Source organism: Mesorhizobium sp. M0854, assembly GCF_040319815.1.
Taxonomy (GTDB): Bacteria; Pseudomonadota; Alphaproteobacteria; order Rhizobiales; family Rhizobiaceae; genus Mesorhizobium.
Map to the genome: position 1 here is coordinate 286250 of NZ_JAMYOL010000001.1, position 57671 is coordinate 343920.

The following is a 57671-nucleotide window of genomic DNA, read 5'->3' on the forward strand; positions in this document are numbered from 1 at the left end:
GCCGCCTCCCAGGGAAACCATGCCCGCACGACCGGATAGCCGGGATAGCTGTCGATGACCGCTCGCTGGCGAAGCAGCTTCATCTTGGCGCGCGCCTTGAAGCCGAACATGCCGTCACCGAACAGCGCCGCCAAAACCGAGGCGTCATGACCGTGCTCGCGCAGCTGCTCGACCAGATGATGCGTGCTCGACTGAACGCCACCGCTGAACTGCGGCGTGTAGCCGTTACCGCCCGCAAACAGAACTTTCATGGACCTGGCTCCTTGCTGGACCGCCCTAGCGTCACGCCGCCATTCTGCCGATGCTGTGGTATTCGATGCCGTGGCGGGCGATGACCTTGGGGTCGTAGAGATTGCGTCCGTCGAAGATAACGGGCGTGGTCAGCGCGTTCTTCAGCGCATCGAAAGACGGCGCGCTGAAGCTTTTCCACTCGGTCACGATCAAGAGCGCATCGGCGCCTCGCAGCGCGGCCTCCTTGGTGCCGCACAGTTGCAGGTCATCGCGGAGCCCGTAGATCGCCTGGCATTCCTGCATCGCCTCGGGATCGTAGGCCTGGACATTGGCACCGGCGGCCCAGAGCGCTTCCATCAGCGTGCGGGCCGGGGCCTCGCGCATGTCGTCGGTATTGGGTTTGAAGGCCAAGCCCCACAGCGCAAATGTCTTGCCTTTGAGATTGCCCTTGAAATAGCGGTCCACCTTCTCGAACAGGACCGACTTCTGCTGGTTGTTGCGCTCCTCGACGGCACGCAGCAGCTTGGCGTCGAACTTGACGGCCTCGGCGGTCTTGATCAGGGCACGCACATCCTTCGGGAAACACGAGCCGCCATAGCCGAGGCCCGGATAGATGAAGTGGTAGCCGATCCGCGGGTCGCTGCCGATGCCCTTGCGGACTTCCTCGATGTCGGCGCCCAGTTGCTCGGCCAGGTTGGCCATTTCATTCATGAAGCTGATCTTGGTCGCCAGCATGCAATTGGCCGCGTATTTGGTGAACTCGGCACTGCGCACATCCATGACGATCATCTTTTCGTGGTTGCGGTTGAACGGCGCGTAGAGCTCGCGCATCACCGCCTCGGTGTCCTCGTTGCTGGTGCCGACGATGATCCGGTCGGGCTTCATACAGTCGCTCACAGCGGACCCTTCCTTGAGGAATTCCGGATTGGAGGCGACGTCGAAAGCCAGATCCTCGCGCCCGCGCGCCTTCAGCGTTGCGGCGATCCTGGCCTTTATCCTTTCGCAGGTGCCGACGGGCACGGTCGACTTGCCGACGACGATCTTGGGCTCGTCCATCTCACGACCGATGGCCTCGGCGACGGCCAGCACATATTTGAGGTCGGCCGAACCATCCTCGCCCGGCGGCGTGCCGACGGCGATCATCTGGATCTGGCCATGCTTGATCGCCGCGGCGGCGTCGGTGGTGAACTTGATGCGGCCGGCGGCATGGTTCTCCTTGACGATGTTTTCGAGCCCAGGCTCGAAGATCGGGACATGACCCTGGTTGAGTCGCTCGACCTTTTTTGCATCGATGTCGACGCAGACCACCTGATGGCCGACTTCGGCAAGCACCGCCGCCTGTACAAGACCGACATAGCCGATTCCAAAGACAGTCAAATTCATTCGGTTCATCCCTGTTCAAGGCTTCGGGCCTGTTCGAGCTTCGGTTTTCCGACCACCTTCGGCCCGGCCGGTTCAGATGCGCTTCTAGTTTGTGTTGCATGCCAGCGATTCGGGGAATTGGCAGGGCTGGCCAAGTGCGGTGAATGCAACACGATCCACCTGCATGGTGAGCTTGCGGCCCGGATCCGAGAACGGCCCCATCCACCCCTTCATCGTATCGCTGCCCCACAGGCTGAAATAGATCCTTTGCGAATGGGTGGGCAGCTTCGCCGGATCGGTGATCTCGTGGACAAGCTTGCCGTTGACGTACCAGCGCAGCCGGTCCTTTTCCCAGACGAAGGCGTAGTCGTTGAAGGCCTTGTCGGTGCCGCCGGCGACGTCGACCAGTTTCTCGTTCTTGCCTTTGCCGGCTATGTAGGCATTGACCTGGACCTTGGACGTGTCCTTGGTCAGCACCTCGAAGTCGATTTCATCATGCGGCTGCTTGTCGGCATCGCCGACGAAGCTGAAGAATGCCGCGTTGACGCCAGAGCCCGTGTCGGTCTTCATCCGCGCCTCGTAGGTGCCGTAGCCGAAGCGCTGCTTGGTCTGGATCTCGGCGCAGGCGAATTCGCGATCCTTCAGCTTGCGCTTCTCGAAACCGAGCGTCAGCATGCCGTCGGAAAGCTCGATCAGGCTTTTGGACCAGGTGCAGTTCTGATGCTTGCCGTTCGTCCAGCCGTCGGAAATGTACCAGCGCGCGCGACTGAGGCTGGTGAAATCATCGACAAAGGACGGCGCGGTTGGGAGATCCTGCGCGCCGGCGGGCACCAGGCCCGCAACCAGACTGCCGAGAACGACCAGCAGAAACGCGCCGTCTGAACGGAGCCGCCGCAGCTTGCCTGGGATCGGGCGCGTGAACGGGGTGCCTCGGGTTGCCGGGGCGGGCGTGCTTTTAAGATCTGCGTTCATATCAAACTCACCTTGTGCTGTGCGCCCCCAAAGCGATCGTTCGAACCGTGACGAAACAACCTGATCTTGACCTCTGTCGCTCCCAAGCTCCGTGTTGTGCCTAAAACCATTGCGCCGACCCGGGTGTTCGCTCAGCCTGTGCCGGAATCGGCGGGCTTCACAAAATCGGTCCTTATGTCGGGACCGTTCTGCCGCTTCTCTTCGAAGATTTCATCCAGCGAATGACGGAGATCCTTCATCTTCTGCATCTGGCGCGACAGCGCTGCGATGCGCCGCTCGCAATTCAGGATCGACCTGGTCAGTTCGCCGACTTCGGAAGACCTGCGAGAGGAGACCGTTCCGTTCTCCATCGCCTCAACCAGAAAGGCGGCATTGGTAGCCGTTGTCCTGTAGCGGTTCTCAAGGCCGCTCTTCTCCGCCTCGACTTCGGCCGAGATCTGGTCCAGCAGCTTTGCCAACCGATCAAGGCGCGAGGTGTCGGTCTGCGTGTCGCGCGCCGGATCTCTCGACCGGAAGCGAAAGATCGAGGCCATGCAGTCAGCGCCCCATCATCGTCGAGCTGGTGAACGGCCTTAGTGCCCGTCCACATTCAAAAGACATTTCTTGCATCGTCCAGCTCCTCCGACAGGGTATGTCTCGGGCCAGTTCGGTTGGCCGTCCAAAATTGCTGCACCGCAACATAGATTGCCATTCCCTGCGCGCATAGGCAACCACCTAGATCGTAAACTCATGAATCTCGTTGAAATGGTGCGAGCCGACCGAAGGGTAAGGGAGTGGCTACCGCCATCGCACGTTGACGTGCCTAGCTTTCGTTGGCCGTGCTGGTTCCGGCCATGAGGAAGCGCAGCGGCGGCACATGCTGACGCTTCGCAGCGAGACCAGCGCGGCGAAACAGCGCATCCAGCTTGTCGGAGGCAACGCCGCGGACGACGGCTGTGAGGTTGGACGAGCCGGCCAAGGCGTAGGCCGCGGCCGGGGCCAACCCGCGCTCAGCCTTCACGTCTAAAAACTTCCGCAACCGGTATTTGTCGCGGATGTGCCGCTCGTGCCTTCTCAGCGCAGCCTTCGATGCCTCCGGCAAACTGTCGATCGCAAGCAGTGCCAGGTCGGCATCGGCCAGATGCTTCAGGTCCTGGGTCTTGTGCCGTCCGCTCAGCGAATCGGCGCGCACGATCGCGCCGTAGCCACAGGATTTGATGACCTTGAAGCGCGCGCCAAGGGCAACCGCACGCGCATAGAGTTCATAGTCTTCACCCAGGCGCAGCTTCTCGTCGTAGCGCAGCCCATGCCGATCGAGGAAGGCGCGGCTGATCACGGGTTTGAGGAACCCCAGTTCCCCTCGTTGCACACGGCGCCTGGAGATGTTGGCGTCGATGAAACCCTCGAAATCGAGGAATTCCGGCTCGGGCGAGAACGGTGGAGCCACGATTTTCGAAACGTCGGTTGCCGCGTCATCCCTGACAAGCATGATGTTGTCTGCGGCGAAATCCCAATCGGTGCTGGCGAACAGTCTGTGAAACCTGCCTTCGAAAAAGAAATCATCAGCGTCCAGAATGCTGATGAACGGCGACCTGGAACCGGCAATCGCGGCGTTGCGTGCAAAGGATGGGCCGCGATTGGCGTCGAAGCGGATGACGGAAAGACGGCCCGTGCCGTCGCCGGCCGCGTGGGCGACTTTCGCGGTATCGTCGGTGGACGCGTCGTCGACGACGACAACCTCCGCAACCTCAGGCTCGCGTAATGCCGATGCAATGGCAGCCGGGATTGTCCGCGCCGCATTGCGGGCGGCGATGATCACGCAGACCTGGAATGATGTCATAGACATGCCTCTCGGTTGCAGAAGCCGTTGCGGATTTCCTCGCCCCGTCCGCTCAATGCCCCACCGCCCATCCTGAAATGCATCGGCCCAAACGCCTATGCTGCAAGTGCGAAGCAAGCATCGCCAAAATCATCGGCGCCGTCCAGTTTTTCATTTTGCTGGGTGTCATGGCCCGGTTGGGTAGGCGGCGAGCCTCAATCGGGATGGCTCCAGAAATGCGCCGCTTGGCAGAGCCGTTCCTACACGCTCCATCAGAGCGCTCGACTGGCAGAAACCAGTTGCTGATCCTCGCCGACCGGACGGCGGCGGGGCGGAGCGAGCGCGTCGAGGCCCGCAGTGTCGTCGAGGCCCGCAGTGTCAAGGAATTGAAAGAACAGGAATGCCGACTGCCGGTGTTGTTGAGGCGAGCAATTCGTCAGAGGACCGGCGAGCTTAACCACAGGTCACATGGACATCGCAGACCGCGACCAGGCCCGAAATCAGTGAAGGCCTCTCCTGGCGCTGAGTTTCTCGCCTTCGGCCGCTTCGTTCGAACTCAGCTTTCGTTCAGCGTCGCGGATTTTGTCGGCCGGGGTCGGGGCATTTCTGGCAACCATGGCAAAGACCAGCAGAAAATAACCCAGTTGGATGACTATAGCGCAGCCGATGACACGAAACAGCGTCGTACCGAGCGAGGCGCCGCCCAAATAGGACCAGACGATCACGATCGCCAGCGCAAAACACATTCCGATAATGAACTTTGGCAGTGACATACCCGATAGCCCGTCAACCGGCTCGGGAAAAAATGTCGACAAGCCCACCCCGAGCACCTCCCTTAAACTCTGCGAGCTTATTTAGGTTGCCCGCTTCTGGCCGGTTGCTTCCGGCCTAGCCCAATCTGTCCATAGTCCGACAGAAACAATTTGCAACTCTATTGAGCCGCGCAATAGGCGGCAAGGGCAGCTGCGGAATAAATTTTAAACGAATCCTCGGGATCGACTCTACCATGGTGCAACGCACACGTCGGCATCACCACTGATTGCCGGATATCGACTCACTCCAGTAAGATTTATAATATTGAATAGATTTTAGCATAACATCAGTCATTATCTTGAAATTCTAAATGACGGCAAAGCTCCACAGGAGGGTATAAAGAGCGATTCGCCTAAAATCAGCCCCAAAATAGGACTAGTTTTTCCAAAATTGCCCATAATCTGTCTCTTTTGCGACATAAAGGCGAAATTTTGTGCAGGACGAGTTTATTATTTAGTCAGTTCATGACGCGACTATTACAGCCGTCTGGGAAATTGTGTGTTGCGCTGCAACATTTTTTTGGTATCGTGCGGTAAACCATCCGTTCAACGTATGGAGTTTACGCATGAGGGACGTAGCCAAGCCGGCCGATGCGGATTTTTCGCAGGCCGGCGTCGATTTTCCGCCACCGATTGGCGGCCTGCTCAAACGCAGCTTCGATATTGTCGGTTCGCTGATCGGCCTGGTCGCTCTCAGCCCGCTGTTCGTGATGATAGCGCTGCTTGTCAGGTTTTCCGATGGCGGGCCGATTTTCTATGGTCACAGCCGGATCGGCCGCGGAGGACGGATTTTTCCGTGCCTCAAGTTCCGCACCATGGTTCCAGACGGCGAGCGGGTGCTTGCTGCCTATCTCGCCGCGAATCCGGAGGCCAACGCCGAATGGATAGCGACCCGCAAGTTGAAGAACGACCCGCGGATCACGCGCGTCGGAGCGGTGCTGAGGAAGCTCAGCCTCGATGAGTTGCCGCAGATCATCAACATCCTGCAGGGGGATATGAGCCTGGTCGGGCCTCGTCCCGTGGTGCGCGATGAGCTGGAGATTTATGGCAATTCGGCCGTCTATTATCTTAAATCGCGCCCCGGCCTGACAGGGCTGTGGCAGGTCAGCGGACGCAACGATGTTTCGTATGACAGCCGCGTCGCATTCGACAGGCACTATGTCGAGAACTGGTCGATGTTCGAAGACATCCGCATCATCATCAAGACCGTACCCGCGGTCTGGATGTCGCGAGGCTGCTACTGACGGCCGCTTGCTGGCCGTGCATCGAGGAGCGACTGTCCAGAATTCGGGCCTGGAACTCAGGCCCCTAACTCAGGCATCGGCAGCTCATCGGGCGGGGCAAACCAGATCGGAAACGCTCAGTTGAAAGCAGATATAATCGATATTTTTTGCACCGGTATTCTCTCCAGACGCATGCGGCGAGTACGGCTTTTGACGACTTGCCTTACAATGGCGACCGGCCTGACGCTGTCGCTCGCCTTGCCACAGTTTGCCTTCGCCGACGACTATCGCCTAGGAGCACAGGACAAGCTGACCATTCGCGTGGCGGAATGGCAGACCGTCGAAGGCACGTTCCGTGACTGGTCGGCCATCAATGGAGAATACACGGTCGGGCCCGCTGGAACCTTGTCGGTTCCCTTCGTCGGCGAGATGCCCGCATCCGGCAAGACGACTTCGGAGATCGCCGCATCGCTCGGCGAGGCGCTGCAGCGCAAGCTCGCTCTGGCCGACAAGCCGGAGGCTTCCGTCGAAATGGCACAGTACCGGCCATTCTACATCTCCGGCGAGGTGCAATCGCCCGGCCAGTATCCTTGTGTGCCTGGGTTGTCCGTGCTGAAAGCGATGAGCATTGCCGGCGGAGCCCGGCGGAACCCGGAGAGCGGGCAGCGCTACGACCGCGACCTGATCAATGCGAAGGGCAATTTCGACGTATTACAAGACCAATTGGTCAGGCTGACCGTCAAGCGCGCCCGCATCGAAGCGGAACTGGCGGACAAGCCGGCATTCGTGGTTCCGAAAGAGGTGGCCGACGATCCGAAGCTGCCCAGCATCGTTGCCGATGAGACGGCGATCCTGGCGGCCGACCAGAAGAAACTCAAGCTGCGCTTGCAGGCGCTCGACGATTTGAAGGCGCTGCTGCAGAGCGAGATCGATTCGCTGCAGAAAAAGATCGTCAACCAGCAGAAGCAGGTTGATCTGGCGAAGGAGCAGCTCAACGGCATCGGCTCGCTGGCGCAAAAGGGCCTGGTCGTCAACACGCGGGTTTTGAACTCGCAGCAAACCATCGCCGACCTCGAGGGCCAGATCCTGGATTACGAAACGGCGATTCTCACGGCCAAGCAGTCGATCAGCAAGGCCACCCAGGACGCCATCGATCTCGAGAACACCCAAAACTCCAGCCTCGCGACCGACCGGCAACAGACGGAAGCCGATCTCAACGAGGCGACGCTGAAGCTGAATATGGAAAAGGCCTTGATGTCCGAAGCCTTGTCGGGCAGCCCCATGCCGCAATTCTACGGCAACAACGAACCAGCGGCCTTATCATTTTCCCTGGTGCGGGTGGTCGACGGCAAGACCAGCGAAATCACCGCCGATGAAGACACGCCGGTGCTGCCAGGGGACGTGATCAAGGTCAAACCGGCGCCCCTGGCCATCCAGTAGCTTCTTTCCACCGGAGCAAAGCACCGACCCCGCAGGCAGCGGTCTGCGGGGTTTTTGCGTTTGGGATCTTATGGATCAGAAAACAAGCCGGCCTTCGGGCAACGAACCGCCTGGATCCGCCCGCTCTAGCCTCGCACGGCGTCCGGTTCCTCTAGATGGTTCACGGCGCTCCACCGGGAAGGAGCGACGGCCGGCACCCTCACCAGCTTGAAGTAGCTGTAGTACAGCAGGAACGATCCCATGATGTAGGGATTGAGGGTCTCGACCTCGACGAAGGATCGGATGAACAGAAGCACCATGACGCCGGCAAGAATCACGGACTCGGCTTGCCATGTCCTGAATATCAGCGCCGAGACGTGACCCCAGAGCGTGCGCAGGATGATCAGCGAAAGCAGTGTCGCGCCGACGAAGCCGAGTTCCACCAAGGTCTCGATGTAGGTGTTGTGGAAGTGGAAGCCGCTTCGCGCGGCGATATAGAATTCGTTCCACAGCCGCTCGGCCTCGGAGAAGCCCTGCACCCAATAAGCCGCGTAGCCGACGCCGAGGATGGGCGATTGCTGCGCGGCATTCCAGCCCTGTTGCCAGAGGTAGGTTCGTCCGGTGAGCGTCGAATCCTTGCCGAAAAGGCCAAGGACAAAGTCCATCAGCCCGAGATTCAGCGCAATCACGGTGCAGGCGACCAGCCCGCCCGCACCGATCATGAAAATCACCCGGCGATGGCGGAGCGAAAGCAGCTTGCCGATGGAAAGCAGGGCGACAAGAGCGAGAACCGCGGGGGTAGATGCCATCGAAGTGGCGGAATGCGACACCACCAGCAGATAGCCCGATAGAAGGACAATCGGTATGATCAACAAACAGCTTATCCGTCCGCGCCTGAGAAAGGCGAGGTAGACAACGCAGAAATAGATGCCAAGCGATGCGACAAAGCCGATCTGGTTCTTGGAACTGAACGCGCCGACGAAATTATACGTCCCATCGAGAACGTCGTAGGAATAGCTCGCGACCTTGAGCGAGTAGAGCAGGACGACGAAAATCCCGATCAGGGCGCCTATCGTCAAGGTCCGGACGCTGACGGTGCGCGCGGCAATGTAGGCGCAGGCGATATGGGAGCAATATTGGACGGCCGTCCTTGCCGTGGTGCCGGGAGCTGCCGACCAGAACACCGAGAAGCAGACATAGGTTGCGAAGGCCAGCGGAAGCCAGGCGCTGGAAGCGTGCCTTAATATCTTGCGGTAGTCGACCAGGATGAGCGGTAGCCAGACCGCATAGTAGGCCAGGATCATGGCCTGGCCGAAAATGGTCGAGTAGGAAAACGCCCAGATCGAGACGGCAACGGCAAAGCTGCCATAGACCGTGTTCTTGTCCGGATCGATCAACAGAGATTTTGGAATCTTCATCTCGATAGCGGTTTTCCGTCCTTGCAGCTCAATGCCGATTTCATGGGCCGCTCGTGGGCCGATCCGTCGGATCGATGGGAGCCTCGCCTGCAGGCGCTCGCATTGTGCAGTGCAATATAACCCATCCGGCGCCGCCTGTCACCCGGATGCCAACCGGGCGCGTCGTTCCAGCCGTTCTCTCCGTATCGGGCTCTCCATACGGGCGAGACGATTTGGCCAGAAGGCAGTGCCGTACAATTGACCGGTTCTGGCCCATCATAAGCTGTTCTGAGGTTGCAAGTCCGCGCTTGAACTTGTCCGCCGTTGACTTCACATTCGCCGCCCATTGGGAGGAAGACACATGCCGATGAGTTTCGCGGGACGATTTGCCGGACGATCTGCTGTTATCACCGGCGGCGCCTCAGGCATCGGCCTGGCCGTCGCGCAAAGGATCACCGACGAAGGCGGGCGTGTTTCGGTATGGGATCGCGATGCCGCCCAGATCGAGCAGGCCAAGGCCATTGTTCCAGGCCTGCACAGCGTGACCCTCGATGTTGCCGACCCCCTAGCCGTCGAAGCCGCCGCCGGAGAGACGATCGAAGCGCTTGGCGCAGTCGATGTCCTTGTCACCAGTGCTGCCATCACCGGACCGAACATGACGACCTGGGAGTATTCCGTAGAGGATTGGCGCCGGGTCATCGACATCAACATCAACGGCGTCTTCTTCTGCAACAAGGCGCTGGTCTCACATATGCTCGAACGCAATTACGGCAGGATCGTCAACATCGCCTCGATTGCCGGCAAGGAAGGTAACCCGAACGCCTCGGCCTACAGCACCTCCAAGGCGGCGGTGATCGGCATGACCAAGTCGCTCGGCAAGGAACTGGCCAAGACCGGGGTGACGGTGAACTGCGTCACGCCGGCGGCCGTGCGCACCGCGATCTTCCAGCAGATGAGCCAGCAGCACATCGACTTCATGCTGTCCAAAATACCGATGGCGCGGTTCGGCGAGGTCGATGAGGTGGCGGCGCTGATTTGCTGGATCGCGTCCGAGGAATGCTCGTTCACGACGGCTGCCGTCTTCGACGTCTCCGGCGGCCGGGCGACCTACTGAGGCAGGCCGGACGCAAACCGCGCGACCGGATCGCGGCGCCTTAGTCGTGAAGCTCTCGCGAGATCGGCGGGCCGATCGAAAAATCGCTGAATGTCACCTCGAAGCCCTCGCGCTGCGGCGAACAGCACATCATGCCGACATCGACCGTTTTCGACGGCGGGAAATAGGCAAGCCGCACCGGTTTCCATTGCTTGTCGGACACGTCCAGATACTGGACGCGGATCGTCTCGGCATGGCGGGTCAGGCGGATCCTGACCCCGTCCGGATCGGCCGGAATGCTGGCCAGCGACCAGTCGGAGGCATCGTTGGTGACGACGACAGAAAAATACATCAGCCCGTCGGTGTATTCGATGCCGGCCTTGATCCAGTGCGTCTCGCTCAGGCGGACCATAAGCCCGGCCTGATCGTAAAGCACCTCATAGTGCCCCTTGACCGTGACTTCGGCGCTGAAATCGCCCTCGACCTCACGATAGAGGAAATGGCCATTGTCGCGCCAGAAGCCGTAGAACGTCTCGCGCCAGAAGTCGGTCTCCTCACCGGTCCGTACATGCACCGTATTGTTGCCGAAGGCGTGGTGCGGCGGCGGATTGAGCCAGGTCAGGTCCGTATTCTCAGATGCCATCGACTTGCTCGCTGCCTGGCTGGTCTGCCGCCTTTTCTTAGCCGGCAAACGTGTAAGCGGTCTTCACCGTGGTGTAGAACTCTGCGGCATAGCGGCCCTGCTCGCGCGGGCCGTAGCTCGATCCCTTGCGCCCGCCGAAAGGCACGTGGAAGTCGACGCCCGCCGTCGGCAGATTGACCATGACCATGCCGGCTTCCGAATTGCGCTTGAAGTGCGTGGCATGCTTGAGGCTCGAGGTGCAGATGCCGGAGGTCAGGCCGAACGGCGTGTCGTTGGCCACCGCCAGCGCCTCGTCATAATCCTTGACGCGGATGACGTTGGCGACCGGTCCGAAAATCTCCTCGCGCGAGATGCGCATGGCGTTGGTGGTTTCGGTGAACAGCGCCGGCTGCAAATAGAAGCCGCGGGTTTCACGATCGAGCCGCTCGCCGCCGAAGGCGAGATCGGCACCTTCCTGACGTCCGATGGCGATATAGTCCTCGTCCTGTTTGAACTGGCTCTGGTCGACAACCGGCCCGATCTGGGTCTTGGCATCGAGAGCGTCGCCGACGACCAACTTGGCCATGCGGTCCTTGAGCGCCTCGACGAAGCGGTCGTGAATGCCGTCCGTCACCACCAGCCGGGACGACGCCGTGCAGCGCTGGCCGGTCGAGAAGTAGGCACCGTTGATGGCGCAGTCGACAGCGACGGCAAGGTCGGCATCGTCGAGCACGACAAGCGGGTTCTTGCCGCCCATTTCGAGCTGAAACTTGCGCATGTGCTCGACGCTGGCGGCGGCGACGCGCTTGCCGGTGCCGACCGATCCGGTGAAGGTGATCGCGTTGAGGTCAGGACTGTCGAGCATGGCCTGGCCGACCACCGAACCTTTGCCCATCACCAGGTTGAGCACACCCTTGGGCAGCCCGGCGCGGTGCAGGATGTCGACAATAGTCCAGGCGCTCTCCGGAACGAGTTCCGCCGGCTTGAAGACGATGGTGTTGCCGTAGGCCAGCGCCGGAGCGATTTTCCAAGCCGGAATGGCGATCGGAAAATTCCACGGCGTGATGATGCCGACGACGCCGACCGCTTCACGGGTGATCTCGACGCCGACGCCGGGCCGCACGCTCGGCACCAGCTCGCCCGACAGGCGCAGCGTCTCGCCGGCGAAGAAGTCGAATATCTGGGCGGCGCGGACAGTCTCGCCGATGCCCTCGACCAGCGTCTTGCCTTCCTCGCGCGCCAACGCCCGGCCGATTTCATCTTTCCGCGCGGTGATCTCGTCCGACGCCTTCCTCAGCACCGCATGGCGGGCCAGCAGGCCCGATCGGGACCACGCCGGAAATGCCGCCTTCGCCGCCGCGATGGCCTGCCGGGCGTGCTCGGCGCCTCCCGATGCATATTCGCCGACCACGTCGTCGAGATTGGACGGGTTGATGTTACGGGAGCCGGCATCGCCTACCCACTCTCCATCGATGAGGTTCTTTCGAAACGGGATCATGTCGCTGTCTTCCTTGTCGTCCTTCGATCGCCGTCTATCTGGACCACCGACCGCCGCACCGCAAGGCCGAAGCCAGGCAAACTTCTCCTCCTCGACAGGCATGTGATAGGTGTCGGGGCGGGAAAGACGATTCCAGTGTGGTGCGACGCGGATCGCACGGGAGGAAAGCATCATGTCCAACAGCGCCTTGCCGCTGGTGATCAGCGCACCCGAACCGCGCACGCTCGACCTGATCTTCACGCCGGCTGCGCTGGCGAAATTTCGATCGAAATACCGCATCGTCGAAATATCGCCCGAAGCGGTGGCGGCGCTGCCGGCCGATATCCTTGCCGAGGCGCGCTATATCGTCGGCCAGCCACCTATCACGCCGGAGACGCTGGAAAGAATGAAGGCGCTGCGCTGCATCTTCAATGTCGAGAGCAACCTCATCAACAACATGCCCTACGAGACGCTGTTTTCGCGCGGCATCCATGTCGTCACCACCGGGCTGGTGTTTGCCGAACCGGTGGCCGAGCTCGGCCTTGCCATGGCGCTCAACCTCGCCCGCGGCATCGTCGACGCCGATCTCGCCTTTCGTCAGGGCAAGGAGCTGTGGGGCGGCGACGGCAACCGGACGGCACGGCTTCTTTCCGGCGCGGATGTCGGCATTATCGGCTTCGGCGATCTTGGCCGTGCGCTCAACCGGCTGCTGTCAGGCTTTCGCACGCGGACAAAAGTCTTCGACCCGTGGCTGCCGCCGTCGATCCTGATCGAAAACGGCGTCGAGCCCGCCTCTCTCGACGACGTTCTGTCGAACAGCGATTTCGTCTTCGTCGTCGCTTCCGTGACTAGCGAAAACCAGGGCTTCCTCGGCGCCGAGGCGTTTGCCAGGATGCGCAAGGGAGCCGCTTTCATCCTGCTCAGCCGAGCCGGCGTGGTCGATTTCCCGGCGCTGATGGACATCGTCCGCAGCGGCCATATCGTCGCCGCCAGCGATGTTTTTCCTGAGGAGCCGCTTGGCCAGGATCACCCGGTCCGCACATTGCCGGGGTTCCTGCGCTCCGCCCACCGGGCCGGTGCGCTCGACATCGCTTTCAAGCGGATGGGCGACATGGTGCTGGAAGACATGGACCTGGTCGACCGCGGCCTGCCGCCGATGCGTTCGAAGCGGGCCGAGCGTGAGACCGTTTCGCGAATGCGTTCGAAGCCGGTCGACAAGAATTAGGCCGTCTGCCCGACGGGTCGCACATGCTCAGATGGTGAAGGACCAAAACAGGCAGGCCAGTGTCGCTGCGGCGAAGACGACGAAGAACAGGCTTCGCAACAGGATGTTCCGGCGCAGCTCGTTGATGAAGAGATGGCATCCGACGACGGCTGCGACAAACAGGAACCGCCAGTTCAGCAGTGCCGGGAGCACATCGCGCTGACCGAAAGCAAATCTCGCGGCGAGACATCCAACGATGACCGCAAACAACAAGATGACCGTCCAGAAGATCGCATCGGCGGCATGTGTCAGGACGATGCCAGCGAGCCTGATCGGCAGAACCATCATCAGCAGTGCGCTGAAAAAATAGATCGCCGCGAGCGGAATGAACGTCCCCGCATCGGCGATGTCGCTCAAGCGCTTGGCACCGATCGCGCCATAGGGATAGCCATGCCTGGCCACCATCAGGCAGAGCGCCATCAGCAAGGCCGCCAGCGCGGCGGCAAGCGCGAATGAGGTCAGGGCTTTGCTCATGAGGCTCCCGTTCCGAGCGAATCGAAGTCAGAACGTTGGTAGCCCATGGTTTGTAAATTGCTAGTAAGCATCATGCGGCGGCACGGCAGAGTTCTCGGCGCATTCACTCCGCAGCTTGCAGACGCCGCCCGTCGATAATGGTCTTGATCTCGGCGCGGCAAGAGCCGCAATTGGTGCCGGCGTGAAGGACGGCGCCGATTGCCGCGACGCTGGTACAGCCGCCGCGTACCGCTTCCGCGATCTGGTTGGCACCAACCCCGAAACAGGCGCAGACGATGGCACCGCGGTCGACGCTGTTGCCGCCCGGCCGCCCGGCGACAATCGCCAGCCGCGCCTGCCGATTGGCATGGTCAGCGCCAAGTTGTTCGACTGCCCAGCCGCGCGACACCGCCACCGGGGTTGGCGCAAGATAGAGCGCGCCGACCAGCCTATTGCCTGCGAAACGGGCGAAGCGATGGTGCCCGCCGGCGATGTCGTGATAGGCGAGCGTCTCGCCTTCCATGCCTAATAGCGCGGCGGCAAACCCGGTCCAGTCGCGGCTGTCCTGCAGCGCAATTTCAAGCCGCCAGCCGGCGGGGCCGCGGGCGAGGCTCCAGTAATCGGCGTCGATCGATGCGGGCCGTTCGGCAAGCACGGCGAAGCCGAAGGCTGTGGCGGCGAACCGCTCGATGCGGGCGGCAACATTCTTCGAGGCCGGTTGGCCTGAAATCGCATCGGTCGTCGGCGCGACCAGTGCATCGACGCGCGCGCGGCCGGAGAACTGATCGGTCCAGTGCATCGGAACGAATACAGAGCCTTGGCGTTGGCGCACCGTCACCAGGGCGCGGACCAGCACCTCGCCATGGGCAGTCGAGACGCGGACGATCTCGGCATCGCCGATGCCGAAGTGCTGCGCATCCGACGGGTGGATTTCGACGAACGGTTCGGCCATGTGCTGCGACAAGCGCGGGCTCTTGCCGGTCCGCGTCATGGTGTGCCAATGGTCGCGCACGCGCCCGGTGTTGAGCACCAGCGGGAAGTCCGGGCTGGTGCGGGTTTGTGCGGCTGGGCGGATGGCAATGAAGCGTGCCTTGCCGTCGGGTGTGTAGAAATTGCCGTTGGCGAAGAAGCGGGTGCTTTTGTCCTCCAGCTGGCGCCGCGCGCGCCCCTCTGGCCTGCCGGCCACCTCCCCCTCAAGGGGGGAGATTGGCGGTTTTGCCGGCTGCGCCCACTCATCAACCTGGGAGACTGGCGACAGCCGAGCAGCAGGCTGATCTCCCCCCTTGAGGGGGAGATGGCCGGCAGGCCAGAGGGGGTCATCTGCGACGGCCTCCACCTCGGTGGGGCGACCCGGAGAGGTCGAGACTTCACCACTGACCCCACCCCGTCCCGCTTGTTTCGCTTTGCTCAACGCGCGTGCCGACCCTCCCCTCAAGGGGGAGGGTGAGGCCGGCGCTGGCCATTGGAACGGCAGAAGATCCTCATAGGCCTCTGCACCGATATCGCCATACGTGCCTATATCAAAATCGCGCGCGCCGTCATTCTCGAAGCCCGACAACGCGGCATGCTCGGCGAAGATGTCGGCCGGCGACACATGCGAAAAAGCCTCGCCGAAGCCCATCCGCTTGGCGACTTCAGCGATGATCCACCAATCTGGCCTTGCCTCGCCGGGCCTGGCCAAAAAAGCGCGCTGGCGCGAGATGCGGCGCTCCGAATTGGTGACGGTGCCATCTTTTTCGCCCCATGCGGTGGCCGGCAGCCGGACATGGGCGTGGCGGACCGTGTCGGTCTCGCCCAGCACGTCCGAGACCACAACAAACGGGCAGGCCTTGATCGCCGCTTCGACGGCATCGGCATCCGGCATCGAATCGACCGGATTGGTGGCCATGATCCACAGCGCCTTGATGCGTCCGTCGGCCACCGCTTGGAACATCTCGACCGCTTTCAGGCCGGGTTTTTCGGCGACGGTTGGGGCATTCCAGAAGCGCTGCACGCGTTTGCGGTGCTCGGGGTTTTCGATCTCCATGTGGGCGGCCAGCATGTTGGCCATGCCGCCGACCTCACGGCCGCCCATGGCGTTGGGCTGGCCGGTCACCGAGAACGGCCCGGCGCCGGGCTTGCCTATGCGGCCGGTGGCTAGATGGCAGTTGATGATGGCGTTGACCTTGTCGGTGCCCGCAGACGACTGGTTCACGCCCTGGCTGTAGACGGTCACCGTCTTCGCCGTCGCGGCAAACAGGCTGTAGAAGCGGGCCAGTTCGTCCTCACTGAGACCCGTGGCAGCCGCGATGCCGGCAAGATCGAGCGCCGAGGCGGCGAAAAGCGCTTGCCCGAAGCCGGTCGTGTGCGCCGTGATATAGGTGCGGTCCAGCGCGTTGTGCTGGCCGAGATAGGCGAGCAGCCCGGTGAACAAAGCGACGTCGCCATCGGGCGCGATCGCCAGATGCATGTCCGCGATGTCTGAGGTCATGGTGCGGCGAGGGTCGACCAGCACCACCTTCATCTCGGGCCGCTTTTCCCGGGCAGCGGCAATGCGCTGGTAGAGTACCGGATGGCACCAGGCGAGATTGGAGCCGACCAGCACGATCAGGTCGGCAAGTTCCAGATCCTCGTAATTTCCCGGAACGGTGTCCGAGCCAAAGGCGCGGCGGTGGCCGGCGACCGACGAGGCCATGCACAGGCGCGAATTGGTGTCGATATTGGCCGAGCCGATAAAGCCTTTCATCAGCTTGTTGGCGACGTAATAGTCCTCGGTCAGCAACTGGCCGGAAACATAAAAGGCGACCGAACCAGGGCCGTGTTCGGCAATGGTTTGCGAGAAGGTCGAAGCGACAAGGTCGAGCGCTTCGTCCCAGTCGGTGCGGCGACCGTGGATCTCCGGGTATAGCAACCTGCCGTCGAGATCGATGGTCTCAGCCAGCGCCGAGCCTTTGGAGCAGAGCCGGCCGAAATTCGCCGGGTGGTCCGGGTCGCCGCGAACGGTTATTTCACCGTCCGCGGCGACCTTCGCCAGCACGCCGCAACCCACCCCGCAATAGGGGCAGGTGGTCCTCACCTCGCGCGCTTCATCAATCTGCATGGTTCACGCCGCGCGGCTGGCCAGCGCTTCCAGCGCAATGAACAGCCGCTCGCCGTCGATCCGCACCGCAATGGTGCGCACCGCGCCCTCGTCCGCGCCGAGCGCCTTGCCTGTCTCCAGCGAGATCACCCAATTGTGCAAGGGACAGGTCACCGCCGTGCCATGGACGATGCCCTGGCTGAGCGGCCCACCTTTGTGCGGGCAATGGTCGTCGATGGCAAAGACCTGATCGTCGGCCGTGCGAAAGACGGCGATCTTTCCTTCCGGCGTGGCGACGCAGCGCGCGCCGCGACGCGGAATGTCCGAGAGCGTGCCGATCGATACCCAATTCATGTGGCCATTCCTCTTTTGCGCGTGTTCTTGTCCGAAAACCGCATTCCACTTTTCGGGAACACGCGCCTACTCCGCCGCCTGGGCAAAGCCGACCGAAGCCATCGGCCGGAATTCATGCTTGTCCTTGCCGGAAGCACGTTCCGACCATGGGTCGACCTGGGCGAATTTCTGCGAAAAGACGAAGCGGTCGAAATAGGCTTTGCGCTTCTCGCCATCGTCCATGATCTGACGCTTGATCTCAGCTATGCCGACGCGCTTGGCCCATTTGTAGATACGCTCAAGATAGCGACCCTGCTCGCGATACATCTGCGTCAACGCCACGATATGCTCCAGCGCCTCGTCCTCGGTCTTGACCAGGCCGAGCACTTCGGTGCCCTTGATGTCGAGACCGGCGGCGCCGGCGAAATGGATCTCGTAGCCGCTATCGACGCAGATCACGCCGACATCCTTGCAGGTCGCCTCGGCACAGTTTCGCGGACAGCCCGACACCGCCATCTTGACCTTGGCCGGGGTCCACGAGCCCCACATGAATTTTTCGATACGGATGCCCAAGCCGGTCGAATCCTGCGTGCCGAAGCGGCACCAGTCCGAGCCGACACAGGTCTTCACCGTGCGCAGTCCTTTGGCATAGGCGTGGCCGGAGACGAAGCCGGCCTGGCCGAGATCGGCCCATACCGCCGGCAGGTCTTCCTTGCGGATGCCGAGCATGTCAATGCGCTGGCCGCCGGTGACCTTGACCATCGGGATCTCGAACTTGTCGACGACGTCGGCGATGGCGCGCAATTCGGCCGCGTTGGTGACGCCGCCCCACATGCGCGGCACTACCGAATAGGTGCCGTCCTTTTGGATGTTGGCGTGGACGCGCTCGTTGATGAAGCGCGACTGGTAATCGTCGGCGTATTCGTCGGGCCAGTCGCAGACGAGATAATAGTTGAGCGCCGGCCGGCATTTGGCGCAGCCGCAGGAGGTCTTCCACTCCAGTTCCTGCATGACGGCGGGAATGGTCTTCAGGCCCTTGGCCTTGATCAGCCGGCGGACCTCGTCATGGCCAAGCGCGGTACAGCTGCACATCGGCTGGACCGCCGCGGGGTTGTATTTGTCGCCGATGGTCAGCACCATCAGCTTTTCGACCAGCCCGGTGCAGGAGCCGCAGGAGGCCGACGCCTTGGTGTGGGCGCGCACATCGTCGAGCGAGGTCAAGCCCCTGGCCGTGATCGCGCCGGTGATCTTTCCCTTGCATACGCCGTTGCAACCGCAGATTTCCGCATCATCCGGCAAGGCTGCAACGGCCGCCATAGGGTCCAGGGGGGCGCCTCCCTGGTAGGACTGGCCGAAGATGAGCGTATCGCGCATCTCGGATATGTCGGTCTGCTTCTTCTTGAGGTCGTTGAACCAGGCGCCGTCCGCCGTCTCGCCATAGAGCACGGTGCCGACGATGCGGTCGTCCTTGAGTACCAGGCGCTTGTAGACGCCGGCCGCGGCATCGCGCAGCACGATCTCCTGGCGGTCATCGCCCTCGGCGAAGTCGCCGAGAGAGAACAGCTCGATGCCGGTGACCTTGAGCTTAGTCGGCGTGTCCATGTGGACGAAAGCCGCCGCCTCATTGCCGGCCAGATGGCTGGCGGCGACGCGCGCCATCTCGTAGAGCGGCGCGACCAGCCCGTAGACCTGGCCGTTGACCTCGGCGCATTCGCCGATTGCGTAGATATCGGGATCGTTGCTGCGCATGCCGGCGTCGACGACGATGCCGCGATTGACCGCAATGCCGGCTTCCTTCGCCAGCGCCGCATTCGGCCTGATGCCCACCGCCATGACGACGAGCGTTGCGGGAATGACTGTGCCGTCGGCAAGCTCCACCCGCTCGACCTTGCCGTTGCCGGTGATCGCCTGGGTGTTGGCCTTGGTGATGACCTTGATGCCGCGCTGCTCGACGGCGCGCTGCAGGAGATATCCGGCGGCCGGATCGAGCTGACGCTCCATCAGCGTCGGCATGACGTGCAGCACGGTGACGTCCATGCCCTGCGCGTTCAGACCCGCAGCCGCTTCCAGGCCGAGCAGGCCGCCGCCGATGACGACAGCCTTGGCCCGCGACTGGGCGGCAAGCATCATCGCCCGGACGTCGTCGAGATCGCGATAGGTGAGCACGCCCGGCAGGTCATGGCCTGGCACCGGAATGATAAACGGCACCGAGCCGGTGGCGATGACGAGCTTGTCGTAGGGCTCGGTCACGCCATGATCGGAGGTGACGGTCTTTGCCTGCCGGTCGATGGCGACGATCTTGTGGCCCTTGTAGAGGGTGATGCCGTGCTTGATGTACCAGCCGTCGCCATGGATGATGATCTCCTCATAGGCCTTTTCGCCCGACAGAACCGGCGACAGCATGATGCGGTCGTAGTTCACGCGCGGCTCGGCGTTGAAGATGGTGACCTGGTAGCGCCCAGGCGCCTTTTCCAGGAGATGCTCCAGCATGCGCCCGGGGGCCATGCCGTTGCCGATGATGACGAGTTTCTCGGTCATGTCCTGATCCACTCCGCTCTCACTCAGCCGCGTAGGAAAGGCCTGAAGCTTCGGCAGGCGCCGTGCGCTCCATCCGCCGGATGGAAAGATGCATCCAGGCAAAGCAGGTGGCGACGATGACGAAGAGCAGCATGAAGCAGCTCGACCAGACGCCGGTGAGGTCGTTGAGCACGCCGAAGGCGATTGGCAGGACAAAGCCGCCGAGCCCGCCAATCATGCCGACAACGCCGCCGACCGCGCCGACACTCTGCGGATAGTAGGCCGGGATGTGCTTGTAGACGGCGGCCTTGCCGAGGCTCATGAAGAAGCCGAGCACACAGGCAACGGCTATGAAGGCGAGCGGGCCGATCTCGAAATGGAAGGCGATCGGCCCGCTGATACCGCGCACGACGTAGTCTGCCGAGGGGAGAGACAGAACGAGAGTCGCGACGGCACTGACAGCGAAGGTGCAGTAGAGCACGGTGCGGGCGCCGATCCGGTCGGAAAGCACGCCGCCATAGGCGCGGAAAATACTTGCCGGAATTGAATAGGCCGCGCCAATCATGCCGGCGGTCGCAAGCCCGAAGCCGTAGACGCCGATCAGGTAGCGGGGCAGCCACAGCGAGAGCGCCACGAATGCACCGAAGGCGAAGAAATAATAGAAGGCGAAGCGCCAGACCTGCAGGTTCTTGAGCGGCGCGAATTCCTGCAAGAAGCTTCTCTTGGGCGCTGCCTTGCCGGCGCGGCGCTCGCGGATGACCGGATCGTCGCCAGTCGTGAACCAGAAGACGGCGGCCATGACGACTAGTGCTGCCGCCCAGATCAGCGCGACCGACTGCCAGCCCCAGGAAAGAAGCACGAACGGTGCCAGGAACTTGGTGACCGCGGCGCCGACATTGCCGACACCGAAAATGCCAAGCGCCGTACCCTGCTTGCCGGCCGGGAAGAAGCGCGAGACATAGGCGACACCGACGGCGAAGGAACCGCCGGCGAGCCCAACGCCTAATGCGGCGACCAGCATCTGCCCGTAGGTGTGCGCAAAAGCGAGCAGAAAGGTCGCGACCGCCGCCGCAAGCATGGTCGCGGTGTATACCAGCCGTCCGCCAAAACGGTCGGTCCAGACACCGAGCACCATACGCACGAGCGAGCCGGTGAGGATCGGCGTGCCGACGAGCAGGCCGAACTCCGTCTCGTTCAGCCCCAACTCCTGCTTTATGCGCACGCCGATGATTGAAAAGATCGTCCACACCGCGAAGCAGACGGTGAAGGCGATGGTGGACATGGCAAGCGCCTGCCGGGGAGCGCTGTCCTGGCTGGGCGCGGCTGGGAGATTTGCGGTCATTTTCTGGCTCCGGTTTGCGGCGTGGGAGGCACCGCCCTTGTCTGTTCGTTCGCGACTGTCAGCGGCGCAGCATCGGCGAACTGGTTGAAACCGACCTTTGCGCGGTCACTTCAAGACCCTTGCCGTCAGTCTTGGCGCCGGCGGGAAAGAGGAGGAGCGCGGCGGTGAACAGCGCCGCCGTCAGCGCGCTGGCGGCCAGAAAATCGCGGCGCGTGAAGTCCGCGAGGGACGCGCCAGTTCCGATCCGTTTCGTCATCGTCGTCTCCGGTTGGCGCCGCTTGGGACCAGCGTGCCGATTGCGTCAAAACAAAAAAGCCGCCGGCCAGGTCTTCGCGTCCGGGATTTCGGGAGCGCGTGTGGACCTGAGCGGCAGCTTTGCCTGTGGCGCCCGCCATTGGACGCCGTGTCACTTGGCCCTTGCGGACCCTACATTTTGGAAAGCAGGAAGCGTGCCAATTCGACAGCGCTCTTAATTATAGAATGAAATCAATATGAACCGCAGCCGCGCGACTTTTGACCAAGCTCGGCAGCGGATCAAAGATTAGTCAAAATGCCTTGCACAGCAGCATAATATTTGTGCAATGCGGTAGATTGCCCATTGCCGATGCAGATTTGCCAATGATGATGACGAGTTTCCAATTATGGCCTTACTCCGCGGCTTCGACGAAGCGGTGGCGTTCGTAGAGGAATTTCAGCACCGCCTCGCGGCAGCGCAGGAAGGTGCGGTCGGAGGAAAGCTCAATGCGCCGACGCGGCCGGGCCAGCGGCACGGGAAGAACCTCGCCGATGGTGGCCGCCGGCCCGTTGGTCATCATGACGATGCGGTCGGACAGCAGCACCGCCTCGTCGACATCGTGAGTGATCATGATCGTCGTCGAGCCGAGCCTCGAATGGATATCCATCACCGCGTCCTGAAGATGCGCGCGGGTCAGCGCGTCGAGCGCGCCGAAGGGCTCGTCGAGCAGCAGGATCTTCGGCTCCATGGCCAGCGCCCGGGCGATGCCGACGCGCTGCTTCATGCCGCCCGAAATCTCGGCCGGACGTTTGTCCTTGGCATGCGCCATCTGCACGAGATCGAGATTGCGCATGATCCATTCATGCCGCTCGGCCCGGCTCTTTTTGCCGCCGAAGACCTTGGATACCGCGAGGTTGATGTTTTCGTAGACGGTGAGCCAAGGCAGCAGGCTGTGGTTCTGGAACACCACGGCGCGTTCCGGGCCGGGGCTGTCGACCTCCTTGTCTTCGAGCAGGACGGCGCCGGCCGAGACCTTGGTCAGGCCGGCGATCAGGTTGAGCAAGGTCGACTTGCCGCAGCCGGAATGGCCGATGATCGAGACGAATTCGCCCTTGTCGATAGTCAGCCGGATGTCCTTCAGCACGTCGCTGACCTGGCTGCCGCGGGCGAAGGATTTGTTGATGTGGTCGAGTTTCAGATAGGCCGTCATCGTCCCTCTCCTCACTTTGCCGTTGTGCCGCGGGTGACGAAGACGCCGACCGCCGCGACCAGGCGGTCGAGGCAAAAGCCGGTGATGCCGATATAGGCGAGCGCGACAATGATGTCGGGCAGGCGCGACGAGTTCCACGCGTCCCAGATGAAGAAGCCGATGCCGACGCCGCCGGTCAGCATTTCGGCGGCGACGATGGCGAGCCAGGACAGGCCGATGCCGATCCGCAAGCCGGTGAAGATGTAGGGCGCGGCCGCCGGCACCATGATCTTCACAAAGAACTCGAACTGGTTGAGCCGGAGGATACGGGCGACGTTGCGGTAGTCCTCGGGGATGTTGCGGACACCGACCGCGGTGTTGATGATGATGGGCCAGATCGAGGTGATGAAGATGACGAAGATCGCCGACGGGCTGGAATCTCGGAACGCCGCCAGCGACAGCGGCAGCCACGCGAGCGGCGGCACCGTGCGCAGGATCTGGAAGACCGGATCGAGACCGCGCATCGCCCAGATCGACTGGCCGACGAGCGCGCCGAGCGCGACGCCGACGATTGCTGCCAGGCCGAAGCCCATGGCGACGCGCTGCAGCGACATCAGCACCCGCCAGGCGAGTCCGATGTCCTGCGGGCCATTGTCGAAGAACGGGTGGGCGATCAGGTCATAGGCCTCGTTCCACACCTGGCTCGGCGGTGGCAGGCTGGCCGTGGGCGACGAACAGGCGACCTGCCAGACGACGAGCATAATGGTGATGACGATGACCGGCGGCACCAGCGTGCTGGCCAGCTTGGCGGCGACCGCGGCCGGGTCGAAGCGGCGCCGCGCCCTGGCGGTCAAGGCGATGACCTCGGGGGGCTTGGCCGGTGCGGGGAACGGCTTCACCTTGCGGTCCTCGATGGCTTGGATAGACATTTCTCGAAAAAACTCCTTGGCGGCAGGTGCAAGGCAGGCGGCGCTGCCACCGCCTGCCGCGCATCCCTGTCAGGCTCAGGCCGACACCTTGATTTTCAGGCTGTCGAGATAGGCCGACGGGTTCTCCGGATCGAATATCTTGCCGTCGAAGAAGGTTTCAGTGCCTCGCGACGTAGACGCCGGAATATCGGCCGCGGCGACACCAAGATCCTTGGCCGCCTCGCGCCACAGATCCTCACGGTTTACTTGGCCGACCAGTGCTTTGATGTCGGTGGTCGGCGCGAACTTGCCCCAGCGGATATTTTCGGCGAGGAACCAGCTGTCGTGGCTCTTGAAGGGATAGGACACGCCGCCCTTCCAGAACTTCATATAGAGGTCGGTGCCGTTGGCGACGCGGCCATTGCCGTAGTTGATGTCGCCCTTGAGGCGGCCGATGATGTCGGCAGTCGGCACGTTCATCCACTGCCGCTTGCCGATGATGGCGGCCATCTCGTCCTTGTTTTCTTTTGCCTCGCACCATTGCTGGGCTTCCATGACGGCCATCAGGATCGCCTTGGTGGCGTTCGGGTACTTGTCGATAAAGGCGGCGCGCAGGCCGAGCGCCTTTTCCGGATGGCCCTTCCACAGTTCGCCGGTGGTGGCGGCGGTGAAGCCGACGCTCTGGTGGACGAGTTGCTCGTTCCACGGCTCGCCGACACAGAACACGTCCATGTTGCCGACCTTCATGTTGGCGACCATCTGCGGCGGCGGCACGACGATGGTCGAGACGTCCTTGTCGGGATCGATGCCGCCGGCAGCCAGCCAGTAGCGCAGCCAAAGATCGTGCGTGCCGCCCGGGAAGGTCATGGCGGCCTTCACCTCCTTGCCTGCGGCCTTTTTCGCAGCGAAGGCGTCCTTCAGCTTGGAGGCGTCGAGGCCGACGCCGGTGCTGGCATATTCCTGGGCGACGGAAATGCCCTGGCAGTCGTAGTTGAGCCGCGCCACGATCGCCATCGGCAGTGGCTGCTTGTTTTGCGTCACCTTGCCGGTGTGCATCAGATAAGGCATCGGCGTCAGGATATGGGCGCCGTCAATGCCGTTGGCTTCGCCGCCGAGCACCAGATTATCGCGCGTCGCCCCCCAGGAGGCCTGCTTGAGCACCTCGACATCGGGGATGCCGAATTTCTCGAACAGGCCTTTCTCCTTGGCGATCATCAACGGTGCTGCATCAGTCAATGCGATGAAGCCGAGCTTGGCGCCGGTGACTTCCGGCGCGGCGGGCGCCGCATAGGCGCCGGAGGGCAGCAGCGCACGCGCCGCGGCCAGCGTTGCCGCGGTGGCCGCGCTGATCCTCAGGAAATCCCGGCGGCTGATCGCCGTTTGGGCGGAATGGCTATTGGTGCTTTTCGTCATCGTCATCTCCGGTTGGGCGCGGCTTGGGATCGGCGCCGTCGATTGCGTGTTCGACCAAAACAAAAAAAGCCGCCGGCCAGGCCGCGCGCGTCCGTCCATCCGGGATCGCGTGTTGACCTGAGCGGCAGCTTTGCCTGTAGCGCCCGCCATTGGACGCCTATTCCGTGACCCGAGAAGAGTCTGCCTATTACAAAGCAGGAACCGTGCCAGTTTCGGAATGGATGACAAACATCAATGAGATCAACGACATGCCACAATCTTCGGCGCGCCGGCCCGCTGGGCGAGCAAGCCAAGGATTGTTCATTAGCGCAGTTGCACGCACATTTTTTGTGCAGCGCACAAGAATGCCGGGGAAATGATCAGGCTTCAGCGCGCGCCAATTTCTGGCCGGCAATGTAGGCGTCGATCTCGTCGGGATCGAATATCTGGCCATCGAAGAAGCCATCGGGACCGAGCACCAGGCTTGCCCCCGCCGAACCGACCGGAGTCGCGGCCTTCAGCGCGCCCTCGACCTTGGCATTGGCACCGGGAAGCGCCACGCCAAGCGGCTTCAACGCCGAGCGGTAGAGATCGGGGCGGTAGCAGTCGCGGGCAATAGCGAGGTTTTCCGGCGTGTGCGCGACATGCCCCCAGCGCACCATCTGCGTGTAGAACCACAGCGCATGGCTCTTCCACGGGAAGTTCGCCGCCTTGTTGAAGGGCAGAAAGAAGTCACCGACGGTGAGTTCGGCGCCGCCGCCGAGCGCCAGATGCCCGCTGAGAATCGGCATCTGCAGCGCCGGCGCAAGCCCGAGGAAGGCCGGCTGCGCCATCAGGGCCGCGAGTTCGTCACGGTTTGCCGGATCCTGGCACCAGCGCGCCGCGTGATGAAGCGCACGCAGCAGGGCTGAAAGCGCGTCCGGCTCTCTTTCCGCCCATGCCTTGCGCACGCCAACGACTTTCTCCGGGCTGGTCTTCCAGATGGCCGCCTTGACCGTGGCGATGCGGCCGGTGCCGGCGACGACCGCGGCACTGTTCCAGGGTTCGCCGACGCAGTAGCCGTCGATCCTGCCGGCGGCGAGCGCGTCGGCCATGAAGGGGGGCGGCACGATGACGATCTCGATTTCACGCGACGGGTCGATGCCGCAGGCGGCGAGCCAGTAGCGCAATTCGTAATTGTGCCCGGAATGCGGATGGACGACGGCGAAGCGCAGCGGATCGCCGCCGCCATTCGCCCGTTCGCGAATCAGCGCTCGCAATGCCTTGCCGGCCCGCGCCGGATCGAGATCAGGTTGGGCGCCGTGCGCGGCCATGCCGGCCCAGACCGCGTTTGAAACCGTCACGCAATTGCCGCCGAGGCCGAGCGAGAACGGCACGAGGGTATCGGAGGCGAGCGGCGTCAGCCCCAGATTGCAGGCGATCGGCATCGGCCCCAGCATGTGCGCCAGATCGAAGTGGCCGATGGCGATGCGGTCGCGGATGTTGGCCCAGGACGTTTCTCGGTTGAGGGTGAGGTCGATGCCTTCGCGCAAAGCAAAGCCGATTTCCTTCGCCGCGACAAGGATGGCGCTGTCGAAGAGCGGCATGAAGCCAGCATTGATCCGGTGCTCGGCCGCCATTCTCAACTCTCCTCGGGATCCAGAAGCCCTGCCGCCGTCACCAGGCTCTGCGCGATTTCGGCGATCTTGCGGTTCTGGTTCATGGCTGTCTTGCGCAGCAGCGTGTAGGCCGCGTCCTCCGACAGGCCGCGCGATTTCATCAGGATGCCCTTGGCGCGATCGATCACCTTGCGGCTCTCCAACTCGCTGCGGGCTTCTTCCAGTTCGCGCGCCATGCGCGAGAAGGCGTTGAAGCGGCTGATCGCCATGTCGAGGATCGGCTTGACCCGCTCCTGGCGCAGGCCGTCGACGACATAGGCCGATACCCCCGCTTCCACCGCAGCTTCGATCGAAGCCTGATCCGAGCGGTCGACGAACATGGCGATCGGCCGCTTCACCACGCGCGAAAGCTGGAACATGTTTTCGAGCATGTCGCGGTTGGGATTTTCGAGATCGATGACGATCACGTCGGGTTCGATCTCGGCGATCCGCCGCGCGATGCCGGCGACGTCGTGGATGACCGTGACCTGCTGATGCCCGGCCTCCCGCAATCCCGCTTCGATTATCGAAGCGCGGATGTGGTTTTCATCGATCACCAGAACAGTGAGGGATTTGCGGATCATGCCGCATTTTGCGCAGGCGAGACGATTGTGCAATGCGGCATGGCGAGATTCACGGAAACAAAGCCGGCGTCCAGGCGCCGCCTGAGGAATTGGACGACGGCCGGCGCCACGAAGTTGACGCCGCGGGCGCCGCACCCGCCTGATCGGCTGCCTGCAGGTCTGTCGGCGCACGGTGATCGCGTCGGGCGGAAGCAGACATCGCAAGCGAGGACTCCGGAGGTCGCGGTTGCGCCCTCAAGCCCCGCCTGGTCGACCAGATAGAAGATCGCATTGGCCTCTCCGCCCGGCATCGTCTCGCTGAACTGGATGCGGCTGTCAGGCTGGATCAGACCGAGCAGGGTCTCCGCGGCACCTCGACGCCGAGGTTGCGCAGATCGTAGCCGTTGCCGCGCCGCGCCGATTTTCTGGAGTGATAACCGCGCTCGCGCGGCGAATTCGTAACCCTACTCGGCGGCCGTCTCCGATGGCGCCTCTGCCGGCCCCGAAGGTTCGGCCTCGGCACGGGGCTTGCGCCGTGAAAACAGCGACCTGAGCGTGACGTAGAACACCGGCGTCAGGAACAGGCCGACGAAGGTGACGCCGAGCATGCCGGAGAATACCGCGGTGCCGAGCGACTGGCGCATTTCTGCGCCCGGTCCCGTTGCGATCATCAGCGGCACGACGCCGAGGATGAACGAGAAGGCGGTCATCAGGATCGGCCGCAGCCTGAGCCGGCAGGCTTCGACGGCAGCCTCGGCGGCCGACAGCCCGCGTTCCTGCGCCTGCCGCGCGAATTCGACGATCAGGATCGCGTTCTTCGCGGCAAGCCCGATCAGCACGATGAGGCCGATCTGCACGAGGATGTTGTTGTCCAGCCCTCGGAAAGACACGCCGAGCAACGCCGCGAGCACGCCGAGCGGCACCACCAGCACAATGGCGAACGGCAGCACCCAGCTTTCATATTGCGCCGCCAGCGCCAGGAACACGAACAGCACCGACAGTCCGAAAATATAGACAGCGGCATTGCCGGTGTTGCGCTCCTGATAGGCGAGCTCGGTCCATTCATAGGAGGTACCGGCCGGCAGCGTCTTTGCCGTGATCCCTTCCATCAATGCCAGCGCGTCGCCCGTGGAAACGCCGGGCGCGGCGTTGCCCTGCAGCGGCACTGAGACGTACATGTTGTAGCGCTGGACCAGCGCCGGGCCGGTGACGTCGCGGATCTCGATCAACGTGCCGAGCGGAACCAGCGCGCCGGTCGCCGAGCGCACCTTCAGTTTCAAGATGTCGGCGCGATCGAGGCGGAACGCCTGGTCGGCCTGCGCCCGCACCTGGTAGACGCGCCCGAACGCGTTGAAGTCGTTGACGTAGGCGGTGCCCAAATTGATCGACAGCGTCTCGAAGATGTTGGGGATCGGCACGTTCAGGATGCGCGCCTTGTCGCGATCGATCTCCAGGAAGAATTGCGGGCTCGACGCGGAGAAGGTGGTGAACACGCCCGTCAGCCCCGGCGTCTTGTTGGCCTTGCCGGCGATTTCGTAGGCAAGCGCCAGGATCTGCCGCATGTCGGCGCTGTTGCGCTCCTGGATCTGCAGCTTGAAGCCGCCGGCATTGCCGACGCCGCGGATCGGCGGCGGTGGCAGTGCGATAATGAAGGCTTCCTTGATGCTTTGCAGGCTGCCGAACAGATTGCCGATGACCTGGGTCGCCGACTGGCCGGCTTTCAGTCGCTCGTCAAACGGCTTGAACCTGGCGAAGATCACGCCCGCGTTGCTGGCGTTGGTGAAGGTCGCGCCGGAGAAGCCGGCGAAGGCGACAGCGTAATCGACGCCTGGCGTTTTCTGGATGATCTGCGACGCCTGCTGGATGACCGAATCGGTCCTCGACAGCGAAGCGCCGTCCGGCAACTGGACGACGACGATCGCATAGCCCTGGTCAAGCGACGGAATGAAACCGCGCGGCACCGCCTGCACCATGTAGACCGTGGCGTAGATGAGGGCCGCGAAAACGGCCAGCATGGCGGCCATCGTTATCCACGAGCCGACCAGCACGCGGATAATGCTCGAATACCAATGGGCGACCCTGTCGAAGCCGCGATTGAAGCCGTCGGCGAGCGCCCGTCCGAACCGCGCCAGGAAAAAGCGCGGCGGCGCCGCCGCGGCGTGATGCGGCTTGAACAGCAGTGCGGCCAGCGCCGGCGAAAGCGTCAGCGAATTGAATGCCGAGATCGCCGTCGACACCGCGATGGTGATAGCAAACTGCAGATAGAACTGCCCAGAAATGCCGGGGATGAAGGCTGTCGGCACGAACACGGCTATCAGCACCAGCGAGATCGCGATGACGGCCGTTCCGACTTCGTCCATGGTCAGGTGCGAGGCCGGACTGGGCGCCAGCCCTCTGGCGATATTGCGCTCGACGTTTTCGACCACGACGATCGCATCGTCGACGACGATGCCGATCGCCAGAACGAGGCCGAACAGCGTCAGCATGTTGAGCGAGAAGCCGGCGGCGTAAAGTACCGCCAGCGTGCCGATCAGCGACACGGGAATCGCCACGATCGGCACGATCGCCATGCGCCACGATTGCAGGAAGACGATGATGACGATGATGACCAGCAGCATCGCCTCGAGGATCGTCTTGTAGACCTCCTGGATCGACTCGGCGACGAACTCGGTCGGATTGTAGACGATGTCGTAGCTCAACCCCTTCGGGAAGTCGCGGGAAAGCTCCTTCATCTTGTCCTGGATCTCCGCGGCTGCGGCGAGCGCATTGGTGCCCGGCCGCTGGAAGATGGCGAGCGCCACCGCCGGTTTGCCGTTGAGATAGGAGTTGGTGACGTAATCCTTGGCGCCGAGCTCGATGCGCGCCACGTCCTGGAGCGAGATCAGGCGGCCGTCGTCGGTCGATTTGACGATCACGTATCGGAAGTCGCGTGCGTCGTTGAAGCGGCCTTGCGTTGTGACCGTGTACTGGAACGCCGTGCCGGTGCTGGTCGGCGGCGCGCCGATCGAGCCGCCCGACACCTGGACATTCTGGTCGCGCAGCGCCTGCACCACATCGCCCGAGGTCATCCCCAGGGCGGACAGTTTTTCCGGATCGAGCCAGATGCGCAGCGAATATTCGCGTTCGCCGAAGATGATGAGGTCGCCGACGCCGTCTAGTCTGAGCAGTATGTCGCGCACCCGCGAGCGGGCGTAGTTCGAGACGTAGAGTTGGTCGTAGGTATTGTCGGGCGACAGCATGTGCACGACCATCATCAGGTCGGGCGAGGTCTTGGTGGTGGTGATGCCGAGGCGGCGGACTTCTTCGGGCAGGCGCGGCTCGGCGACCGACACGCGGTTCTGCACCAGCACCTGCGCCTGGTCGAGATCGGTGCCCAGCTTGAAGGTGATGGTCAGCGCCATCGCCCCCTCGCCCGACGAATAGGACGACATGTAGAGCATGCCCTCGACGCCGTTGATCTCCTGCTCGATCGGCGTTGCCACCGTCGCTGCGACCGTCTCGGCGTCGGCGCCCGGATACTGGGCGCGAACGACGATGGTCGGCGGCGCGATCTCGGGATATTGCGCGACCGGCAGCTGGGTATAAGCAATCCCGCCGAGGATCAGCAGGACGATCGAAACGACCGATGCGAAGATCGGACGGTCGACGAAGAAATGTGCGAACCTCATTGCTGCAACTCGGCGGTCTCGGCCCTGGGCGGCAACGTCACCATCTCGACCTTGACCTTGGTGCCGGGCCTGGCGTGCATCAGCCCGTTGACGATGATCGTCTCATCGCCGGTCAGGCCCTGGCGGATCACCCGGTAGCCGTCGAGAAGCGGGCCGGTGCGCACGGGCTTCGCCGACACCATCCCGGCCTCATCCACCAGGAACACGATGCGGCGATCCTGATCGGCGCCGATCGCCTCGTCGGGCACCAGCACGCCGCTATGCGGCAGCGACCCCGGCACGTTGATGCGTCCGAACATGCCTGGCTGGAGAATGCCGTCGGCGTTGGGAAACCTTGCACGCACCCGCATGGTGCCGGTCGCGTTGTCGATCCGGTTCTCGGCAAAATCGAGCTTGCCTTTGAATACTGCCTCCGCGCGGTCGGCGACGCGAACCACCACCTCGAGCCCGCCGGCGCCTTCCTGCATGCTGCCGCCGCGCTCCTTCGCGTCGCGGGCGTAGCTGAAATACAGGCGCTCATCGACGTCGAAATAGAAGTCGATCGGATCGCGCGTAACGATGGTCGTCAGCAAGGTGGAATCCGGCTGCACGAGGTTGCCGACCGACACCAGCCGGCGGTCGATGCGGCCGGACAAGGGTGCCTTGATCTCGGTGAATTCCATGTTCAGTCTGGCCGTCGTCAGCGCAGCCGTCGCGCCCTGCATCTGCGCCTGCGCCGAAAGGTATTCCCGCCGGCGGTCGTCGACCGTCGCGGTTGAGATATTGCCGGTCTTGGCGAGTTCGTCGGCGCGATCCAGCTGCATCTTGGAGAATTCGAGCAGACTCTTGGCGACGTCCACTTGCGACTTGGCGGCATCATAAGCCGCCTGGTACGGACGCTGATCGATGGTGAAGAGCAGGTCGCCCTTGTTGACCAGTGCGCCGTCCTGGAAGCTGACCTTGTCCAGATAGCCGCTGACGCGCGAACGGATGGCGACCTGGTCGAGGGCTTCGAAGCGCCCGACGAACTCGTCGTCTTCGACGATTTCACGGACCACCGGCTTGGCCGCCGTCACCACGGGTAACTGTTGGTCCTGCGCAAACGCAGTGCTGCTGAAAGCCATGCCGAGCAGGAATGCCGCCAACACGGCGGCGCGGGTAAGCCAGCCGGCCGATCGACAGGGTCGCCCGCCCGCGTCGCGATGCAATTGCCCATTCTCTTGGGTGTCCATTTGCGTCCTCGCTCGCTGGACCCGGAGGTCGGTTGATCCGCTTCTACGCTCAGGCTTTTCGTCGAAATCAGAGCACTACAGTGTGTGCATGGCAACATGATCATTTTCGATGTGGGCTGAAATGTCCACCCTGTGGCTGCCCCGCCACCCGCCACTTGCGATGCAGATCCACCGGGCGGTCCGGGGATGCCATTGAGAGGGGGCGGCTAGACCTGGGAACAGACCTTGGTCCCGTCGGGCTGAACGTCCGCAACCCTTCTTCAAACGTTAAAGCCGCCATTTCGCTATCGGAACCGCATCAGCCCTTACACCGCCAAACTCCCCTGCTCCGCGTCCTCTGCATTGGGATCGCCCGGCGCGGTCGCCCAGGCGAGCTCCACCAGCGTCACCGTCCGCCTTCCAACCCCGTCGAGCTGGCAGACGATCAGCCCCTGCTCCTCGATATATATCAGCAGGCGCCGGGCGCGGCGTAGCGAGTGCGAGCCGTAGGCGCGGGCGATCGCCGCGTCGCTCGGGCAGGGCCAGCCTTCCTTGGCGGCGCGGGCGATCATCATGAACACGCCTTGCATGTCCTCGGGGAGCAGCGAGGCGCGCGCCGAGACGTCCTGCCAAGCGTCATCGCCTGCCATGTCGGAGCCGAGGCCGGCGCGGGCGCGGGTCAGCATGCGGCGGAACTCCGGCAGGTCCGGCACGACCGAGGCGAGGCCCTCGATGCGGCAGCGGACCACGAACTCCTGATAAAGCACGCCGATGACCCGGAAGCCGGCATCGGGTTGCGCCAGCACGGCGCGCAGCACCCGGTCGACGCGCTCGCGGCGCTCCGCCAAATCCTCGGCGCTGATTGGCGGCTCCACCGCTTCGGGGCGGATTTCCAGCGCCGCCGATTTCGCCGCCATCAGCTGGTCGAGCAGGTCCGGCGACGACCGGCGCTGCGGCCGGACGGTTTCGGACGGCGGGGCCGCCAGGATGATCGCGCGCGCGTCCTCCAACGCCGATTCCGGCAGCGGCATCAGGCGCGGGGTCGCGTTGCGCGGACTTGTATCGGTCGGGCCGATCCGCAAGCCCAGCGGACGGCGCGACAGCGCCGGGCCGAGCGCCATGAATTGCCCGCGCTCGAGGTCGCGAAAAGCCTCCGCCTGGCGCCGCTCCATGCCGAGCAGGTCGGCGGCGCGCGCCATGTCGATATCGAGAAAGGTCCGGCCCATGAGGAAATTGGAAGCCTCGGCGGCGACGTTCTTGGCAAGCTTGGCCAGCCGCTGGGTGGCGATGATGCCGGCCAGCCCGCGTTTGCGGCCGCGGCACATCAAATTGGTCATGGCGCCGAGCGAGAGCTTGCGCGCCTCGTCGGAAACCTCGCCGGCGACAGCCGGCGCGAACAGCTGCGCTTCGTCAACCACCACCAGCATCGGGTACCAGTGGTCGCGGGCGACCTCGAAAAGCCCGCCGAGAAAGGCGGCGGCGCGCCGCATCTGGTTCTCGGCGTCGAGCCCCTCGAGATTGAGCACCGTGGAGACGCGATGGATGCGCGCCCGCTCGCCGGCGCTCTGCAGGCCGCGCTCGGTATGCTCCTCGGCGTCGATCACCAGGTGGCCGAAACGGTCGCCCAGCGTCACGAAGTCGCCTTCGGGGTCGATGATGGTCTGCTGCACCCAGGGCGCGCTCTGCTCCAAGAGCCGGCGCAGCAGGTGGGACTTGCCGGAGCCCGAATTGCCCTGCACCAAAAGGCGGGTCGCCAGCAGCTCCTCGAGATCCAGCGCCGCCGGGGCGCCTGCGCTCGTCTGGCCCATCTCGATCGCAACGGTCATGTCTCGACTCTCCTTGCGGAGAGGGCTTATCAATCGCATCACAGCCCGTCGAGCGCGGCATGGCCGGCGCTCCGTGTTGCGCACAGGCTGGATGTCGCGGACGATCGAGGATACGGAACGTACCGTTTCGATTCGATGAGGCTTGTCTCCTCAGGTCGAAAACCGGTACCCGCCTTTCACCGGCTGGGCCTGCCTGGCTTTCTGCGAGCCGGCGCGCGCGGCCGCTGCAAGAATGCTCTCCACAAGATCCTTGTCGCGCAGCGGTTTGCCGAGCAGCGGCACGTCGGGGGGCCGGCCGGCGATCGCGTCGGCATCGGCATATCCGGTTATCATCACCGCCGGCCAATCGGCCCGCAGATTGCGGGCGAACCGAATGACCTCCAGGCCCGAGACGAGCGGCATGGCAAAATCGGTGACGATGACATCGAAATCGTACGGCGCGCGCTCGATCATCGCCAGCGCTTCGGCACCGCCCGCGGCACAGGTAACCGCAAAGCCGTGTTGGCGAAGCGATTGCGCCGTCAGTTCCCGCAGTACGTTGCTGTCGTCGATCAGCAGGACCGATGGATAGTCCTCGCCGGCATTCACGACGCTGTCGTCGGCATCGGATTTCTCGGGGATTTCGACCGGACGCTCGATTGAACGCGGCAGCCAGAGCTGGACGGATGTTCCACTGCCGACGGTGCTTTCAATGCGAAGCGTGCCGCCCGATTGCTTGACGAAACCATGCACCGTGCTCAGACCGAGGCCAGTGCCCTTGCCGACCGGTTTTGTGGTGAAGAACGGTTCGACGACCTTGGCGAGAATGTTAGCCGGTATGCCCGACCCGGTGTCCTTGACGGTGACCACGACATAGTCGCCCGCCGAAATATCCTCGGCTGCACGGCCTAGCGTTCGATTTTGCGCCTCCACGATTATCGTGCCGCCGGACGGCATGGCATCGCGCGCGTTGAAGACCAGGTTCATCAGCGCGAGCTCCAGCTGGCTGGCATCGACATGCGCCGGCCACACAGTGTCGTCGACAAGCCAATCGAAACGGATCAGGCCGCCCAGGACCGGGGCCACCAACCCGTTCATTGTATCGCCGAGCGCGGCGAGGCGCACGGCCTGCGGCCTCAGCGTCTGGCGGCGCGAGAACGCAAGCATGCGGTTGACGAGCTCGGCGCCTTGTTTTGCCGACCGGCGTGTCAGTTCCAGAACCTGCCTGGTCTGTCCATCGAACTCGGCGTGGCGCTCGAGCAATCCCAATCCGCTGAGAATTGCGGCAAGCAGATTGTTGAAATCATGCGCCAGCCCGCCGGTAAGCTTGCCGATCGCGTCGAGGCGCTGCGATTGCAGCAGCTGGTTCTCAAGCTCGCGCCGCTCGGTAACGTCCAGCAACGTGCCGAGGATCTCAGGCTCTTTGCCGTCGGAGCCATTCGACAGGACGCCCTGGTCGAGAAAAATCCGGTAATTGCCGTCGGCGCATTGCCAGCGGAATTCGCAGGTGTAGGAGCCGGTGGCCTTGGCTGCGAGCAGGACCTCCCTCACTCTCGGCAGATCGTCGGGATGAACCCGGCTCAGGCCGAAGCCCGGATCGGCGATCAGCCGTTCGGCAGGAAAGCCGGTCAGGCGTTCGACCCCTTCGGTGACAAAGCTGGCGCCGAACGGCGGCTCCGCCGCCCTTGCGTGGAAGCAGACCGGAAGAGAGCTCAAAATGGCATGCTGCCGCTCCTGGGCGCTGCGCAGGGCTCGCTCGGCCTCGAGCTTTTCCTTCTGCGCCTGCAGTGCCTGGGCCAGCAGCCGTTGCTCGGCAGCCGCCTTTTGCTGGATTTCCAGCGTCTTCTCATGAAGTTCGACGAACACGGCGACCTTGGAACGCAGCATGGCCGGGTCGAAAGGCTTGAACACGTAATCGACCGCGCCGGCGTCGTAGCCGCGCAGCATGTGCGCGTCTTCCTTGTTGATGGCGGTGAGAAAAATTATCGGCGTTCGCCTGGATTGCTCGCGCTGGCGGATCAATCCCGCGGTCTCGTAGCCATCCAGCCGGGGCATCAGCACATCCAGCAGGATGACTGCGAAATCCTCCTTCAGCAGTGCGCGCAACGCCTCTTCGCCCGACTGCACGCAGACGACTTCACCGATAGGGGCCAGAACCTCGCCGATCGCCAGCAGATTGCGCTCGTCGTCATCCACGGCCAGGATGCGCGCCTTTGCCGGCCCTGCTGCCGGCGCCATAACCTCCAGCTTCCTTGCTCCGTTTCTCGACAGTTTCTGCATCGAGCGGCCGTCAGTTCACTGCCATGAGCGTCTTTTCCGGACCATGAACACGGGATCGCGAACGGCCGATCCAGACACGCAGCAATGCCAGCAGCAGATCAAGGTCGACAGGCTTGGCGATGTAGTCGGAGGCGCCGGCGTCGAGGCACTTCTGCCGGTCGCCCTTCATTGCCTTGGCTGTGACCGAGATCAACGGGATATGGGCGATCGCCGGCATGCTGCGGATCTGCCGCATCGTCTCGTAGCCATCCATTTCCGGCATCATGATATCGATCAGTGCCGCATCGATGTCCGGGCTCTGCTCCAGAAGCGCGATACCTTCCCGGCCACGCTCCGCATGCAGCACCTGGATGTCATAGGTCTCGAGAACGCTGGTGAGTGAATAGATGTTGCGGATGTCGTCGTCGACGATGAGGACCTTTGCGCCGGCGAGGTCGAACTTGTCCGGCTGTTCGGCTGCCGCACTATTGTTGTCGTGGCCTCGCCCCGGGAGCGTCGCGGATATCAGGAGAGCCAGCTGCGCGAAATTCTCCGCCCGGGGAACGTCCGCCAATGCCGGATGCAAGGCGAGCGACTGTTGCAGCGCTTCCGGATGAGGCGCAAAGAACAGCAGCCGCGACACCGACTGTCCGAACAGGACGGCAATCTCATCCAGCATCTGGGCGTTGTCCTTGGCCGAGCGGCCAAAGCCGAGCACAACGGCATCATAGCCGGCGATGCCGATATCGTCCGCATTCGCGGCGACGCGGCTGATCGCCATGACCGAGGTGACGCCGTCGCGAATCGCGTCGATCAGCGAAAGGCGGCGCTCGGGATCGGGATCGGCAATCAGGACGCGGCGCTGGACGCGGAGCTTTCTGGAATGAATGTCGTGGAAGACCTTCATCAGTTCGTCCGACGATACGGGCTTGGTTGAAATGCTGGATGCACCCTTGCGGGCAAGCACCTCGATGTCTTCGGCGCCCGAGATGACATGAACGGGAATGTCCTTGGTTTTCGGGTCATGGCGAAGCAGATCGAACAACACCCAGCCGTCGATATCCGATAGTCCGAGATCGAGCGTAATCGCGTCGGGAACCAGCTTGCGTGCCAAAGCCAGCGTGCCGGAGCCCGCGGTCGACAGGACGCCTTTCAGCCCGGCCGAACGTGCAAGGCCGAGCAGCAAACCGCCGAAGGTCGGGTCGTCCTCGACGATCAGCACGACCCGATCTTCCGACGAGATCGTGTCGCGGTCATCGAGCAATTCGGAGGACGGCGGGCTCGGCTGCGCCGTCGTCGCGGCCACCTCCATCGCCGGCAGCAACGCCGCTTGCGGGGCCAAGGCCATCCGGGGTCCGTCGAATGGAATGACCAGAGTGAACGTCGAACCCTTGCCCGGCGTGCTCTCGACCCGCAATTCGCCGCCGAGCAGCCGGGCAATCTCCCGGCTGATCGAGAGCCCAAGCCCAGTGCCGCCATATTTGCGGCTTGTTGTGCCGTCGGCCTGCTGGAAGGCTTCGAAGATCAGCTTCTGCTTGTCCTGCGGAATACCGATGCCGGTATCGCTGACGACGATCGCGAGCGCCTCCATCGGTTGCGCCGAACCGTTGTGACGGCCCGCCTTTTCGGCCCGGAAATTCAAGCGGACCTCGCCTTGCGAGGTGAACTTGAACGCGTTCGACAAAAGGTTGAGCACGATTTGCTGCAATCGCTTCTCGTCGGTGCGGACGGTCTCCGGAAGCTCGGGATCGACGTTGATGGTGAAGCCAAGTCCCTTGTCGGTCGCCAGTTGCCGGAAGGTTCGCTCCATGTGCTGGCGAAGATGCACCACCGGCATGTCGTTGATGTCGATCGAGACGGTGCCCGATTCGATCTTCGACAGGTCGAGGATGTCGTTGATCAGGCTCAAAAGGTCGGTGCCGGCCGAATTGATGGTGCGCGCGAACTCGACCTGCTTGTCGTTGAGATTGCCCTGCTGGTTGGTTGCGAGCAGGTTTGAAAGGATGAGCAGCGAGTTCAGCGGCGTGCGCAGTTCGTGGCTCATATTGGCGAGGAATTCCGACTTGTATTTCGAGGTAAGCGCCAGCTGCTCGGCCTTCTCCTCCAGCGCCCGCCGCGCCATCTCGATTTCCAGGTTCTTGTTCTCCACCTGCTTCTTTTCGTTCTCGAGCAGCTGCGCCTTTTCCTGCAGCTCCTCGTTGGTGGCGTGCAGCTCCTCCTGCTTCTTGGTCAGTTCGGTCTGACGCGCCTGCAATTCCGAGGTCAGCAGCTGCGACTGCTTGAGCAGGCCTTCGGTGCGCATGGTGGCGGCGATGGTGTTGAGAACGATGCCGACGGATTCCATCAGCTGGTTGAGGAACGACTGGTGCGTGTCGCGGAATTCGCTGAACGAGGCGAGTTCGATGACGGCCTTCACCTCGTCCTCGAACAGAGCCGGAAGAATGATCACGTTCGCCGGCGCGGCATTGCCAAGGCCGGAGGTAACGCGCAGGAAATTCGGCGGCACATTGTCCAGCATGATGGCGCGCTTGTCGGCGGCACTCTGCCCGACAAGCCCTTCACGCAGATCGAGGCGTTGCTTGATTTCCGCCTTGCTTTCGGCGCCATAGGAGGCGGCGAGCTCCAGATAGAATTCATCCTCGTCGCGGTTGGTCACATAGAACACGCCATATTGCGCATTCACCAGCGGGGCGAGTTCGGACATGATGAGGCGCGAGACCGTGGCCAGGTCACGCTCGCCCTGCAGCATGCGCGAGAAGCGGGCGAGATTTGTCTTCAGCCAGTCCTGCTCGGCATTCTTCAGCGTCTGGTCCTTCAGATTGCGGATCATCTCGTTGATGTTGTCTTTCAGCGCCGCCACCTCGCCGGAAGCCTGGACGCTGATCGAGCGGGTCAGATCGCCCTTGGTCACCGCCGTCGACACCTCGGCGATGGCGCGCACCTGGGTGGTCAGGTTGGCCGCGAGCTGATTGACGTTGTCGGTCAGGTCGCGCCAAAGGCCGGCAGCGCCGGGCACCCGGGCCTGGCCGCCGAGCTTGCCTTCGATGCCCACTTCGCGGGCGACGTTGGTCACCTGGTCGGCGAAGGTCGCCAGCGTCTCGATCATGCCGTTGATGGTGTCGGCGAGCGAGGCGATCTCGCCCTTGGCATCGACCGTCAGCTTGCGCTTGAGATTGCCTTGCGCGACCGCGGTCACGACATCGGCGATGCCGCGCACCTGGTTGGTCAGGTTCGTCGCCATCAGATTGACGTTGTCGGTCAGGTCCTTCCAGGTGCCGGCGACGCCCTCGACCCGCGCCTGGCCGCCGAGCTTGCCCTCGGTGCCGACCTCGCGGGCGACACGCGTCACTTCGCCGGCAAAGGAGTTCAGCTGGTCGACCATGGTGTTGATCGTCGATTTCAGCTCCAGGATCTCGCCCTTGACGTCGACCGTGATCTTCTTCGACAGGTCGCCGCGCGCCACAGCGGTGGTCACCTCGGCGATGTTGCGGACCTGGCCGGTCAGGTTCTCGGCCATCGAATTCACATTGTCGGTCAGATCCTTCCAGGTGCCGGCAACGCCGCGCACCTGCGCCTGACCGCCGAGCTTGCCTTCTGTGCCGACCTCGCGCGCCACGCGTGTCACCTCCGAGGCAAAGGAATTGAGCTGGTCGACCATCGTATTGATGGTGTCCTTCAGCTCGAGGATTTCGCCGCGCACATCGACGGTGATCTTCTTCGACAGGTCGCCAAGCGCCACTGCCGTGGTCACCTCGGCGATGTTGCGCACCTGGCCGGTCAGATTGGCGGCCATCGCATTGACGTTGTCGGTCAGGTCTTTCCAGGTACCGGCAACACCGCGCACCTGCGCCTGGCCGCCGAGCTTGCCGTCCGAACCGACTTCGCGCGCCACGCGCGTCACCTCGGAGGCGAAGGAATTCAGCTGGTCGACCATCGTATTGATGACGTCCTTGATCTGCAGGATCTCGCCCAATGCATCGACGGTGATCTTCTGGGTCAGGTCGCCGGTCGCAATCGCGGTTGCTACCTTGGAGACGTCGCGTAATTGCACGGTCAGATTGCCGGCCATGGCATTGACGTTGTCGGTCAAATCTTTCCAGGTGCCGCCGACGCCCTCGACATGCGCCTGACCGCCGAGCTTGCCCTCCGACCCCACTTCGCGCGCCACACGCGTCACTTCCGAGGCGAAGGAATTGAGCTGATCGACCATCGTGTTGACGGTGTCCTTGAGCTCGAGGATTTCGCCCTTGACGTCGACGGTGATCTTCTTCGACAGGTCGCCGCGGGCAACGGCGGTCGTCACCTCGGCGATGTTGCGGACCTGGCCGGTCAGGTTGGCGGCCATCAGGTTGACGTTATCGGTCAGGTCCTTCCAGGTGCCGCCGACGCCCTTCACCTCGGCCTGGCCGCCGAGCTTGCCTTCGGTTCCGACCTCGCGCGCCACACGCGTCACTTCCGAGGCGAAGGAATTGAGCTGGTCGACCATCGTGTTGATGGTGTCCTTGAGCTCGAGGATTTCGCCCTGCACGGCGACGGTGATCTTCTTCGACAAGTCGCCCGAAGCGACCGCAGTCGTCACCTCGGCGATGTTGCGGACCTGGCCGGTCAGGTTCTCGGCCATCGAATTGACGTTGTCGGTCAAGTCCTTCCAGGTGCCGGCGACGCCGCGCACCTGAGCCTGGCCGCCGAGCTTGCCCTCGGTGCCGACCTCGCGGGCGACACGCGTCACTTCGCCGGCAAATGAGTTCAGCTGGTCGACCATGGTGTTGATGGTCGATTTCAGTTCGAGGATCTCGCCCTTGACGTCGACCGTGATTTTCTTCGACAGGTCGCCAAGCGCCACGGCCGTGGTCACCTCGGCGATATTGCGCACCTGGCCTGTCAGATTTTCGGCCATCAGGTTCACGTTGTCGGTCAGGTCCTTCCAGGTGCCGCCGACACCTTCGACGCGCGCCTGACCGCCGAGCTTGCCTTCTGTACCGACTTCGCGCGCGACGCGCGTCACTTCCGAGGCGAAGGAATTGAGCTGGTCGACCATCGTGTTGATGGTGTTCTTGAGTTCGAGGATTTCGCCTTTCACGTCGACGGTAATCTTCTTCGACAGGTCGCCGGAAGCGACGGCGGTCGTCACCTCGGCGATGTTGCGCACCTGCCCGGTCAGGTTCGTCGCCATGGCGTTGACGTTGTCGGTCAGGTCCTTCCAGGTTCCGGCCACACCTTTCACGCGAGCCTGGCCGCCCAGCTTGCCTTCGGTGCCGACCTCGCGCGCCACGCGCGTCACTTCCGAGGCGAAGGAGGCCAGTTGCCCGACCATGGTGTTGACGATCTTGCCGATGCGCAGAAACTCGCCGCGCAGCTGCCGGCCGTCGATTTCGACCATCATCGTCTGCGACAGGTCACCCTTGGCCACCGCGCCGATGACGCGCGCCACTTCGGCCGTCGGCTGAACCATGTCCTCGATCAGATCGTTGACGGAACGGACGCTCGATTCCCAACTGCCGGTGGCGTTGCGGACACGGCCGCGTTCGCCGATCCGGCCATCCTTGCCGACGACCTTGCTGAGGCGTTCGAACTCGCGCGTGACCTGATCGTTGAGTTCTACGATTTCGTTGAAGGTGTCGGCGATCTCGGAATCAAGGCCGGCGTAGACATTGTCGATACGAACGGAGAAATCACCGCTCCGAAAAGCCTTCAGCGCGTTCAGTATTTGACGACGGTCCAATTGCCTTGTGGATGCAAGCACGCTCACAGCGCCCCTCCCAGCTCACGGATTTCTTGAATGTCCTGGTGAAACTGTCCCCTGCGGCCGACACAACTCCCCGCAAGCGCAAGAACGCGGCATGCTCGATTTGGTTCCAGACGAAATTGCCGCTATGCGGCAGGAATTTCGCAGCCGCATTCACGAAACGACGAGCAACAAAGATCCATAATGATTGTATCGATCAATATTTCTGCCCAACGGAACATCTCGAAAAAACTCTCGTTGGTATAGATCGCGATCCAGCGATGCAACTCGATGGAGACACTAAGATGATGAAAATTCTCTCTGCATCCCTACTTGCTATCGGCCTGGCCACATCTGCCATGGCACAATCCATGGGCTCCGGGACCGGTAGCGCCGATGGCAATACCGGCGTCAACACAGGCACTTCCGGCGGCAACACCGGGACCGGCAGCGCAACTACCCCGAACACGATCGATCCGAACGCAACGAACGCCACCACGCCGCAGACAAACGGTATGGAGGACCGCTGTAAGGATACGGCGAGCAGCGATACCGACAACAATACCCCCAGCGGCGCCATGACGTCGGATATGCAGAACTGCAACAAGTAACGGAGTTTTGCGCAGCGGTCATTTCAGCCCGCGGCCTGGTCCAGACCGGTGCTCGCGGTTCAAACCACAGCCAGAAATATGCACAGACCGGGCACGGGCTCATTACTTCTGAATGGATCGGCGAGCCCAAGCCGGGCGGCCGATTAACTAGTCTCAGCTAGGTTCTGCGATAGGCGGCGGCCAGCCCGCCGGGCGGGGCGGCCGTTCTGCTGATTTTCGCGGAGAGAACTGGTGGAGCCAATCGGAATCGAACCGACGACCTCTTGAATGCCATTCAAGCGCTCTCCCAACTGAGCTATGGCCCCACTCCGGCAGTTCACCGGCGCCGTTTCCGGCGAAGAGATCCGGCGCGGGTTCTAGACCGCGCCGTTAGTGAAGGCGGCTTCTAACCCCGCCTTCAGTCAATATCAAGCCTTCAAGAACCGCTTTTTCTAAGCAGCGCCGCGAAAGCCGGCGAATGCGGTTCGCTCAGACTTCGTCGTCGTCTTCGCCGACGCCGATCATGTCGGCAACGTCGTCGTCTTCTTCCTCCTCGTCGGCGAGGAACGTGTCATCCTCGTCATCGCCAAGGTCAACGTCGTCTTCGTCATCGCCGAGATCGGGAAGCTCGTCGGCCTTCGCGTCCTCGTCCGCCTCTTCGAGCGAGACGACCTCGACGCCCTCTTCCTCCTCGGCGTCCACTTCCTTCTCGGCAACTTCCTCTTCCTCCTCGAGGGCGGCGATCTTGCCTTCTTCGAAATAGGAGCGCGGATAGCTCTTGCCCGTGTAAGGCGAGACGATCGGGTCCTTGTTCAAGTCATAGAATTTTCGACCTGTCTCCGGGTCGATGCGTTTGGTGCCAAGTTCGGGTTTTGCCACAGCAAGCCTCGTCGATGAAAGTTTGGTCCCCTTAACCAGAGTTTACGGCGCTGTCAAAGCGAAAAGCCGGCGTCCCAAAAAGCTTGAATTCGAAGGCCTTCATACCAAGGGGATGACCATTTCGGTACGCCATGATAGGAGACCCCGCAAACCAGCAGAAAATGGCCGGCCGCCGGCGTTTCCAGGAAAGAACCATGTCGCACACTGCCGCCCCGAAGCAGGCCACCGCCCGCAAATCATCTGGCCTTTCAGGCGCGGCACGGGTGCCGGGCGACAAGTCGATCTCGCACCGCTCGTTCATGTTCGGTGGCCTGGCCTCCGGCGAAACCCGCATCACCGGGCTGCTGGAAGGCGAGGATGTGATGCGTACGGGCGCTGCCATGAAGGCCATGGGCGCCCATATCGAGAAGCATGGCGCTGAGTGGGTGATCCGCGGTACCGGCAACGGCGCGCTGCTGCAGCCGGAAGGCCCGCTCGATTTCGGCAATGCCGGCACCGGCTCACGCCTCACCATGGGCCTGGTCGGCACCTATGACATGGAAACCACCTTCATCGGCGACGCCTCGCTGTCCGGCCGGCCGATGGGCCGGGTGCTCGAGCCGCTCCGCCAGATGGGCGTGCAGGTGCTGAAGGCGACGCCCGGCGACCGCATGCCGATCACGCTGCACGGGCCCAAGCACGCCGCGCCGATCACCTACCGCGTGCCGATGGCATCGGCACAGGTCAAGTCGGCGGTGCTGCTGGCTGGGCTGAACACGCCGGGCATCACCACCGTCATCGAGCCGGTTATGACGCGCGACCACACCGAAAAGATGCTCAAGGGGTTCGGCGCCAATCTGTCGGTCGAGACCGACGAGCGCGGCGTGCGCCACATTTTCATCGAAGGCCAGGGCAAGCTCATGGGGCAGACGATCGCGGTGCCTGGCGACCCCTCCTCGGCCGGCTTCCCGCTGGTGGCGGCGCTGATCGTGCCGGGCTCGGACATTACAATCGAAAACGTGCTGATGAACCCGACCCGCACCGGACTTCTGTTGACGCTGCAGGAAATGGGCGCGCGCATCGACATAATCGATCCGCGCAACGAAGGCGGCGAGGATGTTGCCGATCTGCGCGTGCGCTATTCCGAGCTGAAGGGCGTCACCGTGCCGCCCGAACGGGCGCCGACGATGATCGACGAGTATCCGGTGCTTGCCGTGGCGGCGAGCTTCGCCGAGGGCGAGACGCTGATGCTGGGGCTGGAAGAGCTGCGCGTGAAGGAATCCGACCGGCTGTCGGCGGTCGCCAACGGGCTGAAGCTCAACGGCGTCGATTGCAGCGAAGGCGAGGCCTCGCTTGTCGTGCGCGGAAAACCCGGCGGCAAGGGCCTCGGCCAGCATCCCAACGGACAGGGCACCATCGTCCAGACCCATCTCGACCACCGCATCGCCATGAGCTTTCTGGTGATGGGGCTGGCGACGGAAAAACCGGTGACCATCGACGATCAGGCGATGATCGCAACGAGCTTTCCGGAATTCATGGGACTGATGAAGGGGCTGGGCGCGGAGATCGAGTAGCTTGATGGCAATCAATAGCCTTGGGGGTTGGGGCCAAACTGGAACGTCGGCGGGACAGCGCCCCCCTCTGTCCTGCCGGACATCTCCCCCACAAGGAGGGAGATTGGCAGCTTCGGCGCTCCGCTCAATCCTGCGACGTAGACAATTGGCGAAAGCCGCGATGGCCGCCGATCTCCCCCCAAGTGGGGGAGATGTCCGGCAGGACAGAGGGGGGCGCGAAGGATCGCCACGCCTATCTGGATCATTGCGCTTTTCGATTCCGGTGGGCGGCCAATGACCCCAACCTTCACCATCGCCATCGACGGCCCTGCCGGCGCCGGCAAAGGCACCCTCGCCCGACGGCTCGCCGATCACTACCGGCTGAACCTGCTCGATACCGGCCTTACCTATCGCGCAGTGGCGCATGCGCTGCTTCGGCTTGGCCTACCGCTGGACAATGTCTCGGCTGCCGAGACCGCGGCGCGCCAGGTCGACCTGGCAAAGCTCGACCGGGCGGTCCTGTCGGCGCATACGGTCGGCGAGGCCGCCTCGAAAGTTGCCGTCATCCCGTCGGTGCGGCGCATCCTGGTCGAGAAACAGCGCGAGTTTGCAAAAACACCGCCTGGCGCGGTGCTCGACGGCCGCGACATCGGCACTGTCGTCTGTCCCGATGCCGACGTAAAACTCTATGTCACGGCCAGTGCCGAGGTGCGGGCAAAGCGGCGGCTGGATGAAATCGAGAGCATCGGCGGCACTGCCAATTTCGACGAAATCCTTGCCGATATCGTGCGCCGCGACGAGCGCGACATGGGCCGCATGGACTCGCCCTTGAAGCCGGCCGCCGATGCGCACTTGCTCGACACGTCGGAAATGGCTATAGAAGCCGCGTTTCTGGCAGCTCGGGCGATCATCGACGATGTCCTGGCCAAGAGAAACGAAGCCTGAGCCGGGTTTTCCTGCCGCCGCCGATTGCCGGCGACAAAAAGACTTCCCATATCGGGTATGAACCAGCCTGCTAGCATTCTTCATGCGCCGGAATTGCCGCTCAAGGGCGGCCAAGGGCTTTTTGCCCGGAACGCCGGCAGGCCAACGCAACGCTAACCCACGGCGCCCGCCCCGCGACAGATTGCGGGGCATTCCAGGAGAAACTATGTCAGTTGCAAATCCCACTCGCGATGATTTCGCGAGCCTGCTCGAAGAATCATTTTCCGCCGGCCATTCCGGCGAAGGCCAGGTCGTCAAGGGCATCATCACCGCCATTGAGAAGGACATGGCCATCATCGACGTCGGCCTCAAGGTCGAAGGCCGCGTGCCGCTGAAGGAATTCGGCGTCAAGGGCAAGGACACGACGCTCAAGGTCGGCGACACGGTCGAGGTCTATGTCGAGCGTATCGAGAACGCGCTTGGCGAAGCCATGCTGTCGCGCGAAAAGGCCCGCCGCGAAGAGAGCTGGGTCCGTCTCGAAGAGAAGTTCACCAAGGGCGAACGCGTCGAAGGCGTCATCTTCAACCAGGTCAAGGGCGGCTTCACCGTCGACCTCGACGGTGCCGTGGCCTTCCTGCCGCGCAGCCAGGTCGATATCCGTCCGATCCGCGACGTCTCGCCGCTGATGCACAACCCGCAGCCCTTCGAGATCCTCAAGATGGATCGCCGCCGCGGCAACATCGTGGTGTCGCGCCGCACCGTGCTTGAGGAAAGCCGCGCCGAACAGCGTTCGGAAATCGTGCAGAATCTCGAAGAAGGCCAGGTGGTCGAAGGCGTCGTCAAGAACATCACCGACTATGGTGCGTTCGTCGACCTCGGCGGCATCGACGGCCTGCTGCACGTCACCGACATGGCATGGCGCCGCGTCAATCATCCGACCGAAATCCTCAATATCGGCCAGACGGTCAAGGTGCAGATCATCCGCATCAACCAGGAAACCCACCGCATCTCGCTCGGCATGAAGCAGCTCGAGAGCGATCCGTGGTCCGAGATCGGCACCAAGTTCCCGATCGGCAAGAAGATCAAGGGTACCGTCACCAACATCACCGACTACGGCGCGTTCGTCGAGCTGGAGCCGGGCATCGAAGGCCTCATCCACGTTTCGGAAATGTCGTGGACCAAGAAGAACGTGCATCCCGGCAAGATCCTGTCGACGACGCAGGAAGTCGACGTGGTGGTGCTCGAAGTCGATCCGGCCAAGCGCCGCATCTCGCTCGGCCTCAAGCAGACGCTGGAGAACCCGTGGGAGGCCTTCGCGCGCAGCCATCCGGTCGGCAGCCAGGTGGAGGGCGAGGTCAAGAACAAGACCGAGTTCGGCCTGTTCATCGGCCTCGAAGGCGACGTCGACGGCATGGTCCACCTTTCCGACCTCGACTGGACCCGTCCGGGCGAGCAGGTGATCGAAGAGTACAATCGCGGTGACATGGTCAAGGCGCAGGTGCTCGACGTCGACATCGACAAGGAGCGCATCTCGCTCGGCATCAAGCAGCTGGCCAAGGACACGGTCGGCGAAGCAGCGACGTCAGGCGAACTGCGCAAGAACGCAGTCGTCACCTGCGAGGTTATCGGCGTGAAGGATGGCGGTCTGGAAGTGCGGCTGGTCGACAGCGGCATCGAGACCTTCATCAAGCGCTCCGACCTCAGCCGTGACCGCGACGAGCAGCGCCCCGAGCGCTTCACCGTCGGCCAGAAAGTCGACGCCCGCGTCATCGCCTTCGACAAGAAGACCCGCAAGCTGCAGGTTTCGATCAAGGCGCTGGAAATCGCCGAAGAGAAGGAAGCGGTCGCTCAGTACGGCTCAACCGATTCCGGCGCTTCGCTGGGCGATATTTTGGGTGCCGCGCTGAAGAAGCAGGGCAGCTAAGCCAATACCGCGCCTCGCGCGGGTTATAAACGAAACAAATAGCCCCGCCGGAACGATCCGGCGGGGCTTTTGCTTGTGACCTTTGCTTGCGACGGACCGCAGGCTCAGGCCCGGCCGTAGAGTGGCACCAGCGTGCCGCTGATCGCCATGTTGGCCGGCGAGGCAAGGTAGGCAATGGCCTCGGCGGCCGCTTCAAGGCTGACCCATCTGCTGAAATCTGCGTTCGGCATGTCAGCCCGGTTGGCCGGCGTGTCGAGCGTCGAGGGCGCCACGGCATTGACCAGAATGCCGTTGCCCTTCAGCTCTTCGGCCATCGCCACGGTCATCGCGGCGACTGCCGCCTTGGCGGCGGCGTACGCCACCTTGCCGGAGCCGCGCCGCGGATCGAGCCCGGCTCGCGCGGTGACATTCACGATGCGGCCCGGCACGGAAGATTCCAGCATCGAGCGTATCGCCGCGCGGCAGCACAGGAAGGTGGTGCGGGCATTGGTGTCCATCATCTCGGCGAAGGAGGCGGGTTCGATCTTCTCGACCGGCGCCGCGGTGAAGCCGCCGGCCAGATGCACCGATGCCCATAGATCTGGAACGCTGGCATAGAAGGCGTCGACCTTGGCAGGATCGGCAAGGTCGACATTATGCGCCAGCCTGACGCGGTCATGCGCCGGGAAAGGGAAATGCGCAGGCGCGGCAGCGTGAGCGTTGGGCACATGGCAGATCGCGCCCTGCTCCAGCAGTTTCCCTACGACCGCGCCGCCAAGGGCACCGGTGCCGCCGGTCACCACGATATGTCTGCCGTCCAGTGTTTCCGTCATATTCGACCGCTCCGTCATTGCGCGCCGCCGATGCGGAAGGTCGCGCCTTTCGCGCGATCACTCAACCGAAATCTCGATGACGTAAGGTCGTCCAGTCACCCGCGCGCGCCCAAGCGCGTCCGCCAAGCCGCCGGTGCCGGAAATCCGCTCGGCGGCAATGCCGTAGGCTTCGGCCAATTTGCAGAAATCCGGCGGTGCCGGGGAGACGCCGACCGGCTCGACGCCGACGTCAAGCATCGAGGTTTCGATCTCGCGGTAGCCACGATTGTTCCAGACGGCGAAGATCACCGGCGCCGCCGCGTCGAGCGCGGCGCCCAGTTCCGGCAGGGTGAACTGGAAGCCGCCGTCGCCGGTGAGGCAAACGACCGGCGCCTCAGGCCTGGCAAGGACGGCTCCGATCGCCGCCGGCGGGCCATAGCCGAGTGCGCCGAAGCCGGTGGCGGCGTTGAACCAGCCGCCCGGCCGGTCATGATCGTAATAGAGGTTGGCGGCATAGACCGGCTGGGTCGAATCGCCGACGATGATCGCGCCAGGCAGCGCATCGCGGATCGTCTCGACGGCGCGCAGTTGCGCCTGCATAGCCGGGCCGATCTCGGCAAAGGCCGCTTGTCGCGTCGCGGCGGCGCGAGCGGCGCCGTCGACCGATTGCGCCTGGCCCGTGCCGAGTTCGGCACGTAGCGCCTCGAGCGCTGCACCGCAATCGGCCTGGATCGAAATCCGGGCCGACCGGCGGGCAAGCTGGTCGGCGCCGATGTCGATGCGGATCAGATTGGCTGGCAGGACAAAACCGCCGTCGCCATAGCCGTCATAGTCGGTCTGACCGAATTCGGTGCCGGCGGCGATGACCAGGTCGGCGCCGGCCATCAGCGCACGCACCGCCTTCAGGCTGGGGCTGGCCGGCACGCCAAGCGGATGGCGATAGAGCAGGCCGCGCGCATTGGCGGTCTGGACGACCGGCGCTCCCAACCTCTCGGCCAGGCGCTGCAACGGCGCTTCGGCAGCTTTGGCGCCGCCGCCGGCCAGGATAAGCGGCCGGCGGGCAGACGCGCATAGCCTTGCCGCCTCGGCAATCGCCGCTACATCCGGCTCGGGCGGCGCTGAATTCCGCAGCAGCGGCACGATGCCGTTGGCCGGCACGGTCATTACATCGGTCGGGATCTCAATATGCACCGGACCCGGACGCGAGGATGAGAACAGTGCAAAGGCGCGGGCGAGCACGCCGGGCAGTTCGCCGGGCTCGGTGACACGGTGCGAAAACAGCGCCACCTTCTCCATCATGCCGCGCTGGTCCGGCAGTTCATGCAGATGGCCAAGGCCTTTGCCCAGCGTCGGTGTGGCGTTGACGCCCGAGATTACCAGCATCGGCACCGAATCGGCGCGCGCCTGGCCCATGGCGGTGATGGTGTTGGTCAGCCCCGGCCCGGTGATGACGAAGACGATACCCGGCCTGCCGCTGGCGCGCGCATAGCCGTCAGCCATGAAGCCGGCGCCCTGCTCGTGGCGCGGCGTGACGTGACGGATCTTCGATCGCGCAAGCCCGCGATAGAGCTCGACCGTGTGTACGCCGGGAATGCCGAAGACGGTGTCGACGCCGTGCGCTTCGAGCAAGGTGATGAGCGCTTCGCCGATGGTCGTCATTGTCTTAGCACCGGGCGCGTGAGGCAGGTAGGGCCGCCCTCGCAGGCAATGCACAGGGCATCGGCCTCGAATGTCGAGACCGTACAGCCGGCGGCTTGCATGGCAGCCGCCGTCTTCGGAAAACCGGCAACGGCGATAACCTGGCGCGGCGCGGTCGGCAGCACGTTGAGGCTGAGCCCATTCGAGGCGAAGAATTCGTCGGCGTCGCCCTCGACCAGCCGAATGCCGCGTTCGCGCAGCATCTGGTGGAAGGCGACCGGCAGGAGGGGCGCATAGACCAGCGCCAGATCGTCTGCGAGCGGGCTGATCACCGACATCAGATGCAGGCAGGCCTCCTCGCCCTGCCAGAGCGGCAGGTCGAAGCCATAGACCTGGATGCCTTTGGGTGAAAGCAGGTTGGAGAGCTGCTGGATGCCGTGCTGATTGGTGCGCACGCCGCGGCCGATGGCCAGCGTGTTTGCATCCACCCACACGCAGTCGCCGCCCTCGACCTGGCCGGGAGCCTCGATTCGGCCGAGGACGGGGATGCCCATGCGCCCATAGGCTGCCTCGTGGAGGCTGGGCTCGGGCCGGCGCAGCGCCTTGCCCATGGCAAGGATGACCGCGCCATGATCGGTCATCAGCGAGGGATCGTGGGTAAAAACCGAATCGGCAAGCCCGTCGTCGGCGTCACTCAGCCATTCGATTTCGGCGCCTGAGGCCGAAATCAGCCTGGCCAGCGCATCATGCTGGACCGCCGCTTTTTGCGGATTGAAGCCGGGGCCATAGTGCCACTCCAGCGCTTCGGCCCGACGCATGGCGCCGGCAGCGGAGCGCATCAGCACGCGCTGCAGCGTCCCGGCCATCGACTGCGACCCGTATGCTTTGCCCACTAAATTCTCCTGAAACGCGCCTCTCCTGCCAATAGCCACTCGGCAGGCGGTGATCAATGGTCCAAAAAACTGCGGTTGACGGAGACAAGCGGAACGGTCCATCTTGAGAATCGGAACGCTGTCCAGTGACGGGTAATGGGTAAAAAATTCCAGCAAGGACTGCCTCGGCTGCTCTGCGGGGCACCGCGACGATGACAGCGCCGGCCACTGCCCTGAAGCATACGGCGCAGAACGGCGCTGCCGAAGCCATCCACGTCGAGAACCTGCACAAGAATTTCGGCAAGCTGCATGTATTGAAGGGCGTTTCGCTGTCGGCGCGCGATGGCGAGGTGATCGCCATCATTGGCGGCAGCGGCTCGGGCAAATCGACGCTGCTGCGCTGCATCAACTGCCTGGAGAACCCGACCAGCGGCATTATCCGGGTCAATGGCGAAGAGATAAAGCTGAAGGCCGACAGCTACGGCCACACCGTGCCCGCAGACCGCAAGCAGATCGAACGCATCCGCTCCAAGCTTGGCATGGTCTTCCAGAACTTCAATCTGTGGAGCCACATGACGTTGATCGAGAACGTCATCGAGGTTCCCGTGCATGTGCTCGGCGTCAAGCGCGATGTGGCGATCGGCGAGGCGGAAAAATTGCTCGCCCGCGTTGGCTTGGCCGAAAAACGCGACGTCTATCCTGCCTATCTGTCGGGCGGCCAACAGCAGCGCGCCGCGATCGCCAGGGCGCTGGCCATCAATCCGCGCGTCATGCTGTTCGATGAGCCGACTTCGGCGCTCGACCCGGAACTCGTCGGCGAGGTGCTGAAGGTGATCGGCGACCTGGCGCGCGAAGGCCGCACCATGGTGCTGGTCACCCATGAGATGAAGTTTGCCCGCGAGGTCGCGACGCACGTCGTTTACCTCCATAACGGGCTGGTCGAGGAAGAAGGGCCGCCGGAACAGATCTTCGGCGCACCTAAATCCGAAAGGCTGAAGCAGTTCATCCGCAACATCAGTTAAACTGTGGGCGGACGAAAACCGGGAACAACAACAAAACTGGGAGTCATGACGATGAAGATTATTCTCAAGACCTTTGCCGCAGCGCTGCTGGTTGGCGTTGCCGCCATGGGCGTGGCCAAGGCCGATCCGGTCAAGATCGGTGTCGCTGCCGAGCCCTATCCGCCGTTCACCTCGCCGGATGCTTCCGGCAAATGGGTCGGTTGGGAAATCGAATTCATCGACGCTGTCTGCGCCGAAGAGAAGCTCGACTGCGTCATCACGCCGGTCGCCTGGGACGGCATCATCCCGGCGTTGACGACCAAGAAGATCGACGTCATCGCCAGCTCGATGTCGATCACCGACGAACGCAAGAAGACGATCGACTTCTCCGACAAATATTACAACACCCCGACTGCGATCATCGGGCCGAAGGACCAGAAGTTCGGCTCGACACCGGAGGACCTCAAGGGCAAGATCATCGGCGTCCAGGTCTCGACCGTACACGCCGACTACGCCAAGAAGCACTTCGCCGACGCGGCGGAAATCAAGGAATACCAGACCCAGGACGAGGCCAACCAGGATCTTGCCGCCGGCCGGGTCGACGCGGTGCAGGCCGATTCCATCGCCCTCGACGCCTTCCTGAAATCGGACCAGGGCAAGCAATGCTGCGATCTGAAAGGCATGGTCGCGCCGGATCTGGCCATTCTCGGGCCCGGCGTCGGCGCCGGCGTCCGCAAGGAAGACAGCGAGTTGAAGGAAAAGATCAACGCCGGTATCAAGGCCATCCGCGCCAACGGCAAATATGACGAGATTTCGAAGAAGTACTTCGACTTTGATATTTACGGCTCCGACACGCAGTCGAACTGACGGCCTCATCCATGAGCGATTAACCACGCGGCCCCGATAGAGCCGCGTGGTTGGTCGAAATCCATCGACGCGAGCTTCCGCGGGCGGAAATCGCCGGCGGTTTTAGCGCCAGCAATTCGAGGGCGACGCTGATCGACGCATTTGTTCCGGCTTGGGCCGCCTCTGCCATCGCGCTTCTCTCGCCCGTGCCGCCGGGCTGGGGTGGAACGCTCATCGTCGGGCTGCTCCATACGATCGAGATTGCGGTCGGCGCCACCTGTCTCGGCCTTTTGATCGGCATCGGCGGCGCCTCCGGCAAGCTGTATGGTGGTCCGGTGGTGCGCGATCTCCTGGCAGTCTATACGACCGTCGTGCGCGCCGTGCCGGAGCTGGTGCTGATCCTTCTGCTCTATTACGCCGGCACCGACCTGATCAATCAGATGCTGACGGCAACGGGCTATCAGCGTATGGACATTAGCGGGCTGGCGGCCGGCATTGCCGTGCTCGGCTTCGTCCAGGGCGCCTATTCGACCGAGGTGATCCGCGGCGCGATCCTCGCCATTCCGCAGGGCCAGATCGAAGCCGCGCGCGCCTATGGCATGTCTCCCGGCCTGCTGCTGCGGCGCATCACGCTGCCGGCGATGCTGCCGTTCGCCATACCCGGCCTTGCCAATCTCTGGCTGATCGCCACCAAGGACACAGCCCTGCTGGCGGTCGTCGGCTTTTTCGAGCTGACATTGGCGACACGGCAGGCGGCCGGCGTGACCAAAGCCTATCTGACATTCTTTATCGCCGCCGGCGCGATCTACCTTCTGTTGACGCTGGTTTCGAATCTGATCATCGGCCGCATCGAGACATGGGCCCGCCGCGGCATGCCGTCGCTCAAGGAGGCCCGGTGATGGCTGGCCCGGCGATGACTGGCGAAGCGGCCGTCGAGATAGCCGCACGCGCTTCGCTGTGGCTGAAGCCGCATCGTATCGCGCTGATCCTGATCGCGCTGGGGCTGGTTTTGGCGGCGGCCGTCTTCATGCGCTGGGACTGGCTGCCGAAATATTACGGGATGGGACTGCTCGGCATCTGGCGCGCGCTGTGGATTCTTGCCGTCACCTGCACGCTGGGCTTCCTGCTCGCCATGCCGCTCGGACTGGCACAAGCCGCAGGCTCTTTCTGGTTCGCGGCGCCCGCCAAGGCCTTCTGCACGGTCATCAGGGGAACGCCGCTGCTGCTGCAGCTCTGGTTGCTCTATTACGGGCTGGGCTCGCTGTTTCCACAATATCCATGGATTCGCGAGTCCTGGATGTGGCCCTATCTGAGGCAGGCATGGCCCTATGGCGTGCTCGGGCTGACGCTGTCCTTCGCCGGCTATGAGGGCGAGGTGATGCGAGGCGCTTTTGCCGGCGTACCGAAAGGCCAATTGGAAGCCGCCCGCGCCTTCGGCATGAGCCGCTGGAGGATTTTCCGGCGAATCTGGCTGCCGCAGGCCTTCTACCGCGCGCTGCCGACACTGACGGGCGAAATCGTGCTGCAGCTGAAATCGACGCCGCTGGTGGCGACCATCAGCGTGATCGACATATTCGCCGTCTCTTCAAAGGTGCGTCAGGATACCTACCTCACCTATGAACCCTTGCTGCTCCTGGCGTTGATCTATATGGCGATCACCGGCATTCTCGTCTTCACCCTGGGCAAGATCGAGGCGCGGATTCCGAACAAGATCGGTTAGCGAATAGGGAGTAGTGAATAGCGAATAGTTTTGCTGATTTCCCTACTCGCTACTCCCTATTCGCTACTCGCTGAAATTTCAGGGCAGCTACGATGCAACTCAGTCTCGACCAGGCGACAGGGCTGTGCCGGATGGCCGCACTTGGCGCTGGCGCCAACGAAGAGGCGGCGCAGTCGCTGGCTGCCTCGATCGTCGCGGCCGAGGCGGAAGGACTGTCGACCGTTGGGCTGTCGCACTTCATCGATTATCTCGAAGCGCTGGAAGCCGGCCGCATCGACGGCAACGCCGATCCGGTGATCACCAGGCCGGCGCTCGCGGTCTATCTCTCCGATGCGCGCGGCGGACTGGCGCATACCGGTTTCGACCGCACGATCGATGAACTCGCCAAGGCGGCGCGGCTGTTCGGCGTCGCGATTTTTTCGCAGAAGAATGCCTATACGTGCGGCGCGCTCGGCTATTTCACCGGAAGGCTGGCCGCGCAGGGATTGGTGTCGTTCGCCGCCACCAACGGCCCGGCCATGCTTGCCGGCTCGGGCTCGGTCAAGCCGGTCTACTGCACCAACCCGATGTCCTTTGCGGCACCCGCCGCGGACGGGGCGGCGCTGGTCATCGACCAATCGTCGAGCGCCACCGCCTTCGTCAACATCCGCAAGGCGGCCGAGGACGGCAAGAAGATACCCGAAGGCTGGGCACTGGATGCGAGCGGCAATCCGACCACGGACCCGGCAGCTGCAATGAAGGGCGCCATGCTTGCCTTCGGCGGCCAGCGCGGCGCCAACATCGCGCTGATGGTCGAGGTGCTGGCTGCGGGCCTGTCGGGCGCCAACTGGTCGCTCGATGCGCCATGGTTCAGCGGCGGGCCGGACAGTCCGGGGACCGGCCTGTTCGTGCTTGCCGTCGAGCCCAAGCTGCTCGATCCGGACTTCGAAAAGCGGATGAAGGATCAACTCGACCGGCTGCGGCGGCGCTATGGCGTGCATGTGCCGGGGCGTGCCCGGGCCGAGGCCGCGGAGAAGGCGGCGGCGCGCGGCATAAGCGCGCCGAAAGCCGTGGTGCAGCGCATTTCCGAATTCGCCGCCCGCTATTCGTCCTGAAGAAATTCGTTTGTCCGATGAGCGGCTGAGAACGCCGGCCGATCCGGCAGCGCGAGCCTACTTCCCGCAATAATGATCGTTGATGACGTTCGCCGCATTCGCGTCCGGCCCTACCCTGTTGTAGGAGCAGGGTTCGGCGGCCGTCGTGAACAGGTGGTTGTCATAGTAGCGCGGGCCACCGAACAGAATGTCGATGATGTTGCCGTTGGCCGGAACGTAGCGTTCGGGTTGAGCTTGGTGGTGATGCCGGTTTGCCGCGAATGCCGAGGCACCAATGCTGCAGCCTGTTGCGAAAGCCAGAGCGAAGATCGCAACGCGTTTTGTCGTCATCGGCAATATCCTCCATTCGGAATCAAACCATACATCCTAAAATCGCCGGCCGGAACAAAGGTTCCTGTCCCGAATGGAGTTACCCTAAAGCCCGGCGTCGGCGGGTTTTCTGCCGTTTCCAACGGATACTGGAAATCATGCTTCAACAATGCCGGGCGACCGATGGTCACCCTTTGCCTTTGGCGCGAAACCGACTATGAAACGGCTTCAACCAAGCCATCTGGATAGCCGCCGGAGCCAGCCATGACCGAAATCCTGCAGACCCCAAAGCTCGTGGTCGTGTTCGGCGGCTCCGGCTTTGTCGGTCGTCATGTCGTGCGGGCGCTGGCCAAGCGCGGCTACCGCATCCGGGTTGCCTGCCGTCGGCCCGATCTCGCCGGCCACCTGCAGCCGCTCGGCAATGTCGGGCAGATCCAGCCGGTGCAAGCCAATGTCCGGGTGCGCTGGTCGGTCGACCGCGCCGTGCAAGGCGCGGACCATGTCGTCAACCTGGTGGCGATCGCGCATGAGGCCGGCCGGCAGAAATTCACTGCCGTCCACGAGTTCGGCGCGCGCGCTGTCGCTGAAGCGGCGCGCGCCGTCGGCGCCGGCCTCACCCACATCTCGGCTCTGGGAGCGGATCTCCACGCGCAATCGGACTACGCGCGTACCAAGGCGCTCGGCGAAAAGGCCGTTCTGGAGACGGTCCAAGACGCCGTGATCTTGCGGCCATCGATCAATTTCGGGCCAGAGGACGGTTTCTTCAACCGCTTTGCCAACATGGCCCGCTTTTCCCCGGTGCTGCCGCTGATCGGCGGCGGGCAGACGAAATTCCAGCCGGTCTATGTCGGCGACGTCGCCGAAGCGGTGGCGCATTCGGTCGACGGCAAGGTCCAGGGCGGCCGGATATATGAACTCGGCGGGCCGCAAGTGCTTACCTTCAAGGAATGCATGCAACAGCTGCTTATCATCATCGAACGCAAGCGGTTTTTGCTGCCCGTGCCATGGTGGCTGGCGAACCTCCAGGCATCAATTCTCGGGCTGTTGCCCAATCCGTTGTTGACCAAGGACCAGGTCCTGCTGTTGCGCCAGCACAATGTCGTGTCGGAAGCCGCCGTCAAGGACAACCGGACGCTCGCCGGCCTCGGGATCCAGCCACGGTCGATCGGAACCATCCTGCCCAGCTATCTCTGGCGCTACCGCGCCGCCGGCCAGTTCCAACGCAAGTCCGCCGCATAATACGAACGGACGTCCGGTTGCCTACGAGGCGCGCCGGGTGACCTGCATCGGCAGGCCGCCTTGCGGCTGCGTCGTCAGCTTCTGCACCGGCCAGGGGCGGGTTTCCGCGGTGGCGTCGAAACGGTAGCGCGACAGCATGATCGCCAACGCGATGATTGCCTCCTGCATGGCAAAGCTGGCGCCGATGCAGACGCGAGGCCCGGCGCCGAACGGCAAATACTGGAAACGGTCGATCTTCTCGCGGTTTCCCGGATGGAAGCGTTCCGGCATGAAGGCGTCGGGCCTGTCCCACAGCTTGCGATGGCGGTGGACGACCCACGGCATCACCAGCACCGCGGCACGTCGCGGTATGTAGAGGCCGTTCCAGG

The 57671-nt window shown here is 63.1% G+C and carries 46 protein-coding genes and 1 tRNA gene (2 of these 47 running past the window's edge); 15 read left to right on the forward strand and 32 right to left on the reverse strand.

All coding sequences use genetic code 11. The annotated features are described in order from the left end of the window. The 6 genes from NKH99_RS01290 to NKH99_RS01315 form a co-directional block, all read right to left on the reverse strand. Window positions 1-251, reverse strand: partial view of a glycosyltransferase gene (locus NKH99_RS01290; protein ID WP_353012141.1) — the beginning only. The gene continues 829 nt to the left of window position 1, outside the view; the window shows 251 of its 1080 coding nt (coding positions 1-251); the start codon lies at window positions 249-251; its stop codon lies beyond the left edge, outside the window. Between the two features lie 31 nt (window positions 252-282). Beyond that, window positions 283-1614, reverse strand: a complete 1332-nt coding sequence (locus NKH99_RS01295; protein ID WP_352469923.1) for a UDP-glucose dehydrogenase family protein — start codon at window positions 1612-1614, stop codon at window positions 283-285. 84 nt (window positions 1615-1698) lie between these two features. Beyond that, the gene (gene exoK, locus NKH99_RS01300; protein WP_353012144.1) at window positions 1699-2565 is read right to left on the reverse strand and encodes an endo-1,3-1,4-beta-glycanase ExoK; all 867 of its coding nucleotides are present in this window, start codon (window positions 2563-2565) and stop codon (window positions 1699-1701) included. Between the two features lie 131 nt (window positions 2566-2696). Next, entirely contained in the window at window positions 2697-3098 is a 402-nt protein-coding gene (locus NKH99_RS01305; protein WP_352469921.1) for a hypothetical protein, read from the reverse strand. Window positions 3099-3367: 269 nt separating this feature from the next. Then, entirely contained in the window at window positions 3368-4390 is a 1023-nt protein-coding gene (locus NKH99_RS01310; protein ID WP_352469920.1) for a glycosyltransferase family 2 protein, read from the reverse strand. Window positions 4391-4863: 473 nt separating this feature from the next. Next, window positions 4864-5184, reverse strand: coding sequence for an exopolysaccharide production repressor protein (locus tag NKH99_RS01315; RefSeq protein WP_352454700.1), 321 nt, complete (start codon window positions 5182-5184; stop codon window positions 4864-4866). A gap of 557 nt (window positions 5185-5741) precedes the next feature. On the opposite strand from NKH99_RS01315, the gene NKH99_RS01320 reads away from it, so the two are divergent. Then, window positions 5742-6419: a sugar transferase gene (locus NKH99_RS01320; protein ID WP_023676307.1), complete on the forward strand. Its 678-nt coding sequence runs from the start codon at window positions 5742-5744 to the stop codon at window positions 6417-6419. Window positions 6420-6626: 207 nt separating this feature from the next. Continuing rightward, window positions 6627-7838 (forward strand): polysaccharide biosynthesis/export family protein, encoded by a 1212-nt coding sequence (locus NKH99_RS01325; RefSeq protein ID WP_353012147.1) that lies wholly within the window; start codon window positions 6627-6629, stop codon window positions 7836-7838. Between the two features lie 125 nt (window positions 7839-7963). Here the strand turns inward: NKH99_RS01325 and NKH99_RS01330 are convergent, their stop codons facing one another. Further along, entirely contained in the window at window positions 7964-9235 is a 1272-nt protein-coding gene (locus tag NKH99_RS01330) for an O-antigen ligase family protein (protein ID WP_353012150.1), read from the reverse strand. Window positions 9236-9575: 340 nt separating this feature from the next. Between NKH99_RS01330 and NKH99_RS01335 the strand changes: the two genes are divergently transcribed. Further along, the gene (locus NKH99_RS01335) at window positions 9576-10328 is read left to right on the forward strand and encodes an SDR family NAD(P)-dependent oxidoreductase (RefSeq protein ID WP_352469916.1); all 753 of its coding nucleotides are present in this window, start codon (window positions 9576-9578) and stop codon (window positions 10326-10328) included. A gap of 40 nt (window positions 10329-10368) precedes the next feature. On the opposite strand, the gene NKH99_RS01340 is transcribed toward NKH99_RS01335, so the two are convergent. Together NKH99_RS01340 and NKH99_RS01345 are read right to left on the reverse strand one after the other, a co-directional pair. Continuing rightward, window positions 10369-10950 (reverse strand): DUF1349 domain-containing protein, encoded by a 582-nt coding sequence (locus NKH99_RS01340; RefSeq protein ID WP_353012155.1) that lies wholly within the window; start codon window positions 10948-10950, stop codon window positions 10369-10371. A gap of 37 nt (window positions 10951-10987) precedes the next feature. Further along, a complete protein-coding gene (locus NKH99_RS01345) occupies window positions 10988-12424 on the reverse strand; it encodes an aldehyde dehydrogenase family protein (RefSeq protein WP_353012453.1) in 1437 nt (478 codons plus the stop codon). A gap of 175 nt (window positions 12425-12599) precedes the next feature. On the opposite strand from NKH99_RS01345, the gene NKH99_RS01350 reads away from it, so the two are divergent. After that, window positions 12600-13631 carry a hydroxyacid dehydrogenase gene (locus NKH99_RS01350; protein ID WP_352769062.1) on the forward strand — a complete coding sequence of 344 codons (1032 nt, stop codon included), beginning with the start codon at window positions 12600-12602 and terminating at the stop codon, window positions 13629-13631. A 27-nt stretch (window positions 13632-13658) separates the two neighbouring features. Here NKH99_RS01350 and NKH99_RS01355 read toward each other — a convergent pair whose 3' ends face one another. The 9 genes from NKH99_RS01355 to NKH99_RS01395 all read right to left on the reverse strand — a co-directional run bounded on the left by NKH99_RS01355 (window position 13659) and on the right by NKH99_RS01395 (window position 25118). Then, window positions 13659-14144 (reverse strand): hypothetical protein, encoded by a 486-nt coding sequence (locus NKH99_RS01355; RefSeq protein ID WP_352813841.1) that lies wholly within the window; start codon window positions 14142-14144, stop codon window positions 13659-13661. A 103-nt stretch (window positions 14145-14247) separates the two neighbouring features. Continuing rightward, complete coding sequence (locus tag NKH99_RS01360; RefSeq protein WP_353012158.1) at window positions 14248-17202, reverse strand: nitrate reductase; 2955 nt, start codon at window positions 17200-17202, stop codon at window positions 14248-14250. A 3-nt stretch (window positions 17203-17205) separates the two neighbouring features. Beyond that, a complete protein-coding gene (nirD, locus tag NKH99_RS01365) occupies window positions 17206-17535 on the reverse strand; it encodes a nitrite reductase small subunit NirD (RefSeq protein ID WP_023676297.1) in 330 nt (109 codons plus the stop codon). Window positions 17536-17601: 66 nt separating this feature from the next. After that, window positions 17602-20052: a nitrite reductase large subunit NirB gene (gene nirB / locus NKH99_RS01370; RefSeq protein WP_353012160.1), complete on the reverse strand. Its 2451-nt coding sequence runs from the start codon at window positions 20050-20052 to the stop codon at window positions 17602-17604. Window positions 20053-20071: 19 nt separating this feature from the next. Beyond that, window positions 20072-21373, reverse strand: coding sequence for an MFS transporter (locus NKH99_RS01375; RefSeq protein WP_352540396.1), 1302 nt, complete (start codon window positions 21371-21373; stop codon window positions 20072-20074). 58 nt (window positions 21374-21431) lie between these two features. Further along, the gene (locus NKH99_RS01380; RefSeq protein WP_352469909.1) at window positions 21432-21629 is read right to left on the reverse strand and encodes a twin-arginine translocation signal domain-containing protein; all 198 of its coding nucleotides are present in this window, start codon (window positions 21627-21629) and stop codon (window positions 21432-21434) included. Window positions 21630-22020: 391 nt separating this feature from the next. Next, window positions 22021-22818: an ABC transporter ATP-binding protein gene (locus NKH99_RS01385; protein ID WP_352681456.1), complete on the reverse strand. Its 798-nt coding sequence runs from the start codon at window positions 22816-22818 to the stop codon at window positions 22021-22023. An 11-nt stretch (window positions 22819-22829) separates the two neighbouring features. Then, window positions 22830-23726, reverse strand: a complete 897-nt coding sequence (ntrB, locus tag NKH99_RS01390; protein WP_352818604.1) for a nitrate ABC transporter permease — start codon at window positions 23724-23726, stop codon at window positions 22830-22832. A 75-nt stretch (window positions 23727-23801) separates the two neighbouring features. Further along, window positions 23802-25118, reverse strand: a complete 1317-nt coding sequence (locus NKH99_RS01395) for a CmpA/NrtA family ABC transporter substrate-binding protein (RefSeq protein WP_352767269.1) — start codon at window positions 25116-25118, stop codon at window positions 23802-23804. Window positions 25119-25267: 149 nt separating this feature from the next. Between NKH99_RS01395 and NKH99_RS01400 the strand changes: the two genes are divergently transcribed. Then, window positions 25268-25477: a hypothetical protein gene (locus NKH99_RS01400; RefSeq protein ID WP_353012163.1), complete on the forward strand. Its 210-nt coding sequence runs from the start codon at window positions 25268-25270 to the stop codon at window positions 25475-25477. Here NKH99_RS01400 and NKH99_RS01405 read toward each other — a convergent pair whose 3' ends face one another. The 7 genes from NKH99_RS01405 to NKH99_RS01435 all read right to left on the reverse strand — a co-directional run bounded on the left by NKH99_RS01405 (window position 25478) and on the right by NKH99_RS01435 (window position 41962). Further along, window positions 25478-26716, reverse strand: a complete 1239-nt coding sequence (locus tag NKH99_RS01405) for a CmpA/NrtA family ABC transporter substrate-binding protein (protein ID WP_352849773.1) — start codon at window positions 26714-26716, stop codon at window positions 25478-25480. It lies immediately after the preceding gene. A 2-nt stretch (window positions 26717-26718) separates the two neighbouring features. Then, complete coding sequence (locus tag NKH99_RS01410; RefSeq protein ID WP_023676288.1) at window positions 26719-27318, reverse strand: ANTAR domain-containing response regulator; 600 nt, start codon at window positions 27316-27318, stop codon at window positions 26719-26721. 443 nt (window positions 27319-27761) lie between these two features. Next, window positions 27762-30965, reverse strand: a complete 3204-nt coding sequence (locus NKH99_RS01415; RefSeq protein WP_353012167.1) for an efflux RND transporter permease subunit — start codon at window positions 30963-30965, stop codon at window positions 27762-27764. Further along, complete coding sequence (locus tag NKH99_RS01420; RefSeq protein ID WP_352470181.1) at window positions 30962-32068, reverse strand: efflux RND transporter periplasmic adaptor subunit; 1107 nt, start codon at window positions 32066-32068, stop codon at window positions 30962-30964. The genes NKH99_RS01415 and NKH99_RS01420 overlap by 4 nt, the downstream gene beginning before the upstream one ends. 413 nt (window positions 32069-32481) lie before the next feature. After that, complete coding sequence (locus NKH99_RS01425; RefSeq protein ID WP_353012170.1) at window positions 32482-33981, reverse strand: helicase HerA domain-containing protein; 1500 nt, start codon at window positions 33979-33981, stop codon at window positions 32482-32484. Between the two features lie 150 nt (window positions 33982-34131). Then, window positions 34132-36198 carry a PAS domain-containing hybrid sensor histidine kinase/response regulator gene (locus NKH99_RS01430; RefSeq protein WP_353012173.1) on the reverse strand — a complete coding sequence of 689 codons (2067 nt, stop codon included), beginning with the start codon at window positions 36196-36198 and terminating at the stop codon, window positions 34132-34134. A gap of 52 nt (window positions 36199-36250) precedes the next feature. Beyond that, the gene (locus tag NKH99_RS01435) at window positions 36251-41962 is read right to left on the reverse strand and encodes a HAMP domain-containing protein (RefSeq protein ID WP_353012456.1); all 5712 of its coding nucleotides are present in this window, start codon (window positions 41960-41962) and stop codon (window positions 36251-36253) included. On the opposite strand from NKH99_RS01435, the gene NKH99_RS01440 reads away from it, so the two are divergent. Next, window positions 41953-42555, forward strand: coding sequence for a hypothetical protein (locus tag NKH99_RS01440; protein WP_353012175.1), 603 nt, complete (start codon window positions 41953-41955; stop codon window positions 42553-42555). The two genes, NKH99_RS01435 and NKH99_RS01440, sit on opposite strands and share 10 nt — an antisense overlap. A gap of 229 nt (window positions 42556-42784) precedes the next feature. Here NKH99_RS01440 and NKH99_RS01445 read toward each other — a convergent pair. Beyond that, window positions 42785-42860 (reverse strand) — tRNA-Ala (locus tag NKH99_RS01445). Between the two features lie 163 nt (window positions 42861-43023). After that, window positions 43024-43413: a TIGR02300 family protein gene (locus tag NKH99_RS01450; RefSeq protein WP_023676282.1), complete on the reverse strand. Its 390-nt coding sequence runs from the start codon at window positions 43411-43413 to the stop codon at window positions 43024-43026. A gap of 194 nt (window positions 43414-43607) precedes the next feature. On the opposite strand from NKH99_RS01450, the gene aroA reads away from it, so the two are divergent. The 3 genes from aroA to rpsA all read left to right on the forward strand — a co-directional run bounded on the left by aroA (window position 43608) and on the right by rpsA (window position 47793). Further along, window positions 43608-44966: a 3-phosphoshikimate 1-carboxyvinyltransferase gene (aroA, locus tag NKH99_RS01455; protein WP_353012177.1), complete on the forward strand. Its 1359-nt coding sequence runs from the start codon at window positions 43608-43610 to the stop codon at window positions 44964-44966. Window positions 44967-45239: 273 nt separating this feature from the next. Next, window positions 45240-45890: a (d)CMP kinase gene (cmk, locus tag NKH99_RS01460; RefSeq protein ID WP_353012179.1), complete on the forward strand. Its 651-nt coding sequence runs from the start codon at window positions 45240-45242 to the stop codon at window positions 45888-45890. A 205-nt stretch (window positions 45891-46095) separates the two neighbouring features. Further along, window positions 46096-47793, forward strand: coding sequence for a 30S ribosomal protein S1 (gene rpsA / locus NKH99_RS01465; RefSeq protein WP_023676278.1), 1698 nt, complete (start codon window positions 46096-46098; stop codon window positions 47791-47793). Between the two features lie 104 nt (window positions 47794-47897). On the opposite strand, the gene NKH99_RS01470 is transcribed toward rpsA, so the two are convergent. The 3 genes from NKH99_RS01470 to NKH99_RS01480 are packed head-to-tail and all read right to left on the reverse strand — an operon-like array spanning window position 47898 to window position 51088. Next, a complete protein-coding gene (locus NKH99_RS01470) occupies window positions 47898-48605 on the reverse strand; it encodes an SDR family NAD(P)-dependent oxidoreductase (protein ID WP_352464463.1) in 708 nt (235 codons plus the stop codon). A 57-nt stretch (window positions 48606-48662) separates the two neighbouring features. Continuing rightward, the gene (locus tag NKH99_RS01475) at window positions 48663-50243 is read right to left on the reverse strand and encodes a 5-guanidino-2-oxopentanoate decarboxylase (RefSeq protein ID WP_353012183.1); all 1581 of its coding nucleotides are present in this window, start codon (window positions 50241-50243) and stop codon (window positions 48663-48665) included. Next, complete coding sequence (locus tag NKH99_RS01480) at window positions 50240-51088, reverse strand: dimethylarginine dimethylaminohydrolase family protein (RefSeq protein ID WP_352830595.1); 849 nt, start codon at window positions 51086-51088, stop codon at window positions 50240-50242. The genes NKH99_RS01475 and NKH99_RS01480 overlap by 4 nt, the downstream gene beginning before the upstream one ends. 218 nt (window positions 51089-51306) lie before the next feature. Between NKH99_RS01480 and NKH99_RS01485 the strand changes: the two genes are divergently transcribed. From NKH99_RS01485 to NKH99_RS01505, 5 genes are all read left to right on the forward strand, one after another. Next, window positions 51307-52116: an ABC transporter ATP-binding protein gene (locus NKH99_RS01485; RefSeq protein ID WP_023676274.1), complete on the forward strand. Its 810-nt coding sequence runs from the start codon at window positions 51307-51309 to the stop codon at window positions 52114-52116. A gap of 51 nt (window positions 52117-52167) precedes the next feature. Next, window positions 52168-52962 carry a transporter substrate-binding domain-containing protein gene (locus NKH99_RS01490; RefSeq protein ID WP_353012185.1) on the forward strand — a complete coding sequence of 265 codons (795 nt, stop codon included), beginning with the start codon at window positions 52168-52170 and terminating at the stop codon, window positions 52960-52962. A gap of 212 nt (window positions 52963-53174) precedes the next feature. Then, window positions 53175-53840 (forward strand): ABC transporter permease, encoded by a 666-nt coding sequence (locus NKH99_RS01495; protein WP_352470177.1) that lies wholly within the window; start codon window positions 53175-53177, stop codon window positions 53838-53840. Window positions 53841-53854: 14 nt separating this feature from the next. Continuing rightward, entirely contained in the window at window positions 53855-54661 is an 807-nt protein-coding gene (locus NKH99_RS01500) for an ABC transporter permease (protein ID WP_352470176.1), read from the forward strand. Between the two features lie 92 nt (window positions 54662-54753). Further along, window positions 54754-55755 (forward strand): Ldh family oxidoreductase, encoded by a 1002-nt coding sequence (locus tag NKH99_RS01505; RefSeq protein WP_353012187.1) that lies wholly within the window; start codon window positions 54754-54756, stop codon window positions 55753-55755. Window positions 55756-55812: 57 nt separating this feature from the next. On the opposite strand, the gene NKH99_RS01510 is transcribed toward NKH99_RS01505, so the two are convergent. After that, complete coding sequence (locus NKH99_RS01510) at window positions 55813-56085, reverse strand: hypothetical protein (RefSeq protein ID WP_352454720.1); 273 nt, start codon at window positions 56083-56085, stop codon at window positions 55813-55815. Between the two features lie 243 nt (window positions 56086-56328). Here NKH99_RS01510 and NKH99_RS01515 point away from each other — a divergent pair, with 243 nt between their 5' ends. Continuing rightward, window positions 56329-57303 (forward strand): complex I NDUFA9 subunit family protein, encoded by a 975-nt coding sequence (locus NKH99_RS01515; RefSeq protein ID WP_352501121.1) that lies wholly within the window; start codon window positions 56329-56331, stop codon window positions 57301-57303. Between the two features lie 21 nt (window positions 57304-57324). On the opposite strand, the gene NKH99_RS01520 is transcribed toward NKH99_RS01515, so the two are convergent. Beyond that, window positions 57325-57671, reverse strand: the final stretch of a protein-coding gene (locus NKH99_RS01520; RefSeq protein ID WP_353012190.1) for a cytochrome P450. The gene runs 1027 nt beyond the window's last position; 347 of the gene's 1374 nt are visible here — the last part of the coding sequence; its start codon lies off the right edge, out of view; the stop codon is at window positions 57325-57327.

Bases quoted from the DNA above. Each gene is read 5' to 3' on its own strand.
- nirD (WP_023676297.1), bottom strand. From the start codon at position 17,535: ATGAATTGGGTATCGATCGGCACGCTCTCGGACATTCCGCGTCGCGGC.
- NKH99_RS01405 (WP_352849773.1), bottom strand. From the start codon at position 26,716: ATGGCGGCCGAGCACCGGATCAATGCTGGCTTCATGCCGCTCTTCGAC.
- NKH99_RS01380 (WP_352469909.1), bottom strand. From the start codon at position 21,629: ATGACGAAACGGATCGGAACTGGCGCGTCCCTCGCGGACTTCACGCGC.
- NKH99_RS01410 (WP_023676288.1), bottom strand. From the start codon at position 27,318: ATGATCCGCAAATCCCTCACTGTTCTGGTGATCGATGAAAACCACATC.
- NKH99_RS01350 (WP_352769062.1), top strand. From the start codon at position 12,600: ATGTCCAACAGCGCCTTGCCGCTGGTGATCAGCGCACCCGAACCGCGC.
- NKH99_RS01510 (WP_352454720.1), bottom strand. From the start codon at position 56,085: ATGACGACAAAACGCGTTGCGATCTTCGCTCTGGCTTTCGCAACAGGC.
- NKH99_RS01500 (WP_352470176.1), top strand. From the start codon at position 53,855: ATGACTGGCGAAGCGGCCGTCGAGATAGCCGCACGCGCTTCGCTGTGG.
- NKH99_RS01515 (WP_352501121.1), top strand. From the start codon at position 56,329: ATGACCGAAATCCTGCAGACCCCAAAGCTCGTGGTCGTGTTCGGCGGC.
- NKH99_RS01440 (WP_353012175.1), top strand. From the start codon at position 41,953: ATGCAAGCACGCTCACAGCGCCCCTCCCAGCTCACGGATTTCTTGAAT.
- NKH99_RS01480 (WP_352830595.1), bottom strand. From the start codon at position 51,088: ATGGCCGGGACGCTGCAGCGCGTGCTGATGCGCTCCGCTGCCGGCGCC.
- ntrB (WP_352818604.1), bottom strand. From the start codon at position 23,726: ATGTCTATCCAAGCCATCGAGGACCGCAAGGTGAAGCCGTTCCCCGCA.
- rpsA (WP_023676278.1), top strand. From the start codon at position 46,096: ATGTCAGTTGCAAATCCCACTCGCGATGATTTCGCGAGCCTGCTCGAA.
- NKH99_RS01395 (WP_352767269.1), bottom strand. From the start codon at position 25,118: ATGACGAAAAGCACCAATAGCCATTCCGCCCAAACGGCGATCAGCCGC.
- NKH99_RS01340 (WP_353012155.1), bottom strand. From the start codon at position 10,950: ATGGCATCTGAGAATACGGACCTGACCTGGCTCAATCCGCCGCCGCAC.
- NKH99_RS01305 (WP_352469921.1), bottom strand. From the start codon at position 3,098: ATGGCCTCGATCTTTCGCTTCCGGTCGAGAGATCCGGCGCGCGACACG.
- NKH99_RS01420 (WP_352470181.1), bottom strand. From the start codon at position 32,068: ATGGCTTTCAGCAGCACTGCGTTTGCGCAGGACCAACAGTTACCCGTG.
- NKH99_RS01385 (WP_352681456.1), bottom strand. From the start codon at position 22,818: ATGACGGCCTATCTGAAACTCGACCACATCAACAAATCCTTCGCCCGC.
- NKH99_RS01295 (WP_352469923.1), bottom strand. From the start codon at position 1,614: ATGAATTTGACTGTCTTTGGAATCGGCTATGTCGGTCTTGTACAGGCG.
- NKH99_RS01335 (WP_352469916.1), top strand. From the start codon at position 9,576: ATGCCGATGAGTTTCGCGGGACGATTTGCCGGACGATCTGCTGTTATC.
- NKH99_RS01325 (WP_353012147.1), top strand. From the start codon at position 6,627: ATGGCGACCGGCCTGACGCTGTCGCTCGCCTTGCCACAGTTTGCCTTC.
- NKH99_RS01330 (WP_353012150.1), bottom strand. From the start codon at position 9,235: ATGAAGATTCCAAAATCTCTGTTGATCGATCCGGACAAGAACACGGTC.
- NKH99_RS01320 (WP_023676307.1), top strand. From the start codon at position 5,742: ATGAGGGACGTAGCCAAGCCGGCCGATGCGGATTTTTCGCAGGCCGGC.
- NKH99_RS01425 (WP_353012170.1), bottom strand. From the start codon at position 33,981: ATGACCGTTGCGATCGAGATGGGCCAGACGAGCGCAGGCGCCCCGGCG.
- NKH99_RS01415 (WP_353012167.1), bottom strand. From the start codon at position 30,965: ATGAGGTTCGCACATTTCTTCGTCGACCGTCCGATCTTCGCATCGGTC.
- nirB (WP_353012160.1), bottom strand. From the start codon at position 20,052: ATGACCGAGAAACTCGTCATCATCGGCAACGGCATGGCCCCCGGGCGC.
- NKH99_RS01360 (WP_353012158.1), bottom strand. From the start codon at position 17,202: ATGCAGATTGATGAAGCGCGCGAGGTGAGGACCACCTGCCCCTATTGC.
- aroA (WP_353012177.1), top strand. From the start codon at position 43,608: ATGTCGCACACTGCCGCCCCGAAGCAGGCCACCGCCCGCAAATCATCT.
- NKH99_RS01470 (WP_352464463.1), bottom strand. From the start codon at position 48,605: ATGACGGAAACACTGGACGGCAGACATATCGTGGTGACCGGCGGCACC.
- NKH99_RS01505 (WP_353012187.1), top strand. From the start codon at position 54,754: ATGCAACTCAGTCTCGACCAGGCGACAGGGCTGTGCCGGATGGCCGCA.
- NKH99_RS01430 (WP_353012173.1), bottom strand. From the start codon at position 36,198: ATGGCGCCGGCAGCAGGGCCGGCAAAGGCGCGCATCCTGGCCGTGGAT.
- exoK (WP_353012144.1), bottom strand. From the start codon at position 2,565: ATGAACGCAGATCTTAAAAGCACGCCCGCCCCGGCAACCCGAGGCACC.
- NKH99_RS01475 (WP_353012183.1), bottom strand. From the start codon at position 50,243: ATGACGACCATCGGCGAAGCGCTCATCACCTTGCTCGAAGCGCACGGC.
- NKH99_RS01310 (WP_352469920.1), bottom strand. From the start codon at position 4,390: ATGTCTATGACATCATTCCAGGTCTGCGTGATCATCGCCGCCCGCAAT.
- NKH99_RS01375 (WP_352540396.1), bottom strand. From the start codon at position 21,373: ATGACCGCAAATCTCCCAGCCGCGCCCAGCCAGGACAGCGCTCCCCGG.
- NKH99_RS01485 (WP_023676274.1), top strand. From the start codon at position 51,307: ATGACAGCGCCGGCCACTGCCCTGAAGCATACGGCGCAGAACGGCGCT.
- cmk (WP_353012179.1), top strand. From the start codon at position 45,240: ATGACCCCAACCTTCACCATCGCCATCGACGGCCCTGCCGGCGCCGGC.
- NKH99_RS01355 (WP_352813841.1), bottom strand. From the start codon at position 14,144: ATGAGCAAAGCCCTGACCTCATTCGCGCTTGCCGCCGCGCTGGCGGCC.
- NKH99_RS01490 (WP_353012185.1), top strand. From the start codon at position 52,168: ATGAAGATTATTCTCAAGACCTTTGCCGCAGCGCTGCTGGTTGGCGTT.